This window comes from Drancourtella massiliensis, from assembly GCF_016900655.1.
Classification (GTDB): domain Bacteria; phylum Bacillota; class Clostridia; order Lachnospirales; family Lachnospiraceae; genus Sellimonas; species Sellimonas catena.
Map to the genome: position 1 here is coordinate 57,672 of NZ_JACJKH010000011.1, position 45,539 is coordinate 103,210.

The following is a 45,539-nucleotide window of genomic DNA, read 5'->3' on the forward strand; positions in this document are numbered from 1 at the left end:
TCCTCCTTTTCCGTCCGTTTTGGCTTATTATCTTTCCGCTTTACTACCTGCCGGTCCAGATTCTGGAGCATCATGTTGACCGTATCGATAAATTCATATGCTTTCACCGGCATGGTCACGGCCACCAGCCCCGGCTGCCTTCTGTGACTGACATTCTGTGTCGTATCCAGCAGAAGCAGATCAAAATACCGTGGCAGGCAGTCCAGCAAATCGGTATAATCCATATCCGGAAGCTTCGTCCCGCTGATCACAATTCCGTGGGAAAGACGCCCGATTTCCTGAAGCGCCGCTGCCGCCGTTGATACGACAATGGTATCTCCGAAACCATGGCGCAGAAGTATTTCTTTGATTTTTCTCGCGGTTTCCTGCCGCGGAAGTGCGATGATAATACTTCCCATTTTCTTTCCCCCTGCTGTCTGTTAAAATCTGTGTAAATACTCTTTCAGCTCCCAGTCAGTGACTTCCTGTGTATAGAGTTCCCATTCTTTTGTCTTCTCATTTAAATAGGTCCTGACATAGTTTTCTCCGCAGACATTTCTTAAAAATTCGTCTTTTTCCAGTGCGGTCAGAGATTCCTTTAATGTACCCGGAAGAGCTCCTGCCTTTTCATCCGCCTTCAGCGGAATCATCTTTTCCTGAATCCCGTTCAAGCCGGACGCGACAACCATCGCAATCAGAAGATAAGGATTTGCCGCTCCGTCCGGCAGCGTCCACTCAATGTGCGTGTCTCCTTCTTTCCCTTTCACTACCCGGATCGGGGCGCGATAATCATTGAGGGACCAGAACAACTCGGTCGGGGCATGGAATCCCGGTTTCAGTCTCTTATATGAATTGACAATCGGATTGGCGATTGCGGCCATTCCATTCATATGGGACAGAAGTCCCGCAATAAAAGAGTAGGCTTCCTGGCTCAGTCCGTTCTCCGCCTGAGGATCTGCAAACATATTTTTCCCGTCCCGGAATCCGGAAATATTTAAAGACAATGCGGAGCCCGGAAGGTCTGTCCTCGGCTTTGGCATAAATGTCGCGTGCAGGCCGTGTCTCTGGGCAATCGCGCGTACCGTAGAGCGGAATGTCACAATCTGATCCGCCACCTTCACACCCTGTGCCTGCTTAAAATCCACCTCATGCTGCGCCGGAGCGTCCTCGTGATGGGATGACTCGATCTCAAATCCCATCTCTTCCAGCGTCAGAATCATGTCTCGTCTCGCATTTTCTCCCTGATCAAGAGGCGCCACATCCAGATAGCCCGCCTTCTCTCTCGTCCGTGTTGTAGGGTTCCCTTCTTCATCCGTCTCGAAAAGGAAAAATTCACACTCCGGGTCCAGATCAAAACTGTACCCCTGCTGCTTTGCCTTTTTCAGTACACGTCTGAGAATATATCTTGGACTCTCCGCAATATCATTCCCTTCCTGATCCATCAGATCACAGAGGAATCTTGCCACCTTTCCCTGCTGCGGCCTCCACGGCAGGATTGTAAATGTATCAATGTCCGGTTTCAGATAAACTCTGTCATATCCAAGCTCTTTCATCCCGGCAATGCTGTATCCGTCCACCATACATTTCCCCGCAAGCGCTTTCTCCATCTGGCCCGCCGTCACAGCAATATTCCGGATGGTCCCGAAAATGTCCACAAACTGCAGACGTATGAATTTTACATCTTCTTCTTCGATCATCTGAAGAATTTCCCAAGTTTCATATTTCGCCATATTTATTTCCTCCATCTTTCGACTGCCTCAATTCCCTGATGTTCTTATTATATTCCGCATCAGGACTTCAGGGCAAGAACTATGACAGATATTTTCCCTGAATTCTCTATCTGAGTTTCTCACGCAGAAGTTCCCGCGTAACTGCCGGATCCGCGTTTCCCTTCATCTTTTTCATGACCTGCCCGACAAAAAATCCGAATACCTTTTCTTTTCCTTCCCGGTACTGTGCCACAGAATCCGGATGCTCACGGATCACTTCCTCGATGATCTGCTCCAGCACGTCCGTATCTGCCACAGTGGATAGATGATGCGCCTCAATGTAGGCGAGCGGCTCTTCATCGTGGTCAAAAATCTGTTCAAAAACTTCCTTTGCACCTTTGTGAGTGATCTTCTGCTCTTCTTCTACCAGGATCAACGCTGCCAGGTGGTCCGGAGAAAACTTCATCTCCTCCGGACTTTTTCCTGCTTCTTTCAGAAGCTTCATGGCGTCCTGAGTCATCCAGTTTGCAGCCTTCTTTGGCTGCGAACAGATTTTTGCCGTCTCTTCAAACAGATCTGCCATATTTCTGGACTCTGTCAAAATCCGGGCATCGTATTCCGAAAGAGAAAACTCCCGGATAAACCGTTTTTTCTTTTCTTCCCGCAGTTCCGGCTGTTCCTTTTTAAGCCGTCCGATCCATGCATCGTCAATCACGACCGGAGGAAGATCCGGATCCGGAAAATACCGGTAATCTTTAGCGTCCTCTTTGGAGCGCATCGGGAAGGAACATTCCTTATTGTCATCCCACCGCCTTGTTTCCTGAATCACTTCTTTTCCTTCTTCCAGAAGTTCAATCTGCCGTATGGTCTCCCCTTCAATTGCTCTCGCAATGGCCTTAAAGGAGTTCAGGTTCTTCATCTCTGTCCTGGTGCCGTAGCTTTCTGTCCCCGCTTCCCGAACGGACAGGTTAACATCCGCACGCATGGAGCCTTCTTCCAGCCGGCAGTCTGAAATTCCCAGATACTGAGCCATGATCCGGAGCTGTTCCAGATAGGCGATGACCTCCTGGGCATTTCGCATATCCGGTTCCGATACAATCTCAATCAGCGGCACGCCGCTTCGGTTATAGTCTACAAGGGAGCTGTCCGTCCATGGATCGTGGACCAGTTTTCCGGCATCTTCTTCCATGTGCATCTCATGAATCCGGATTCTTTTTTCTCCTTGTGCCGTATCAACCGACACATATCCGTCATAGCAGATTGGAAGATACAGCTGGGAAATCTGGTAATTCTGAGGATTGTCCGGATAAAAATAGTTTTTCCGGTCAAATTTGCAGAAAGTATGGATTTTACAGTTCATGGCAAGTCCCGCCTTCAATGCGTACTCCACGACCTTCCTGTTCAGAACCGGAAGGGATCCGGGCATTCCGGTGCACACCGGACAGGTATGGGTATTGGGCTCTCCGCCGAATGCGGTCGGACAGCCGCAGAAAATCTTTGTCCTTGTGGAAAGTTCAATATGCACTTCCAGACCAATCACGGTCTCATACTGTTTTCTCATCGTCAGATTTTCCCCCTTTTTGTTCCAGAATATGCCTTCGGAAATATGCCTCTCTCTTTTTCAAAAGCGGCTGCCGCACGGATAATCTTCTTCTCCTGCAGGCAGTCTCCAATCAGCTGGATTCCGATCGGAAGGCCCGCCTTTGACACCGTACACGGTACGGATATGGCCGGGAGGCCTGCCAGATTGACTGCCGCTGTGTAGAGATCTCCCAGATACATCTGAAGCGGATCCGAAAGGCTTTCTCCGATTTTCGGTGCAGTCTGAGGTGCTGCAGGGCCAAGCAGCACATCGTAAGCGGCAAATGCCCGGTCAAATGCCTCCTTGATGACGGCACGGGCTTTCAGTGCTTTCAGATAATATGCATCATAATAGCCCGAACTTAAAACAAAGGAGCCAAGAAAAATTCTCCTTTTCACTTCCGTTCCGAATCCTTCCGAACGGGTCATTTTGTACATCTCATGGAGCGAGTCCGCATGAGGACTCCGGTATCCATATTTGACACCGTCGAACCGGGCCAGATTGGAACTTGCCTCTGCCGAGGCAATAATATAATAAGAAGGAATGACATATTCTGTCATGCCAAGGGAGAACTCTTCCACTGATGCTCCCCGTTCTTTCAGGATCTCCATGGTCTTCTTCAAAGCATCCCGCACTTCCGGGTCAATTCCTTCGTCCAGATATTCTTTCGGAATCCCAACCTTCATTCCGCGGATATCTCCCGCAAGATCCTCCTCAAAATCCAGAGTCTCCCTCTTCAAAGAAGTACTGTCTCTTCTGTCCTGCCCGGCCAGAAGGGAAAGCATCCGTGCACAGTCCGCCACATCTTTTCCAATAGGTCCGATCTGATCCAGCGAGGATGCATATGCGATCAGACCGTACCGGGAAACAGTCCCGTAGGTCGGTTTGATTCCCGTCACTCCACAAAAGGAACTTGGCTGGCGGATGGATCCTCCGGTATCCGATCCCAGGGCAATAAAACATTCATCCGCCGCCACTGCCGCACAGGAACCCCCGGAAGAGCCGCCCGGCACATGTCCGGTATTCCACGGATTTTTTGTCACCTTCCGCGCAGAAGTCTCCGTCGTGCTTCCCATGGCAAACTCATCCATGTTGGTCTTCCCGAGAATAATGATGCCTGCCTCTTTGAGTTTTTCTACCGCACAGGCATCATAGGGTGGGTAAAAACCGCTTAAAATCCTGGATGCACATGTTGTTTCCATACCTTTTGTGCAGATATTATCCTTGACCGCTGCCGGCACTCCGGCAAATGGCCCCTGATATTTTCCGGATCGGATACCCTGCTCCACTTCCTCTGCCCGGGCAAGCGCTCCTTCCCGGTCAATCTGCAGGAATGCTCCGATCTGCGGTTCCATCCTTTCTATCTGTAACAGGGAAGCTTCCACAGCCTCCGATGGGCGGATCTCCCCTTTTCGAATCTTTCGGGCAAGCTCCCCGGCCGTCCATGTCAGATATTCTTCTCCCATACCATTCCTCCTCTATACTGTCTTCGGCACCAGATACTGCCCCTCTTTTTTCTGCGGAGCATTCTCAAGCAGTGCTTCCCACTGATCTTCCCGTTCCACAATATCCTCACGAAATACATTCTGTACCGGAAAGACATGGGACATGGGTTCCACCCCGTCCGTATCCAGCTCTTCCAGCTTTTCCATATAGGCAAGGATTTTTTTTAACTCTCCGGCTGTCTCCTGCTTTTCTTCTTCCGTGAGACTGATCTGGGAAAGGATTTCCAGATATTCCATAGTTTCATCCCAGCTGATTTTTTTCATTGCCATCTCCTTTCTACGGCTCCAGCCGTTTCAAATCTCTCGGAAACAGACAGGTCTCCCGGATATTCTCTTCCCCCAGAAGCTGCATGGTCAGCCGTTCCAGCCCGATTCCAAGCCCGCCGTGAGGCGGCATTCCATATAAAAAGGCAGAAAGATAATCTTCCAGTCCTTCTGTCGTCATCTTCTTTTCTCCGATTTTTGCGGTCAGCTTATCATAATCATGTATCCGCTGGCCTCCGGTTGTCACTTCCAGTCCTCGAAATAAAAGGTCGAAGCTTAATGTCACCTTTGGGTCCGCCGGATCATCCATCGCATAGAACGGGCGTTTTCTGGAAGGATAATGGGTGACAAAGACAAAATCCGCGCCGTATGTCTCTTTAAAGTAACGGCCGATCAGTTCTTCCTCCTCCGGTTCCAGATCATACGGTGCCCGCATCGGTCTTTGGTAAACTTCCGCAACAAGCTGTTTCGCCTCATCGAACCGGACAGACGGGATCTCATCCGTCTTCGGAAGCCGGGCGCCAAGAAGATCCAGCCACGGCCGGTACTCCTGCTCCAGAAGGCGGGTCATATACTGCAAAAATCCGGTTTCCACTTCCATCACATCGGTGAAATCATCAATATAGCCCATCTCCAGATCCAGGCTGGTATATTCATTGAGATGTCGTTTTGTATTGTGTTTTTCTGCCCGGAAAACAGGTCCCGTTTCAAATACCCGGTCAAACACCCCCACCATCATCTGTTTGTACAGCTGGGGACTTTGCTCCAGTACCGCCTTTTTGTGAAAATAGTCAAGCCGGAAGAGGTTGGCTCCTCCCTCTGCTCCTTTTGCTCCGATTTTTGGCGTATGGATTTCCGTGAATCCGTTCTGAAAAAGATACTCCCGGAAAGCCCGGCAGATCCCCTCCTGAATCTTAAATTTTGCCCGCTCTCTGAGATTTCTGAGAGATAACGGCCGCACGGAGAGTTTCGCTTCCAGTGAAGTATTCAGTTTTTTTCTGGATACCGGAAGCGGGAAAGCCTTCTTCGACTCGGAAAGTTTTGTGACTTCTTCTGTCACAATTTCCAGCCCGCCGGGCGAACGTTCTTCTTTCCGAATGGTTCCTTCTGCTTTCAGGGTATCTCCTTCCCGGACCTCCCGGTACCCTTCCTTTGTTTTTCCTTCTTCACAGACAAGCTGCAGCAGGCCGTCCCGCCTCCGCAGAATGAGAAAGGTAATCTCTCCCATCCTTCTGACGGAATGGACCGCACCCTTTACTTTTACGTGCGCTCCTTCTTCCATGGCCTTTAATGCCGTAGCCGCACCGGCCGAATCCTTTGTCACACCAGTTATCTTTTCCATCCAATTCACACCCCTGTCTTTTCTATTGCTGTCAAAGCACCGAAAAAAGGCGCACTTACCACTCATATTCCGGTAAGAACGCCCTTGTTCTTTCATATCCTGCTATTCTTTTATGATCTTCACTCCTGTCAGGAAAGATTGGTATAGCCCATCAGAGAAAGATCTACTTCCCTTGCTGCTTCCTTTCCTTCCCGGATTGCCCATACAACGAGAGACTGTCCGCGTCTCATATCACCTGCCGTAAACACATTCGGAACACTGGATGCAAATCCCGTATCCTCTACCGTGTTACGGCCGGTCTTTTTGACCTGAAATGCGTCCATCACATAGTCCTCCGCCCCGGTAAACCCGGCAGCGATCAGCACCAGATCCGCCGGGATCGTCTGTTCGCTTCCCTTGACCGGAACCATATCTATCCGCCCGGTCTTCTTGTTTTTCTTCGGTTCCAGCCGGACTGTCCGGATGGCGCATACTTCCCCGGCCTCGTTTTTGATATATTCTTTTACCGTTGTCTGATAAATCCTCGGATCGTTTCCGGAAAGAGCGATCACTTCCTGCTGTCCGTAATCGGTTTTCAAAACCCTCGGCCACTCCGGCCACGGATTATTTTCGCTCCGCTTTTCAGGCGGTTTTGGCATCATCTCAAGCTGTACCACCGATTTTGCGCTCAGGCGCACGGCCGTTCCGGCACAGTCGTTTCCGGTATCCCCTCCCCCGATAATGACAACGTTTTTATCTTTGGCAAGCTCATACGGTACCTTCGCGAAATCCGAATCCAGAAGGGTCTTTGTCACTTCTGAGAGGAAATCTACCGCAAACCGGATGCCTTTGGCATCTCTTCCCGGCGCATCGATGTCTCTTGGCCTGGAAGCTCCGCAGGCAAGGATGACACGGTCAAAGGATGCCAGAATCTCTTTTGCGTCCTGATCCCGTCCCACATCGGTATTCGTCCGGAAGACAACGCCTTCCTCCTCCATAAGCTTCCGCCTGCGCTCGATGGCTGATTTTTCCAGCTTCATGTTGGGAATTCCGTACATCAGGAGCCCTCCGATCCGGTCATGCCGTTCAAATACCGTCACGCTGTGGCCTCTCCGGTTCAGAAGAAGCGCCGCCGCGAGACCTGCCGGCCCGCTTCCGATCACCGCAACCGTTTTTCCGGTCCGGATTTTCGGAGGATGCGGCACAACAAGGCCTTCGGCAAATGCTCTGTCGATAATCGCACGCTCATTTTCTTTTGTCGCCACCGGATCTGTATTCACATTGCAGGTGCAGGCCGCCTCACACAGTGCCGGACATACCCGGGAGGTAAACTCCGGGAAACAGTTCGTCTTCTGAAGCCGTTTGTAGGCCTGCCCGTACTGCTCGTGGTATACCAGATCATTGAATTCCGGAACCAGATTATTTAACGGGCACCCGGAAGCCATCCCGTTCAGATTTCCTCCGAACTGGCAGAACGGCACGCCGCAGGCCATGCATCTCGCGCCCTGCTCTTTCTGCCTTGCAGGAGGGAGCGGTTCGTGAAATTCATGGAAATCAACAATCCGCTCTTTCGGGAGCCGTTCTTTCCCGGTCTGCCTTTCATATTCTAAAAATCCTGTCGGTTTTCCCATCGCTACTGGTTCCCTCCCATCTTTTTCTGTCCTGTACTCTCATAAAATGCTTCGATCTGGGCCTGCTCGCTTCCAAGTCCCATCTCTTCATAGTGTTTGCTCAGGACAAGCATCTTTTTATAGTCATTTGGAATGATCTTTTTAAACTTCGGAAGGTACTCATCAAAATGTTCCAGAATCATCCGGCCTTTTAAAGAACCGGTCTCCTCCACATGTTCCCGGATCATCCCTCTTAATTCTTCCGCCTCAGATTTCCACGTAATCTCCTCCATGGAAATCATGGACTTGTTGATGTTCCGGTACAGCGAATTCTCCTCATCCAGCACGTAGGCGATACCGCCGCTCATACCTGCCGCGAAGTTCTTTCCGGTCCTGCCGATAACGGCAACCCTTCCTCCTGTCATGTACTCGCATCCGTGGTCTCCCACGCCTTCCACCACTGCTGTTGCTCCGGAGTTGCGCACACAGAACCGCTCTCCGGCCATTCCGCAGATGAATGCTTTTCCGGAAGTTGCGCCGTAAAGCGCCACATTTCCGACAATCATGTTTTCATCTGCCCGATAAGTACTTTCTTTCGGCGGATACACGGCCAGCTTCCCGCCGGAGAGTCCTTTTCCGAAGTAATCATTACTGTCCCCGGACAGGCGGATCGTAAGCCCTGCCGGAATAAATGCTCCGAAACTCTGTCCTCCGGTTCCCGTGCATTCCACTGTATACATATCTTCCTGCACCCCTTCCGGATGCCGTCTGGTAATCTCGGAACCGAACATGGTGCCGAATGTCCTGTCTGTATTTTTTACGCGGACCTCCACCCGGCCCCGTTTTTCCTTGGCAAGCTTTTCTCCAAGTTCCCTGATCAGCACCGTTTCATCCAGCGTCTTTTCCAGCCCAAAATCATACTCCCCTTTGATATTGTTTGCTCCGGTATACGGATGATCCAGGACCGCACTCAGATCAATGGTCCTGCCACGCTCGTTTTCCGGCTGTTCCTTTGCTTTTAACAGATCCGTGCGGCCTACCATTTCATCAATCGTCCGTACACCAAGTTTTGCCATATATTCCCGAAGTTCCTGTGCGATAAATTCCATGAAATGAATAACGTACTCCGGTTTCCCTTTAAAACATTTCCGCAGCTCCGGATTCTGTGTTGCTACGCCCATCGGGCAGGTATCCTGATTGCATACACGCATCATGACACACCCGAGAGTCACAAGCGGAGCCGTCGCAAATCCGAATTCTTCCGCTCCAAGAAGCGCTGCTACCGCTACGTCCCGGCCGCTCATGAGCTTTCCGTCCGTCTCGATGTGTACCCGGTTCCTCAAACCGTTTTTCAGAAGAGTCTGGTGTGCCTCCGCAAGTCCCAGCTCCCACGGAAGCCCTGCATTGTGGATGGAACTTCCCGGAGCAGCTCCGGTTCCACCGTCATATCCGGAGATCAGCACGACCTGCGCTCCCGCTTTTGCAACGCCGGCCGCAATCGTTCCAACTCCTGCCTCGGATACGAGTTTCACCGAAATTCTTGCATCCTTATTCGCATTTTTCAGATCGTAGATCAGCTGTGCCAGATCCTCGATAGAATAGATATCATGGTGAGGCGGCGGGGAAATCAGGCTCACTCCCGGTGTGGAGTACCGTGTTTTTGCAATCCACGGATACACTTTCCTTCCCGGCAGATGTCCGCCCTCTCCCGGTTTTGCCCCCTGTGCCATCTTGATCTGGATCTCGTCGGCGCTCACCAGATACCGGCTCGTCACGCCGAATCTTCCGCTTGCCACCTGTTTGATGGCAGAGCACCGGTTCTCCTTTGTCCCCTTGGTCAGGAGACGTTCCGGCGACTCTCCTCCTTCCCCGCTGTTGGATTTTCCATGGATCGCATTCATAGCAAGGGCCAGTGCCTCATGTGCCTCCTGGGAAATGGAACCGTAGGACATGGCGCCGGTCTTGAACCGTTTCACAATGGATTCAACGCTTTCCACTTCCTCGATCGGGACGCCGTTTTCCGGATAGTTGAACTCCATCAGACTTCGCAGATACCCGGTTTTCTCCTTGTCAATCTTCCCGGTATATTCCTTAAACATCTGGTAATCGTTCTGCCATACCGACTGCTGAAGCAGGTGGATCGTCTCCGGATTGTACCGGTGATATTCTCCCTGGCTTCGGAAACTGTGGCGTCCGATGCTCTCCAGTGTCAGGTCCGTATCCAGCCCCAGCGGATCAAATGCCTGACTGTGGAGCCGTTCCACATCTTCTTCGATTTCCTTCATGGTGATGCCTCCCACCCGGCTGACGGTATGGGTAAAATATTTGTCGATCACTTCTTTGGAGATTCCCACAGCCTCAAAAATCTGGGATCCCTGATAAGACTGGATTGTGGAAATTCCCATCTTGGAAGCGATCTTGACAATTCCATTCAAAATTGCCTGATCGTAATCGTAAACTGCCGCATAATAATCTTTTTCCAGAAGTCCGTTTTCAATCATCTCCCGTATGGTCTCATGCGCCAGATACGGGTTCACCGCGCTTGCGCCGTATCCGAGAAGCGTCGCAAAATGATGGACTTCTCTTGGCTCTGCAGACTCCAGAATGATCGGCATGGACGTACTCTTTTTCGTCCGCACGAGATAATGGTGCACTGCGGAAACCGCCAGAAGCGACGGAATCGCCACATGGTTTTCGTCCACGCCACGGTCTGTCAAAATCAGGATTGTAGCCCCGTCCTTATAGGCACGGTCCACTTCAATAAAAAGACGGTCCAGCGCCTTTTCCATCGGCATGTTCTTAAAACAGATGATGGAAACTTCCGCCGGGCAGAATCCCGGTTTTTTCATGTCCTTGATCTTCAGAAGATCCGTGTCGGAAAGAATCGGATTGTTGACTTTCAGAACCTGACAGTTTTCCGGCTGCTCTTTTAAGATGTTTCCTTCTTTTCCGATGTACACGCTTGTAGATGTCACAATCTCCTCCCGGACCGCATCGATCGGAGGGTTCGTCACCTGCGCAAACCGCTGTTTAAAATAATAGAACAACGGCTGATGCTCTTTTGAAAGCACTGCAAGCGGGGTATCCACTCCCATCGCCGCGATGCCTTCCGCACCGTTTAATGCCATGGTCCGGATGGAATCATGATATTCCTCATAAGAATATCCAAAAGCCTTTCTGAGCTTTGCACATTCTTCCGTTGTATACTGCTCCACCTTCCTGTTCGGAATCTTCAGATCCTTCAGCTCCACCATATGCTGATCCAGCCATTCGCCGTACGGCTGTCTCTTCGCATAGTATTCTTTCAGCTCATCATCGTTGATGATCCTTTGTCCGATTGTATCCACCACCAGCATTTTCCCCGGATGAATTCTTCCTTTCTCCAGGATCTGGTCCTCCCGGATATCCTCTAACACACCGACCTCGGAGGCCAGATAAAGGTGATGGTCTTTTGTAATATAGTATCTCGAAGGGCGGAGACCGTTCCGGTCCAGTACTGCGCCGAGAATGTCTCCGTCACTGAACATGACCGATGCCGGACCGTCCCACGGTTCCATCATGGTCGCATAATACTGATAGAAATCTTTCTTCGCCTGTGTCAGTGTATCATTGTTTGCCCATGGCTCCGGGATGACAGACATGACCGCAAGAGGCAGATCCATACCATTCATCACAAGAAATTCCAGCGCATTATCCAGCATCGCGGAATCAGAACCGCTCCGGTCCACTACCGGCAGAATCTTGTGAAGCTTGCCCTCAAAATACGGGGAGGACATGTTTTCCTCTCTTGCCAGCATCTTATCCGCATTGCCCTGAATGGTATTAATTTCTCCGTTATGCACAATAAACCGATATGGATGGGCCCTCTGCCAGCTCGGCTCCGTATTGGTGCTGAACCGGGAGTGTACCAGTGCAATCGAGGACTGATACCGCTCATCCTGCAGATCCGTGAAAAAGGTGCGAAGCTGTCCTACGAGAAACATCCCTTTGTACACGATCGTCCTGCTGGAAAGAGAGACCACATAGGTTTCTGTTGTGCTCTGCTCAAACTCTCTCCTTACAACGTAAAGCCTGCGGTCAAAGTCCAGCCCCTTTTCTACATCCTCCGGCTTTGCCACGAATCCCTGCATAATTTTCGGCATGCAGTCTTTTGCTTTCTTTCCGAGTACTTCCGGGCAGACCGGGACTTCCCGCCACCCAAGAAAGGTAAGTCCTTCTTTTTTCACGATGGTCTCAAACATTTTTCGGGCCTGGTTTCTCCTTAGTTCATTCTGCGGGAAGAAAAACATCCCGATTCCGTACTCCCGTTCTTCCCCGATATCGATCTGTGCTTTTTTACATGCTTCGCGGAAAAAAGAATGGGAAATCTGAAGCAGAATTCCGACTCCGTCTCCGGTCTTTCCTTCTGCGTCTTTCCCCGCCCGGTGTTCAAGATTTTCCACAATCTCAAGCGCCTGGCTGACTACCCGGTGTGTCTTTTTTCCCTTTATATTTACGACTGCGCCGATTCCGCAGTTATCGTGCTCCAGCATCGGGCAGTACAATCCTTGTTTTCCTTTCATCTGATTCTTCCTTTCGCTTCGTTTCTATTTCTGATGCTCTGCCGCCGCTTTGACAAAGCCCGCAAACAGCGGATGCGGACGGTTTGGACGGGATTTGAATTCCGGATGAGCCTGAGTTCCGATATAAAACGGATGATCTGTGATCTCAATCATTTCCACAATCCGTTTGTCCGGTGACAGTCCTGCCAGATGAAGCCCTGCCTTTTCCAGCACTTCCCTGTAATCGTTATTGACTTCATAACGATGTCTGTGCCGCTCGGAAATCTCTGTTTTGCCATAGAGCGCACAGCTTCTGGAATGTTCATCCAGTACGCATGGATATGCACCAAGACGGAGTGTTCCGCCGATGTTTTCCACATCTTTCTGATCCGGCATCAGCGCAATCAGCGGATGCAGCGTCTCCGGATGGAACTCGATACTGTCCGCATCGTGATAGCCGACCACATACCGGGCAAAGGCAACGATCGCCATCTGCATGCCCAGGCAGATACCAAGATACGGGATATTCTCTCTTCTCGCATAGTCCGCCGCAAGAATCATTCCCTCCGTACCACGCTTTCCGAATCCGCCCGGTACGAGAATTCCGTCCACGCCTCCAAGCTTCTCCTCCAGGTTTTCCTCTGTAATCTCCTCCGAGTCCGTCCATCTAAACTGAATATCCGCATGGCAGCTGATTCCGCCGTGCTTCAATGCTTCCACCACACTGAGGTAGGCATCGTGAAGCTGGGTATATTTTCCTACGATGGCAATCTCGACTTCCTGCTTTGGATGACGGAGCGCTTCGGTCATTTCGATCCAGTCCTGAAGATCCGGCTCTCTGTCTTCCAGATGCAGGCATTTTAAAACCGCCTGTGCCAGATGCTCTTTTTCCATGGCAAGCGGCGCTTCATAGAGATAGTCCACATCCAGGTTCTGAAGAACATTTTCTGACGGCACATTACAGAAGAGTGCGATTTTGTCCCGCATCTCCTGCGGTACCGGATACTCGGAACGGCAGACCAGAATGTCCGGCCAGATTCCAAGCCGCTGCAGTTCCTTAACGCTTGCCTGGGTCGGTTTCGTCTTCATTTCTCCGGACGCTTTCAGATACGGAATCAGCGTTACATGGATGAGGATCGCATTCTCCTTTCCCACATCATGCTGGAACTGGCGGATCGCCTCCAGGAACGGCTGGCTTTCGATATCCCCTACAGTGCCTCCCACCTCGATGATGGCGATCCGGTCCTCTCCCGGATCTTTCGCCCGGTAAAACCGTTCTTTGATCTCATTTGTAATATGCGGAATCACCTGAACAGTGCCTCCGCCGTAATCTCCGTGGCGCTCTTTATTTAGCACAGACCAGTAAATCTTTCCGGAGGTGACATTGGAATTCTTATCCAGGCTCTCGTCAATGAACCGCTCATAATGTCCCAGATCCAGATCCGTCTCCGTTCCGTCATCCGTCACAAACACTTCCCCGTGCTGGATTGGATTCATCGTTCCCGGATCCACATTGATATACGGGTCAAATTTCTGCATGGTCACCTGATATCCTCTTGCTTTTAACAGCCTTCCAAGTGACGCTGCCGTGATTCCTTTCCCCAGTCCGGATACCACTCCGCCTGTTACAAATACATATTTTACCATTCTTTCTGTTACCTCCTTACGACTTTCCTCCATCCGGCAGGATGGAATTTCAAATAAAAAGGGGGCAAAAGTGCCCGAAACCGCTTTCGTCCTGCGTTTCTTTATCGACACCTTTGCCGCCTTTATTGCCATATGCTCTTTTCTTTTTTTATTATTCCATTACTATACTCTAATTTTCTTCGTTTGTAAATCCCTTTTTTTCGCTTTCCGCAGGAACCGGATAGTGGTTGTCAAAACATGCTTTACAAATCCCCAGATCTCCTACCATTGTCTGCAGGTCCTCAATTTTCATGTATCCGAGGGAATCTGCACCGATAATTTCACGGATTTCTTCTGTTGTATGGTCCGCCGCAATGAGCTGCTCATTGGACGGTACATCCGTTCCGTAATAACATGGATACAGAAACGGAGGGGCGCTGATGCGTACATGAACCTCTTTTGCCCCTGCCTTTTTCAGCATCTGAATCAGGTTGGCCATCGTGGTCCCCCGAACGATGGAATCATCCACCAGTACAATCCGTTTATCCTTTACAACAGATTCCAGAACGTTCAATTTCAGCTTGACACTGGATTCTCTTTCTTTCTGTGTCGGTTTGATAAAGGTCCTTCCGATATAGCTGTTTTTATAAAAGGCGATTTCGAATGGAAGTCCTGCCTCCATGGCATATCCTTTTGCTGCCGTAAGTCCGGATTCCGGAACACCGGTCACAAGATCCGCATCCACAGGCCACGCTTTTGCCAGGGCCCGTCCGGAACGGATTCTGGCATCATAGATTTTAATGCCGTCCATCTCACTGTCCAGACGCGCAAAATAGATGTATTCAAAAATACAGTGTGCCCGCTCCTTCTGCTGCAGTTCCTTATTGGACGTGATGCCTTTTTCCGTAATTGCAACCATCTCTCCCGGCTCAATGTCCCGGATAAACTCTGCTCCTACGGATGCAAGGGCACAGCTCTCCGATGCGACAATGTAAGCATTGTTCCTCTTTCCGATACAGAGCGGTTTCAGACCGAACGGATCTCTCACGGCGATCAGTTTTCTCGGGCTCATCACGACAAGAGCATATCCACCTCGGATCCGTCTTGCTGTATGGAGAACAGCCTCCTCCACATTTCTGGTATGGACTCTCTCGCGCGCAATATAATATGCAATCATCTCGGAATCTGTCGTTGTATGGAAAATGGCACCTCCGTATACGAGTTCTTCTTTCAGACTTGCAGCATTGACCAGATTTCCATTATGCGCAAGAGCCAGCGTCCCCTTGATATAATTCAAAACAAGAGGCTGTGCATTCTCTCTTGTAGAGCCTCCCGTTGTTGAATACCGGACATGTCCGATTCCAAGATTTCCATGGAGAGATGACAGCGTATCCGGCTTAAATACCTCGCTGACAAGTCCAAGATCCTTATGATATGCGATGTTTCCCCTGTCTCCTTTTGTATCGGATACAACGATACCGCAGGATTCCTGTCCTCTGTGCTGCAGAGAACAGAGCCCGTAATAAACCGATGACGCAACATCATTCCCGTCAAAATCGTAAATGCCGAACACACCGCACTCTTCTCTGACTCCGGTTTCCTGATACTGATCATATTGTAAACATGTCTTCATTTTCCTTCCTCCGTCCATTGATCTCATCATCTTGTAATAGAAAAAACAAAGTGGTTATTACCTACCGCGTTCATATTAAGACATTTTAATGGTCTTTTTCGGTTTTGCAAGGGTTTTTTTCTTTTTTTATTATTTTTCAAAAAAAGGATTGACAGATTTCTTGTTTTGTGTTTATACTACACAGCATAAAGCAAAGGCGCTTTGGACATTGTCCGAAGTGCCTTTTTCTGTTGTATGGATCCGCGGATTCATGCATGATTTCTTCAGGAAATGAAAGGAGCAGTCTCTATATGATGAAAGAAGTATCAAAAACCATACCGGAACTTTACGGAAGTCTTGTATTCAATGACAAAGTCATGCGCGAACGTCTTCCAAAAGACACCTACAAGGCACTTCACAAAACCATACAGAACGGAACACACCTGGAGCTTGATGTGGCAAATACCGTTGCCGCTGCCATGAAAGAATGGGCCATCGAGCACGGCGCAACCCATTTTACCCACTGGTTCCAGCCGATGACCGGATTTACAGCGGAAAAGCATGACAGCTTTATTTCCCCGGTGGGCGGCGGACAGGTCATCATGGAGTTTTCCGGGAAAGAACTGATCAAAGGAGAACCGGATGCATCCAGCTTCCCTTCCGGCGGCCTGCGTGCCACCTTCGAGGCAAGAGGATATACCGCCTGGGACCCGACTTCCCCTGCTTTTATCAAGGACGGCTCTCTCTATATTCCGACTGCCTTTTGTTCCTACAATGGTGAAGCCCTGGATAAGAAAACTCCTCTGCTTCGCTCCATGGAAGCTCTGAACAAGGAGGCATTGAAAGTTCTTCATCTTCTTGGAAATACAAAAGTGAAAAAAGTCGATACGACCATCGGGTCCGAGCAGGAATACTTTCTGGTAGACAAGGATCTTTATAAAAAACGGAAGGACCTGCTTTTCTGCGGACGGACGCTGATCGGCGCTCCGGCCCCGAAAGGACAGGAAATGGAAGATCACTACTTCGGTGTCTTAAAACCGAAGGTGGCTGCCTATATGCATGATCTGGACGAAGAGCTCTGGAAACTCGGTGTTCCGGTCAAGACGAAGCACAACGAAGTCGCACCGGCACAGCACGAACTTGCACCGGTATTCGATACAGCAAACGTGGCGGTCGACCACAACCAGCTGACCATGGAAATGATGAAAAAAATCGCTGACTCCCATCATCTTGCCTGCCTTCTCCATGAAAAACCATTTGAAGGTGTCAACGGAAGCGGAAAGCATAACAACTGGTCCCTCGTCACGGATTCCGGCGAGAACCTTCTCGATCCCGGGAAAACTCCGGCGGAAAATACACAGTTTCTTGTCTTTTTGATGGCAGTTATCGCGGCTGTGGACGATTACGCAGATCTGATGCGTGTCTCCGTTGCAAGTGCAGGAAATGACCACCGGCTTGGAGCCAACGAAGCGCCTCCGGCCATCGTCTCCATCTTCCTCGGCGATGAACTGACCTCCGTACTGAAATCCATCGAAGAAGGAACCGACTTTCTCAAGCAGAAGCAGATTCTTATGGAGATCGGTGCAAAAGTGCTGCCGCATTTTGCCAAAGACACAACTGACCGGAACCGTACCTCACCGTTTGCCTTTACGGGAAACAAATTTGAGTTCCGTATGCCGGGAAGTGCCCTGTCCGTCGCAGAGCCAAACGTCATCTTAAATACCGCTGTCGCAGAATCTCTGAACCGGATCTACGAAGTGCTCAAAGACGTCCCGGAAGAACAGATGGAAGAACAGATTCAGGAACTTTTAAAATCCATGATTACGCAGCATAAGCGTATTCTCTTTAACGGAAACGGATACACCGATGAATGGGTGGAAGAAGCGAAAAAGCGCGGACTTTTCAACCTGAAATCCCTGCCGGATGCTCTGCCGCAGTTTATCGCCGAAAAGAATATCGACCTCTTTACAAAACATCGGATTTTCACAAAGGAAGAAATCTACTCCCGGTACGAAATCATTCTGGAAAACTACTCCAAGACGATCCATATCGAGTCTCTGACCATGCAGGACATGGTGAAAAAAGACTTCACACCGGCACTTTTTGCCTATGTATCCGATGTGACAAAGGAAGCGCTTGACAAACGGAAACTCCTTCCGTCCCTGTCCGCGTCCTACGAAGAAAAAATCGTCCAGACGCTGACCGAATCTTCCGAACAGATCGTACTTGCTCTGGCCGCTCTCACCGAGGACACAAAAAAGGCAGAACAGATGGAGGAACCACTTGAGACCGCACGCTATTATCATGATTCAATTCTGAAAGACATGGATACCCTCCGTGCCTCCGTGGATCAGGCTGAAGCCATCATTCCGGGGAGTTACCTGCCATATCCAACTTACGACGAGTTGCTCTTTTCTTTACGATAGGCAGCGCTGGTTCCCCGGGATAATATCTTTTCCTACAGTAGGCAGAGGAGTCCCCGCATCTTTGCGGCGACTCCTCTGCACCCTCTTTTGGGTTAGTTCTTTACTTCTTCTTCAATACCGATACATAAATTTGTATGACGTTCAATCGAATTCATCCCCTCTTCAATATAAGCCCATGATGTTTGATAATCATGATGTACCGAAAAGTCTGAACAACACATAAAGTCTGTAAAGCCTTTTAAATCTTTTTTGTATTTCCTTGCAAAATCATACGCATCCTCTTCCTTTTCTTCTTCTGTACTATTCCGCTTATTATATAGTACATGATCTAAATTACAAGACATATAGTATACCCTATATTGGATATTCCATATCTGCCCCGTTTTTCTTAACCGGTATAAGTTCTCCTTTTTTTGAAGATTCCGCTCTATAATTTCATCAGGCTTTTGTGTATGAATTCCATCCGATTGATATAATATCTCTTTAGCCGATTCATCTTCAATAATTTTTTCATCTGGTATAAACACGGCATCTGCATCTACAATATGGATAATTTGTTTAAAATCTTTTGCTTTATAATGTTGGGAATTTGCATACTTTCGTATTTCATTTCCGAGTTTAGAAATAATATTAGATGATTGAACTCCCTTTCTGGATGTAATATCCCCATGCATAATATGAATGTAAACTTTATCTCTGTCGAAAAGTTAACTCAATGCCACGCCAAGCGCCGTCTCATCCGAGGGTCCCTCCACAATAACAAGCACAATTTTTCTATGGGACAAATGTCTCACCCGCCTCTCGAAATGCTAACGCAATCTCGTAGTTATTTGTTGGACAGTATACTTGTTCATTTTGTTCCCCAAGAACAATATCTCGATAATAAAAGTCCCGTAAATTATTTGTTCCTTTTACATTTGTAAACCGAATATACCGATTTTCCGGATTTGTTGTTGTAAACGCAACAAACCCTTTGTCCAGTGTCTCCAATGGTCTGAGATTGTGTGAAGTAAAGATAAGTTGTCCCTTCCCTTTCTCAGAAATAATGTGCAGCAGTTCTCCGAGAAGATATTCAAAAATCCCTGTATCCAGTTCATCTACTGCTACAGTAATTGATGGGTTATTATAAACTACAATCAACAACTGTAAAATCGAAACGATTTTTTTTATTCCTTCTGATTCATACCGAAACGGAATCGCCTTGTTGTTTTTTAAAGACATTAATTGAATCATTCTTCCCAGGCTTCCATCTTTTTCCACAACCGGTCCCAAATCAATTATATCAATCGTCAGCCCCGGAACTAATTCCTGCAGCACAATATTCATATTCGCAATAATTTTTCTAACAATTTCCATTGCCTTTTCCGGAATTGATGCTGGGATATTCAATGGAAGCAAAAGACTTCCAAAGGATTCTGAAGTATCATCTTTATATTTAAAAGCCAGCGGAAGCGCATTCATATTGATTAGCCCCTCGTGCTCCGTATCAATTATAAACAGTTCTCTGTTTCCAAATCGATGCAATCCTTCCAAAATATCCAAATACAACTTTACCTGACAGTTTTCCCGGAAGCGCCTCATCATTTCTCTGGAAAAAATAAATGTTCTGGACTGCTCTTGAACCAGCCTTTTTGTCACGAGCATCTCTGTCACGTCTTCCGTGCTGTTTCCCAGTAGTTCCTGATACTTTGATTTTGGGAGAAAAATTCCATCTGCGCTTGTATCAATCAACGGACCTTTCCGAATTTTTTTCTCATTTGATGTGTACCCATAACTCAATACTTCATCAAAAATCTTGACTTTATACTTCGTTTTAGAATTTTCCAATTTGTTATCATGATAAGGAGATTCGTCTATAACTTTTTCCATAGAAAACTGATACCAAAGATTACAGCAATAGTCCTCCTGCTGCAATATAAACTGGAATTTTAATGTAGAAGTCCGCTCCTCTACATTAATATATTCTGCATATTTTTCTGGAATTGGCTGACTGCATAATGCAAAACACAATAACTGTACTGCATCAATGAGTGCCGTTTTTCCTGACCCATTTTGTCCATATAAGCCAAGAATACTTGCACGATAATTCTTTCTTCTGTTTTTTAAGCTAATCGTTCCCTTCTTCACATTTTTAAAGTTTTCTATCGTAATATTCTCAATTCTGATAAACTGTTTCTCCACTGCATTCACCACCCCTGCATTCATTGATATATACAGTATATCATGACCTTTCCCGGTGTTCAACTTTCATTTTTGCATTTAATATTTCGATTTTTTATTTCATACATATTTATATTAGTATCTTTCCGTCAAAGAAAAATATACATGGATTCTCCATTCCCGCTTACATCTTCCCTAAAACGATAATTTATGCCGCTCAAAATAGAGCGGCATAGCTTTTTCATATAATTAAGTTATTGCTGTACCCTTTTGGCGATTTCCCGGTTGATCCGATTTCTGAGAGCGAGCAGGTAATAATCCGATTTCGGGAAGCGCTTGAATGTCAAAGGCTCCGCCAGATCTTCTTCGATACACTCCATGACAAAATCACGTCCTGCCAGGGATTCCAGCAGTTCACATGCCCGCATGTCCTGAAGTGCCTCTTCGTGCACCATCATACGGATGGATTCTTCCGGATGCCGGTCCTCTCCCGGATATACAAGGAACGCATCCCCGGACGGGAATGCTCCGCCTGCATCCGTCACCTGATACGGATTGATCTTCTCAAGTGAGAACTGGCTGTTGTAGAAGTTGTATCCCCAGTGAAGAATTCCGATGATTTTGTATTTATAGAGCTGCAGCCCGTAGATCCTGTTTCTCAGAGACGGCATGGACATAAACCGGTTGCTCACCTCGTAAAACTGTCCGACGCAGTAGTAGGTCCACATATCCGTGAGGCCGTGCTCCAGGAATTCTTCGATCTCATTATTTCCCGGAATCGGCTTGTCTACAAGACCGTGCTTATAGAACTCATAGCTGGAAAGCGCATCAAAGGTGTGGAATCCGTCCAGCAGTCCCTCGATCGACTCTTTCGCGGCCCTGTAGCTCTCCAGATGCTCCTCTCTTGGCTCATCGGACAGATGGAAGTACGTCACCTTGTCAATGCCCCATTCTTTAAGCTTCTGGGTCAGCTGAGGGAGCAGTGCATGGAGGAATTTCGTATACTCTCCGACTGCCGGCGTATGCCATCCGAAAATCTGCTTCTCTTCTCCATCCACCATCGCCACAACTTTTGGCGCGTATTTTGCTCCCCACTGGGAGAACAGGTGGCACATCTCAAAATACTCGATCCCGCAGGACTGACAGAGGTCAACCCACTGTTTCACCCGGTCAAATCCAAAGACATATTCCCCGTTTTCCACCTTGACATCCAGAAGCTGGGTCGTTGTCCTCTCCACTCCAATCGCGGTATCCAGAGCCGGTGTAAAGAGCGGAGTAAGAATCATATTGCATCCCCGTTTTACATACTCGTGAAGGTAATTCTCTATAATCTCCCAGTGCTCTTCTGAAAATACCGGCACATGGTAATAGTCTGCAAGGCAGTCCAGATAAAACCATTCCGTATGCATGATCTTCTGTTTTGGAAGAACGGCATCATAAATGGTCACTTCAGTCTGTGCGCTTACAAGCGTATCTCCATCTTTTTCCAGGCTTACCGTAATTGGATACGTTCCTGCTTTCACCTCTTCTGTGATCTCGATGTCGATCCAGATACTTCTCCATTTCCTCGGATAGATATCTACCTCATCATCCTTCAGTTCCCGCAGAAGATCCGGATATACGCCGGAATCTGTTCTCAGATAATTATCATCCACGATCGGTCCGCAGGTTCTTCCCACCGGAACCGTTTCCACCTTACGCACATGAATCTGGTCTTTCAGCTCTGAGTCAATATGCACTTTCACACGGTTTTTCATAAACCCGGTGCAGGTACAGGCCGCCTGAAAGGACACTGTTTCCCCTTTCAGCCCCGTCATTTTCATGCATTCCGGACGGTAAACCGGTCTCTCATCCGGGAACACTTTTTCCAGAGAGCTTACAAGCCTCATCTCATAAACTGTCTCTTGCTTTGTCATCACTTTTCCTCCATGGTTGATTTTTATTTGATTCCGCTCATGGTCATTCCCTTAATAAACTGTTTCTGGAACAGAATAAAAATAATGATCATCGGCATCATCATCATAGCTGCAGCTGCCATCGTAGCCGAAAGGTCGGAGGTTCTATCACTGTTAAAGTAAATGAGACCCAAAGGCAGCGTCATTTTATCGATATTATTGAGCATCAGCAATGGATTGAGATAATCATTCCAGTTCGCCATTGCTGTAAAAATTCCGATTGACCCAATTGCCGGGCGGATATTCGGAAGGATAACCTTCCAGTAAATCTGAAACGGACCTGCTCCATCGATCTTGGCCGCTTCACACAGGCTGTCCGGAATGTCCGTAATAAACTGTTTCGCCAGATAGACGGAAAACGCGCTGACCAGTGCAGGCACAATCAATGCCCCTCTGGTATCAAACAGGTTCAGCTTTTGAATCATCAGATACCTTGGAATCATCGTAACCTGCGGTGGCACCATCATGGTGGCCAGCAGAACCACAAACAGTACCTTCTTCATCCGAAACTCATATTTTGCAAAGACATATCCCATCAGGGTGCTTGTCACGATGACCGCAAGAGTAATCGTTGCCGTAATCAGAATACTGTTGAGAAACCATTCTGCAATCGGCGCTTTCTCAAATGCAGTCTTATATCCCTCCAGTGTCCACTCCGTCGGGAAAAATTTGGTCCGGTTTGTCCGGATATCCGCATTAGTCTTAAATGAAGTCATCAACATCCAGACAAGCGGATACATCATAATGACAGACAGAATTCCAAGAAAGGCAATGATCACATAATGGTAGGATTTGTATGTTGTTCTCTTTCTCTTTTTCATTATTCATAACTCCAGTCTGCCCGCATCATTTTGTTCTGGATCATTGCTACCACAAATACAATGACAAAGAGCGCTGCTGCCACTGCCGAGGCATAACCCATATCAAAACTTACGAAGCTCGTCTTGTAGATATAATTTGTCAGTACCATTACGGAATTGTTCATTCCTCCGTCCGGTGCAAATACCCGGAACTGTGCAAACATCTGGAAATAGTTTGCCATCGTCATCACTGCCACAAAAGCAAATGTCCTCCCCATAAGAGGAAGTTTGATAGCCAGAAATCTTCTCACCGCTCCCGCACCATCAATCGCTGCTGCTTCATCAAATTCCTTTGGAACACCCTCGATACCAGCCGTAAATAAGACGATATTGTATCCGATATCTGCCCAAAGTGTGTAAACGATAATGAACAGCATCAGCGGCATACTTGTCATAAACCAGTTTTTAGGCGAACCTCCGAAAAACTGGACAATCTGATTGACAATCCCGTTCTCTGTCCCGATAATTCCATACTCCCAGATCATTGCTGTTCCAACCATCGGTGCAATACAAGGAATAAAAAAGATCGTACGGAAAAAGGTTTTCATCCCCTTTGACGGAAGAACCGAAATAATTTTTGCAAGAAACAATGTGATCACAATATTGGCACTAACTGCCACAACACAGAAAAATACTGTATTGCCCACTGCCTTCCAGAACACCTCATCCTGAAGCAGCCGTCTGTAATTCTCAAGCCCCAGAAATGGATTGTGAGAATTTGCCGGATTGTAATCGTACAAAGAGATTCCCAATCCATATAGGATCGGAAAGACAGCAAATATTCCCAGAAACAGCATACCCGGAACCAGTACCGTTGCCACAAATTTATTGTTTTTCACCTGTAACCAGTCCTTTCTTTTTACTCAGAAAAGCAGACAGATGCGGGAAAGACAGAGAACCCCTCCCATAGGTGAGGGATTCTCTGTCCCGCTTTCTATTCTGCTGAGTAATCGTATTTACATTCTGCTGTAATCTGTTCGGAAGCTTCTTTCAGTGCGCTTTCCACATCCGGATTTTCTTCCTGGCAGAGATTTAAAAATGTCTGATTTAAGATTGCTCTCATGTCAGAAGTATTGTACGGTCCCATCCACTGTCCGTTTGGAAGAATGTCAAGCAGGAACTCTACCTGAGGCATCTCTTCGATATACTTCTCATTGGTCAGCAGAGATTTTCTCGGCGGCAGCTGGCTGCACGCGATGTTATGTTCTACCAGATTTTCCGGTTCGCTGAAGAAAGAAATGAATTCCCATGCTGCATCCTTGTTCTTGCTGTTTTCCGGAACAATCAGTCCCCATCCTGTTTCGGATGCAAATGCCATCTGGCTTCCGTACTGCGGTACGCTCACATACTCAAAGTCTGTACCGTATTCCAGATCATATGTATCGGTTCCCTCTCCGATTGCCCAGGATCCTACTGATGCCATGTATCCTTTATCCTGATATACATCGTTGAAGCAGTACTCTCCGTCTGTCAGGTGTGTCAGATCACACTCTCCGTTTTTAATCATATCAAGAATTTCATTCATGGCTGTCACGCCTTCTGTGGTTGCAAAGTTCACAGAATCATCTTCTTCAAGATACTGTCCGCCCTGCTGAAGGATCATTGCAAGATAGTTACAGATCAGAGAGTCTGTATCGAACATCTCAAATCCTTTCATCTCTACAAGATCTCCGTTCTGTACGGAAACGCTTCCTGAAACATTACGAAGTTCCTCCCATGTTGTCGGGTAAGAAAGTCCTGCCTCATCAAACAGCTTTTTATTGACAACCATTCCGCCGTACTCCAGATTATACTCCATCGGAACACCGTAGTATTTTCCGTTCTTTTTGTAGCTTCCTACTGTCGGTTCCATGTAGTCCTCGTCCAGCTCCTTTGCCAGATCTTCCGGTACTTCGGAGAGAGCGTCTGTACCGATAAAGTTCGGTGCCATTCCTCCCCATACTGCAATTATATCCGGACCTGCTGTGCTGGATGTGATTGCGGTCTGAATCTTTTCGTTATACACATCATATGGATAATCCTGAACATCTACTGTATATTCCGGATTTTCTTTTTCAAACTTCTCCGCCATTTCCTCATAGGATTTTACCCATGGTTCATTCTGGTGGCACCAGAATGTTAAAGTTGTTTTTCCTTCGCTGTTTTTGTCTCCCTCACTGCTGCTGTCTGATCCGCATCCTGCAAGCATCGAAGCTGTCATCAGAAGAGCCAGCGCTGCTGCCATTTTTCGTTTCATCAATAATCCTCCCTAGTATCTGTAATATTTCATCTATTACTATACTGTTTCACCATAATGGTAGCAAATTGAAATTACGAATAAACTGGTTCATTTATAGTTTATTTCTATAAATCACGCCATAACCGATTCCGACGTCCTCCCCTGTCATCACAAGCTGTTTCACAGCTCTCTGCAGGCTTGTCTGTTCCGGATAGTTTTCTTTATCTTCCCGGATTTCGCCAAATACCCTTTCCTCCGCCTGGCGGAAAGGATAGATGATCTTTTCCACCTCAAACCGGTTCTGGAATTTCAGAATGTTGCTCTGCGGTTTTAAGAGTTTCTGAAGCTTCGGCGAGAGCAGCCACGATTCACAGTCATACATCGTATACTCCGGTCCGAAAAAGCGGTCTGCCTCCGCAAATGATTTTCCGCATTCCTCATCCAGAAGCGACTCTCCTTCCGGAATGTGCACATGCAGAACCTTATTCTCCGGATCCGGCTCAAACTGAAGTCTTCCAAGCCGGAAAATTTTCATCTGCAACTGGAGCGACAGCCAGCGTTCTTCCACAATACCCGGAATTCCCTTCGTTTTCATGCACCGCCTGTACCAGATCGTAAGATCATAAAAGGTATCAAAATAAACGCGGTCGGAAATCCCTTTCTCCATAAATGCCGGGTACAGATCGCATGCCAGACGCAGGTACAGACAGAGATAGAACTGTTCTTTGTCCTTCCTTTTATCTGCTTCCTCAAAAAATGTCTTTGTATCCTCGTAAAATAAATTCTTCCAGTTCTGATAAACTGTCTCCGTCATCGGAAAGGATCCCGCACAGTTCCTTCCCTCCTCCGGAAGCTGAATCTTCTCCATCAATGTTTCCAGCTCCATCATCTGACTCCTCTCTTTTCGTATCTTCTTTTCAATCCGATCCGCAAGTTTTTCTGCATCCGGCAGTTCCTTCGGATCACAGCACCAGTATTTCTCATGATCCGCGTCCTTCATTCCCTCAATCAAAATCACATCCGCCTCAGGAAAAAATGCGGTCAGTTCTTCCAGTTTCGTACCTCTTTGATTTTTCACAAGCTGATATTTTCCGGAAGAAAAAACTGCGGATGCATAGGCACCTGCCTGATAGTGCCTCCAGCTGTCCGTTCCTTCCCGGTCCGCCTCAAAGTCATGGCCGTCATGCTTTATGGCCGCAACCTGAAAGCCTCTTCCGGTGAGAATCCGGATGAGTGATTCCATCAGCGTTGTCTTCCCGGAATTTTTCTCCCCGGCTATTCCAAAGAGCACCGGATGCCCTGCTATATTCTGATATACCATACCTGTTCTCCCTTTTCAATCCGCTCTCTGCCTTTCTCGATTTTTACCAGACAGTTGCAGCCATTCATAGAACTTAAAATCCCTGATTTTTCTTTATCCTGAGGAATGGTAATTCTGCCGGACTCTTCTCTCCCTCTGATGTAGCGGTCTGTTTTGCATGTCTTATGAAAGGCCGTCATCAAAATCCCCTGTTCTTCTTTTGGAAGCAGGTCCTCACATCCCAAAAGACATGCTGCCGCATATCTTACAAGAAGCTCCATGTGCACGGCCGCTGCAAATGGATTCCCCGAAAGGCTTACAACCAAAGTCCCCTGTAAGACAGAACACGCTGTAGGAGAACCCGGTTTTGCGAGAACATGTTCAAAAAGAAACTTTGCTCCTTCCTGCTGCAGAACATCTTTTACCAGATCTTTTTCTCCCACAGAGACCCCGCCCGTCGTCACAACCAGATCGGCGCATCCGGCCGCTTTTCTCAGGCTTGTCCGAATCGTCTCCTCCTCATCCGGTACTTCTTCTGCCAGCACAACTTCTCCGCCAAGCTCCCGCATCCGCTCTGCAATCATAAACAGACTGGAGTCGTAAATCTGTCCGGGCCGAAGCGTTCTGCCAGGAAGGCATAGTTCATTTCCGGTAGTCAGTACCGCAATTTTCACTTTCTTTCTCACCTGGACGCTATGGTATCCTGCTGCAGACGCAATACCGATTCTGACAGCATCCAGCCGGGTTCCTTTCTCAATCAACAGGTCTCCTGTCCGGAAGTCCTCTCCTGCCGGGCAATAGTTCTCATATGGATTCTGGCTTTTTCTTATTCGTACTTCCCGGTCCTGGCCGTCAGTTTCTTCCTGCTTAACGACAGTATCCGCCCCATTTGGAATCGGTGCCCCGGTCATGATCCGCGTTGCTTCACCTGGCCCGATTCCCCGCTTCGGATATTCTCCCGCGCACAGTTTCTCCACAACCCGCAGGCAAACCGGCGTCTCTTTTCCGGCCTCCCTGATATCTTCCGCCCGGACAGCATACCCATCATAAGGAGATTTTGGAAACGGAGGATTGTCCTGCCAGGCCCTGATCTCTTCAGCAAGGATTCTCCCTCCCGCATCCATCAGGCTGACTTCCTCTGTTTTTTCTTCCCTTACAGCCACTTTTTTTATCAGTTCCTGTGCTTCATTCACTGTCACTGTTTTCCCGTCCATCGTTCCTCCTTTGAAGTCTTCGATATTCCTGCTCTGTATTCAGATTGACGAGCTTTTTCAGCTGTTTTGTCCCGTCGAGAAACGTATATTCCTTCGCTTCTTCTGTCTCAAACAGGCTCTTCATTCTGTAATTTCCTGCTGTGCGCTGCCGTTCCATAACGGGAATCATTGCTTTTGTATAGATGCCCGGAAACGGTTCCGGTCCTTTTTCTGTCCGGTAAAATACCGGACGGCCGCTCCGCTCATATTCCCGGAGCATCATTTCTGCCATCTCTTCATCAAGTCCAAAGGTATCGCACGGTACAACAAACAGGGCTTCCTGAGGGCACAGCAAAAGACCGCTCAAGATCCCTCCAAGCGGTCCTGCTTCCTCATAGAGATCTGTAATCCATTTGGCACTCCCCACGGTCTCATTTGGAATCTCAGCTACCGAAATATAAAAATTCTCCAGAGAGCGGAGCGTCTCCATTGCCCATAGAGCCAGATACTTCCCCTGATGCCGCAGATAGAGTTTCTGCCGTCCGCCCATCCTTTTTCCTCTGCCTCCCGCCAGAATGTATCCGGCCAGATCGGTTCTCTGTTTGCTCATCTATTCTTTCTCCAGTGTAATTACATCCAGACAGCAGACGGACACACACGCCGGCTCCCTTCCTTCTTTCAGCCGCTCAATGCAGCCGTCACATTTCGCTGCTTTTTTATTTTCATCCAGAAAAATCACATGATCCGGACAGACCTTTTCACATGCTCCGCAGCCGATACACATCTCCTTGTCAACCAGAATCCATCCGTATTCCTGATCCCGGTAAAGCGCACCTGACGGACATACCTCTGCGCATGCTCCGCAATGAGTGCAGCCCGGACAGATCTCATAAGAAAATCCCTTCTCCTCATCTGTCACCTTCCGGATCGTCCGAAAACTTCTTGCATGAATCTCTTCTGCACCATGATGTGCGTCCAGACATGCCGTATGGCACGCATAACATCCGACGCATCCTGCGGTATTAAATTTCAGTCGATACGGCATTTCCTGTCACCTCCGCCTGCTTTTCTATTTTACAGAAATAGCTTTTATATCCCGGAAAACCCGTATAGGGATCCAGATAGTTCCGGTCAATCAGATTGTTCGCTTCCCCTTTTTTATTTCCGTGATAAATGTAGACCACGCCAGGATTTCCAGTGATGGAATACACGGCTGTCCCCTGCATTTCCCCGGCCGGAGAGGTCACTTTCACCGGATCTCCGTCTGCGATTCCGTAAGTCTTTCCGTCATCCGGATGAATCTCCACCATCGGGTTCGTTTCCAGACCGGAAAGCCATGGAAGCCGGTACATTCTCGCATGGAAAAACTGTGGTTTTCTGGCTCCGGTATTTAAAATCAGCGGATACTCCTTCCGGTCCACCTGATCCTGTTCCCGGAAATCCTTGTAGACAGGCAGCGGATCATATCCTCTGCTTTCCTTATATTTCTCAAGTACCAGTGAGGAAAATTCCACCTTCCCGGACAGCGTATGAAACGGCTCATCCTCGTAAGTCCGTTCCCTCGGCGGAAAAATTACTTTCCCTCTCATTCCGGCCGGATGGCTGCGGAGATCCTCCAGCGTCAGACCCGACGGTTCCAGAATATAATTCATGTAGGATTCGTAGCCTCCAGTCAGTACTTTATCTTTCAACTGCATTCTCCGTGCCAGTTCAATAATGATTTCAATATCATTTTTCGCCTCTCCGACAGGCTCCACCGCCCGCTGATTCAGCGCAAACATTCCTCCCCGAAGCGCCTTGACCTCCTCACGTTCAAATGTGGTGCAGGCAGGCAGTACCAGATCCGCCATTTTGGAAGAGTCCGACCAGAACAGCTCTGTGTTGACATAAAAATCCAGCGTTCCAAGTGCTTTCTGCAGATGCTCCGGCTGCGGCCACATCCGGTGATTCAGTCCCATGGCAAAGACTGCCTTCAAAGGATACGGATCCTCCTCCAGGATATAGTCCGCAAGTCTTGTGCACTGGGCCTCCTGACAAGGCAGATCGAACCACACCGGAAAATCCTTCTCCCCGATGGCCTCTTCTTCGTTATAACGAATGACTTTTCCAAACTCGTTGCACGGTGATGTAGGCCCCGGCCTCGAGCGGTTTCCTCCCTCTATATCATAATTTCCCGTCAGCGCAATCAGACAGAACACCGCCCGGTAGTTCTGAAAACCATTGATATGATGGACAATCGTAGAAACCGAAAACTGGATTCCCGAAGGCTTGTTGCCGGCATAGAGCCTTGCCGCCTCCCGGATCAGATCCGCGTCCGCCCCGGTAATCTCCTGTACCTTCTCCGGTGGAAACTTCCGAACATAATTCTTATATTCCTCAAACCCATGTACATACTTTTCCACGAACTCTTTGTCGTAAAGATTCTCCTCAATAATCACATGGGCCATCGCAAGGGCAAGCGCTCCATCCGTCCCCGGCGTGATCTTCAGATGAATATCCGCCTCCTTCACAGTCACTGTATTACGCGGATCCACCGCAATGATCTTCACACCCCGCTCCTTTAAACTCCGGTACATCTTTCCCATCGGTGTATTAGAATGGAACAGATTGCTCGTCCAAAGCAAAAGCGTCTTCGTATGGGCCAGATCCGGAAAACAGATCCCGTTTCCGTAAACCGACTTCCACGCCAGATCCGAAGCCTGAAAGCAGGTACTCGATTCCGTACAGAAATTCGGACTTTCAAACGCATTTGCGAAGCGCAGAAGCGCAGGCCTGTACCACTTTGGGTAACCCGCATAAAATACCACAGATTTTGCCCCGTACTGCTCCTTCACCCGGTTCAGATTCTCCACAATCAGATCATACGCTTCTTCCCAGGAAATCCGCTCAAACTCTCCGCTTCCCCTCTCCCCGACGCGCTTCATCGGATACAGGATCCGCTCCTCATTATAAAGGTACTGCTTTGACGCCGCTCCCTTAGAACAAAGTCCCCGGCTCTTTCCATTCTCCACACGGCCCTCAACGGAAACAACCTTTCCATCCTCCACATAAACATCCATCGGACACCCGGTCGAACAAATCCCACAGAAAATCTGCTTTTTCTCCATAAACGCTCCGCTGCCTCCTCCCAAACAAACTTCATAGTACGTCTATTATACGTCGGTACACTTCGGAGTGTAAAATAAGGTTTGTCTATCAGTTTATCATCTTTATCTATAGTTATGGACTAAATCCGTTTTGCGATTTCGCGGTTAATCCGGTTCCTCAGAGCAATCAGATAATAGTCTGTTTTCGGGAAACATGTAAATGTCAGAGGCTCTGCCAGATTCTCCTCTATGCATTCCATGACAGTTTCACGTCCTGCCAGAGATTCAAGAAGTTCACATGCGCGCAGATCCTGAAGCGCCTCTTCCAGCACCATCATGCGAATGGATTCCTCCGGATACCCGTCTGTTCCCGGATAAACAAGGAACGGATCTCCCGCCGCAAAACATCCCCCTGCGTCTGTCACCTGATATGGGTTCACCGCTTCCAGCGAATACTGGCTGTTATAAAAATTATAACCCCAGTGCAGAATTCCGGCAATCCGGTATTTATAAAGCTGCAACCCGTAAATCCGGTTACGGAGAGACGGCATTGCCATAAATCGGTTACTCACCTCATAAGACTGCGACACACAATAATAAGTCCACAGATTTTCTACTCCGTGGTTCAGGAATTCTTGAATCGCATCATTTGCCGGAACCGGCTGCTCAACGAGTCCGTGTTCATAAAATTTATAGTCCGAAAGTGCGTCCATCGTATGAAATCCGTCCAGCAGGTCTTCAATAGATTCTCTCGCCGCACGGTAACTATCCAGATCTTCCTCTCGTGGTTCGTCGGACAGATGAAACCAGGTTACCTCAGCGATCCCCCATTCTTTCAGCTTTCCCGTAAGCTGCGGAAGCAGCACATGCAGAAAGTCTGTATACTTTCCTGATGCCGGTGTATGCCATCCAAAGATTTTCTCCTCTTTTCCATCTTTGAGTGCAACCACTTTTGGCGCATATGCGGCTCCCCACTGGGAGAAAAGATGGCTCATCTCAAAATACTGAATGCCGCAGCTTCTGCAAAGATCGACCCAGCGTTTCAGTTTTTCAAACCCAAAGTGATACTCTCCTGATTTCATTTCAATATCGAGGAGCTGTGTTGTCGTCCGCTCATGCCCGACAGCCGTATCAAGCGCCGGTGTAAAAAGCGGTGTAAGAATCATATTGCCGCCGCGTTTTACATACTCCCGGATATAGTTTTCCATAATCTTCCAGTGTTCTTCCGAAAAGACCGGCACATGATAATAATCCGCAAGACAGTCCGCATAAAACCATTCTGTATGCAGGATCTTCTGCTTTGGAAGTACCGCATTGTATATGGTAACTTCTGTCCTTGCTTCCGCAAGTTTTTCCTGGCCTTTCGTTAAGATAATCGTAACAGGATATACTCCGGCCAAAACATCTTCTGGCGTTTCAATATCAATCCAGAGACTCCTCCATTGCTGAGGGTAAATATATGTTTCATTATGTTCCAGTTCTCTTAACAGATCCGGATATAAGCCCGCTTCTGTTTTCAGGTAGTTATCATCTGTCCTGTTTCCGCATGCCTTACATACCGGTACATTTTCCACCTGTCTGACACGGATCAGATCCTTAATCTCTGATTCTACCTGTACCGTTACCCGGCGCCGCTCCGAATCTGTACTCGTACAGGCGGCCTGAAAAGAAATCGTTTCTCCCTTCAGGCAAGTCAGCTTCATACACTCCGGACGATAAACCGGCCTTTCCTCCAGAAAAACTTTCTCCAAAGAACTTACAAGTCTTATTTCATACATCTCTTTTTTCTGCTCCATAATTTCCTCCCGTTTTTCATTTCTTCTATTGTAAAAAAACGGGCACAGCTTTTCAACTGTGCCCCTTCAGGCTTTTGCCCGTTTACCGCATCATCCATGCTCCGTTTGTAAAATCCGGTACTGCTACCGGCTGGCTTCCAAGTGTAATAGACTGTTCCGCCAATGTCGAAATGCTCATCCATGATGCCATATCATATGCATCAATCGGCATCGGTTTATGGTCTCTGATGGCTTCTACAAAATCACAGAAGACAAGCCAGTCCATTCCTCCGTGTCCACGCTTTACTCCTTCTTCCAGATATCGTCTCCACACAGGGTGTTCATATGTTTCTCTGTAAGTTTCGATGTTTCCCCATTGATCCTTCCAGGAGAAATCATACTTCTCATGTTCTCCATCCAGAAAAATCGATCCATTCTCCTCGTTGAACAGTCCTTTTGTTCCCTGCACAAAAAATCCTCTGGAATAATACCTTGGAAGAGTCGTGTCCAGTTTCAGTGTAATCGTTTCGCCATTTGCACATTTAATCAGTGTCGTAACGATATCTCCCTGCTGAAATCTGACCTCACGAAGTTCCTGATCATCCGGCTTTTCTTTTTTGATATACTCTTCCAGTCCTTCCGCTTTCGACGCCATGGATGTCAGTGACACCATACGGTTTCCATGGTTAATTCCAAGAATCCGTGCAATCGGTCCCAGTTCGTGGGTCGGATAATTTTCTGTATTACGGTGAATATAATTTCTCAGTCTGTAATGCCGTTCTTCTTTCCCGTAAGCGACTTCCTTTCTCAAATCATGCATATATCCTCCGGCACAGTGGACAATTTTTCCAAACACGCCCTTTTTTACCATATGGTATGCCATCATCTCGTCCCGCCCATAGCAGCAGTTTTCCAGCAGCATAATCGGCGTTCCCGTTTTCTCATACGTTTCAACCAGTCTCCAGCATTCCTGAATCGAGTAGGCGCCTCCTACTTCACAACCGACCGGTTTTCCTGCTTCCATCGCCTCGATGGCCAGACGGATATGTGATTCCCAGGAGCTGCACAAAATGACCGCGTCAATATCAGAACATTCATATATCTTCCTGTAATCCGTAGTCTGATACGGCTCCTTTCCTGTCTTCTCCACAATCAGTTTTGCCGCTTTTTCACATCTGTCTTCATATACATCGCACACTGCACTGATCACTGCATCCTCATGATTGAGAAAGACATCCTCCAGAAGCATTGCTCCTCTGCATCCCAGTCCGATCAGTCCGATTCTGATTTTTTCACCCATGATGTTCTCCTTTATCCATAATAATCTGTCTGAAACTTTAGTACTCCGTCCAGCTTAAATGCCTCGCCCGCAATCGGCGGAAACTGATCTGTTTTTTCTATTTTGTTATCCTGAAAAATCAGTGTTTCCAGATTAACCGCGTAAACCAGGCGGTTGTCAAAGCATCGAAAGAGATTCTTCCTTACTTCCAGATACTGATGGTATCTCTGTCCTTCTTCCCAGATCCCGGCACTTGGGGATACCTGAATCGGTGCACTTCCCCATTGGGGAACATACGCACAGTTGATAAACTCATTCTCCTCTAGAAGAATATACTTCGTCGCTCCTGACTCAAACCAATAATTAGAGTCTCCTTCGATCAAAATAGCCGCTCCCGGTGTTTCAAACCGGTTCTTCCGCACAATCACCTGCCCCGCGGTTGTTAGTAGAAGCCCCCTCGCCCGGTTGTTTCGAAATGTACAGCCCTCAATCAATACATCCGGCGCATAGGATTTATTCTCTACTACAAACCCCTGTGTCAGAGATTCCATCTCATCTCGAAAGGCGATATACTGAAAATCTTTATTCAGCATCGTAACTTCACAGACTTCTGCTCTTTCTTTTTCCAGCATCGTCCGGTTGTCAATGATCCCGAAGAGTTCTCCCGGCTGTCCCAGTTTTACTCCTTTTTGCATACCTTCCACGAGTTCCACAATGACTTCTTTTTTGTTAAGCACCTTATGAATTCTTCCGTAGATTCCGTGAATATTAACCGGGTCATCCAGCTGATTTTCCACCAGGCAGTCTTTGATCTGAATTTTTCCACCGGCATACACAAAATGAAATCCATCCGCTGTCGCCGTAAACATTCTCTTCTTTACCGGGTGTCTTCGTATATCCACCTGTTCGATTGTAATATTCTTTGTAAACTGTGATATGACTGCCATCCCGGTACAGTGATAAATCGTAATATGTCTTAATGTTACATCTGCGCTGTCTGTAAGATAAAAGCACGGATGCGTCCTCCAGTGATGCCGCAGGATCAGAATATTCCCCGACTTTGATGTTTCGGGAAACTTCTGCCCCCCTGTAAGACTGATTTCCACCAGATTCTCCCCTTCTTCCCGGAAGGTCGCCCCATAGGAAGACGGGTATGGCTTGTTGAAACTGATATCCCTTCCCCTGTATACCGGAGCACATCTCCGGGCATCCATTTCCAGACATCCGCAATACAGTTCAGCAAGTCCATTTTCCTCTTCAAAAAAAATGTTCCCGTGAATGATCCGGTATGGATACTCCTCCCGATTGATCTCAAGAAGCATCTTTTTGTCCGTCACTTTCACAATTTTACCTTCTGAATATCCGGTCCGTGCATAGTCAATTGTGATCCCTTCAATACAGATCTCCCTGCATCTGTCAATATGGAACGGCAGAATATCCGTGTGGAACAGAAACTGCGTATCCGTACCGCTGATTTTGACCTGTTTCATCCCGCTCAGATCAAATGCCACCTTTTTTATGGTGTCTTCATCGTGGTTCGATATGTACAGCAGTTTTTCCCCCGCATAATCCGGATAAAAATGGTAGATCCCCTTTTCAAACCGGATTTCCAGATTCTCTTCCTGCCGTATTTCCTGAAGCATCTTTCTCAGTTTTAAAGTTGTTTCCTTCTCATCACCGGGTATTATCCCGTAATCTCTTACATGAATCTGTCTCATCTTATACTCCACATGCTGATATAATCTTTTAGCCTTTTACACTTCCCAGAACTAATCCTTTTGTAAAATATTTCTGCAGGAAAGGATAAATAATCATAACCGGAATCGCTCCAAGGAACAGCTGTGCCGCCCTTCCTGTCCTTGCGTCCATTTGTACAAGCAATGCCTGAATATCCTGCGCTCCCTGAGAGGAACGAAGCAGCTGCTCAAAGCTTTGAAGCAGTGTCTGCAGATAAGTCTGCAGCGGATAATTGTTCGGGTTGTTCATGTAAATCATTCCGCTGAACCAGTCGTTCCAGTGTGTTACGATACAAAACAGACCTACCGTTGCAAGCGCCGGTTTCAAAACAGGAAGAAGTACTTTCACCAGAATCTGGAACGGACTCGCACCGTCAATGGCCGCCGCCTCTTCAATTTCTTCCGGAATACCTCTCATAAAATTCATCAGAATAATCATGTTGTAAACCGGTACGGCGCCCGGAAGTACAAGCGCCCAGATCGTATCTTTCAGTCCCAGTCCTGTGACAACAAGGTACGTCGGGATCATTCCGCCGGATACGAGCATGGTGATAACAAAGTACACCATGTAAACGCTTCTTCCTGTAACCTGTTTTCTGGTCTTTGACAGAGGATATGCGGTAAGAATCATAAGAATCAGATTAATTCCTACCCCCAGAAATACTCTTTCAAATGAAATCAAAAGGGCTCTTAAAAACTTTCCTCCTTTGAGCGCATACTCATATGCGCTCAAAGTGAAGTCTACCGGGACAAACCCTACCGCTCCTGCAGAAACCGCAGCACTGTCGCTGAAAGAAATTGCCAGGAGATTGATAAATGGAAGGATACATGTCAGCGATACAATCGTCAAAATAAAGATGTTCACAACGTTGAAAATTTTATTGCCTTTTGTTTTATACTGCATTTCATCCCTCCTAGAAAATCTTATATCCCGCACATTTGTCAGCAAGAATGTAGGATGTCAAAACAAGCACTGCGGAAACCGCTGATTTGAACAAACCGATTGCGGCTCCAACCGAGTACTGTGCCTGCTCGATACCAAGACGGTATACATATGTATCAATAATATCCCCGGTCTGGTAAACAATCGGTGAATACAGGTTGTAAATCTGGTCAAATCCTGCATTCAGCACATTTCCAAGAGCAAGCACCAGCATCAGGATAATGGTAGGCATCAAAAGCGGAAGCGTAATATAACGGATCTGCTGCCATCTTGTCGCTCCGTCCAGAATCGCCGATTCATACAGCCCCGGATCAATACTGGTCAATGCGGCCAGATATACAACTGTCCCGAATCCAAAACCTTTCCAGATATCTGTCACGATCATTGTCCACGGGAAAATAGATGCATTCCCAAGAAAATTAACCGGACCGACTCCAAAAATTCCAAGGAACTGATTGATCACTCCTGTATTAGAAAGAATATCGATTAAAACTCCGGCCATAATAACCCAGGACAAAAAGTTTGGAATGTAAATCAAGGTCTGAAAAATTCTTTTCAGCCTGTTGGATACCAGCTCATTGAGCAGCAGTGCAAAGATAACCGGTACGACAATTCCTCCGATCAGCTTGGCCACCGCAATAAAGAATGTGTTCCAGATCGTTCTCAGGAAAGCCGGCTGACTGAAAATATACTCAAAATTTTTCAGACCGACCCATGGGGATGAAAAACCAAGCGCCGGGTTGTAATCTTCGAATGCGATAATCACCCCGTAAAGCGGGATATATGCGAATATGAAGATCAAAATCACGCCCGGAAGCAGCATGAGATGATACTGCCATTGTCTTTTTAATTTTTTCATACGCCCACCTTCTTAGTTGTTTCCATAGGTTTCATTGATTTCTTCTGTCGCCTTTGCACCGCCTGCGCTCTCCCAGTCAGCTACCAGTGTATCAAAATAGTCAATGCTTTCTTCTCCTACAATAATTTTGGTGAATCCTTCGATCAGGATATCATCCAATGTACTTCCTGCACTCAGAAGTGTCTCTGTCTGAGGTCCCCACATAGCGTCACGAATATATTCTTCGTTATCGATAATCTCCTTGGAAATACGATATGCCGATTTTGGTCCGCCCTGCTGCAGATAATCTCCTACTCCTGTAGATGCACCTTCTTTGATAAAGTCTACACAGTTGGAGTATTTTACTCCGTCTTTGCCAAGTGTTGCAGGATCTTCGTCCAGACTTACCGCAAGTGTATCGGTAACTTTGATAAACTGATTGTAGTCTGTATCTGGATTGATAACACGGAGAGCATACGGAATATTTGTATATGCGTTTCCAAACAGTTCGTTGATAAACTCAGTATCTTCCTGATCTCCTTCATCCATGACATGTGCGTAGAAATTGAGGAGTTTCAGCACTGCTTCCGGATTCTTGCAGTCTTTGCTGACTACAATATAGCCATAGTTTGCAAATGTAACATTTGCAAGAACTTCTTCACCGTTAGCCGACGGAATCTTATACGGTTCAAAGATTGCGTCTGTTCCGAGATTCTGTACGACACTCGGGCCCGGATCGTATCCCCAATACTGATAGTACGGGCTGACACCTGTCTGTTCGCTGATTTCGCCTTCCAGCATTTTTTCCAGATCTTTTGTAGTGAACTCCGGATCTACAATTCCGTCTTTGTACCACTGTGTATATGCTTCCAGCGCTTCTTTCATCTCCGGCTGTACCGAGCCGTATCCAAGTGAGCCGTCGGCTGTTTCTACCCAGATATCCGGGTGTGCTCCCCATGCTACCGCAAGCATTTTAAAGCAGTCCAGATCCTGATTTTCTGTCAGGCCGTATCCGCCGTAATTTTCCTGGAAAGCTTTTGCGATCGCAATCACATCGTCCATCGTCTGAGGATCTTCCAGCTTCAGATTCTCTTTCCAGTCTTTCCTGATCCAGATCTGGTTTGGCTGGTCGATGATTCCATAGGACAGCTGAGGAATTCCATACAGTTTTCCGTCCAGATGTCCGGTTTCAAACGTATCGCTCTCCTGTTCCATATAACCTTTCAGAAGATCGGATGCATATTCATCAAAAATATCTGTCAGGTCGTAGATCATATCCGCTTCTTTCAGCTGACGAAGCTGTTGAGCGTCAACACAGAATACATCCGGAATACTTTTGTCTGCAATGGTCAGATTCAGTTTTGTGTCATAATCATTACTTACCCAGTCATTTACAACCTCAATGTTAAACCATTCTTTGTACGCACGATACCACGGGTTGTCATCATAACTGTCTCCTTCCGCGAACTGGATTCCCGCGTTTTCCGGAAGTACAGTGCTGATTGTCACGGTTTCTTCATACGGATCCCACGGATCTTCCGGAATCTCCACGGCTTCCTTATTGGATTTGGATGAACCTCCGCTGGTTCCCTGTTCCATACAGCCGGCCAGCAAACCTGCCATTACGCATCCTGTCAACAAGACTGCAAGTACTTTTTTTCTCTTTTTCATTTTCACTCCTCCATTTCTTTATGATCGTCAGGTTTTCTCTATTATCACGAGTCCTGCGGAAAATAACCATATAAATTCTTTTCTTTTTTATAATTTATTGTCAGTTAAATATATAACAAGCATATTTTTATACAGATCGCAATATTTTATAACTTTTCCAAATTGAATCGTTTCCTTTTCATGATATACTACATTTATTATAAGAAAGCATCAAAGGAGTGGACCAAATGAAACGAAATAATACATTGCTGAAAAAAATTGTCATCCTGTTTTTATGTCTCGTTTTTCCATTGATTATTGTATGGTTTTTCACACTCCAGTACAGCAATCAGATTTTGAGAAAACAGGTTCTTTCTTCCATAGATTCCAACAATACAACCTATATCTCGCATCTGAATAATTCTCTGTATACCATTTACGGATCCGGATTCACCCTTGTGCGCCAGTCTAATCTCCAGACATTTGCAAATGGTCTGTCCGGTCTGTCTACCTACCAGAGATCAGTCCAGATCAATCTTTTGAGAGAAGAACTTTCCTCAGCCGCACTTTCGCTTCCATTCTGCCAGTCCGCCCATGTTTTCTTTGAAAACCAGAAAGTTATGTACAATTCAGACGGATATCAGCTTGGAAGTTTTACCACTATCACAGAAGAAGAAAGCGGTACTCTCAAAGAAATTTCTCAGGAAACAGGTGTATTTCACTATTATCAGAACCCGCTCACCGGACAGGACGAACTTGCCTGCTGCCTGATGCCGTTTTCAAACGCCTCCTACGGACTTATATTTGTGCTTTCCGTAAATGATCTTGATTCCTATATGAAGAATAACATTTCCTATGAGAATGAGCATTACCTTTTCACAATCGGAACGCAGTTCTCACTGTCCAATATGGACAGCAGTATGGAGGATGAATTACGGGACATGTCAAAACAGTTCTCCGGATCCAAAGGCAGTTTTCCCTGTGAGGTCATCACTCTGGACGGCGCGGAGTATTACGCATTCGTTTACGAAATGCCGGATATCTCCTTCCAGTATATCCGCTTAATTCCAACAACAGACATCATAAGCGCTGCAAGCATGACGCCTTTGCTGCATCTGCTTTTTCTGCTGTTGATCTCGATTGCCTGCATTGTCTTCTTCGTGGAAATCTACCGCCTTGTCCACAGACCGCTTGTCCAGCTGATCAATGCGTTCCGCGAAGTAGAAAAAGGAAATTTTAAAGTGCAGATTGAAAACCTGAACAGCCCGGATTTTGCCTATTTATATCATGCTTTCAATGAAATGACGAAAAAGCTGAGCCAGCTCATTGAAAAAGACTATACCCAGAAACTGCTGCTGCAAAAAGCCGAACTGAAACAGCTCCAGGCACAGATCAATCCACATTTCCTATATAACAGTTTTTTCATGCTTCAGCGTATGATTCAGACGGAAAATATGGAAGATGCACAGAATATCGCAAATGCGCTTGGCCTTTATTTCCGCTATCTTACCAGGAACAGCATGGATCATGTCCCGCTCGCCGAAGAATATGAACATGCAAAAAACTATGCATATATACAGGGGCTTCGTTTTGCCGGACGTATACGGATTGATTTTGAACAGCTCCCTGACGGCTTTGAGTCCATCGTTGTTCCGAAACTGATATTACAGCCGATTCTGGAAAACGCGTTTAATTATGGGCTTGCAAATAAAATCAAAGACGGAATCTGTCAGGTCTGCTTTTATCCATCCGGAGATCTGCTGAGAATTGATATTGAGGACAACGGTGAAGAGCTTACGGACCAGAAGCTCCGGCAGCTTACACAAAATCTGATGAAAGTCAGAGAACCCGGTTCTGATCTTGAAATGTCCGGTATCCTGAACATTCAGCGCCGGCTGATCATTTTCTCCAATACCCATGATTCTCTTCACGTGTCGCGTTCTTCACTCGGCGGGCTGAAAGTTTCCATTACACTGGACAAAAAAATAAAGGGGGATCTTACAAATGAAACTGCTGATCGTTGATGATGAACACTATATTGTAAATTATCTCGCCGCACTGATTTTAGAACATGCGGGCGAGGATCTTGAAGTTTATAAATGTTACTCGGGAATCGAAGCGATGGATCTTGCAAAGACCATGAAAATTGATCTGGCGCTGCTGGATATTCACATGCCCGGATTATCCGGCATTGATACCGCCTCCGGCATCGCCGGATATTATCCCGACTGCCGTTTCATTTTTCTTACGGCATTTGATAATTTTGAACACATTTATGCTGCTGACAAGCTTGACCACTCCCGCTATCTCCTGAAAACGGAAAGTGATGAGGTCATTTTGGATGAAGTATTTTCTGCAATCCGGGAAATTCAGTCGGAAGCCGCCAAACTTCATCTGTTGTCTACAGCAAGTCAGAAGTCCATGCTTCTCTCCCATCTGCTGCAGCAAACCATTTTAAAAGAGATTTTTTCAGGTGGAAGTATTGATAAAATTATCCAGTCTCTTCAGATCAGTTTCTCAGAATTTCCACTTGATCTGAACTCGCCCGTTTTCCTGATGTACACCCAGATCCATCATCGTACATTTCAGGAAAAATACCGGATTCATTCCAGGACAACGCTGGAATATCTGCAGCTCATGGACCGGCTGTGCGTCAATAAATTCCACTATTCCATGTTGGATCTGGAACAGGGTACCTTGCTGTGGCTGTTTCAGCCCTCTTTTGACCCGTCCCTTGCTTCCGAATTCGACCTGCTGGAGTCTCTGGCAAATGATTTCAGTGATTATTGTACGGATACCCTGCACCGCCATGTGACAGTTGTGCTTTATCCTGCCGCCTCAGACTGGGAAAACATATACAAAAACTTTTACACGTTGCAGCAGTATGCGGACTCTTTTATCACCAAGGCTCCTTTGATCTATTCCTCGGTCAACATTCTGGATGATGAGCCTTCCTCATTATTCCTGCATTCCGGGGACTATATTGAACGGACCGAAATCGATCGTCTTCTTCAGGAACTGACATTTTCCTTATATCAGGGAAGCGAAACAGACTATGCCGCTGTTTTGAAGAAACTCGAAGAAGAATGCACGACCATCCGGAGCATGCATGATATTCGGGCGATCAAAATTTATATGTCCATCGCCCTGCTGCTTTTAAACTACATTGACCTGTATCAGCTTCAGGAACACCTTGCTTCTAAAATTGCGCTTTACCAACTGTACTACATTTATGACTTTTCCTCATGGAAAGAAGCATTTCATTACATTGGCTCGCTGTCACATCACCTGTTCGAGATACAGGATTCCAAAAAAACCGATAAAAACAATCTGCTGATTCAAAAAATCAAACTTTACATCGGTCAGCACCTGAGCGAAACCATCAATCTTGCCACAATCTCGCGGGTTGTAAATTATAATGAGACCTACATTTCGCGACTGTTCAAGCAGCTCACAGGAATCAGCCTGTCCGAGTATGTTTCCCAGGAACGAATAAAGAAGGCCAAACAGCTTCTGTCATCAACATCCGAATCAATACAGAATATCGCAGCTGTTACCGGGTTCGATACCTCACAGTACTTTTCTATTGTATTCAAGAAAATGACCGGGGTTTCACCCAGCACCTACCGTAAAACCCATTTATATACCCGGGGCGACTGATGTCCCCGGGCAGTTTATATCGGAAAGAGAGGTAAACCTATGAATCGACTGTTTAATATGGATAATATCGTAATGCAGACGCTCGGAAAACTCTTTGATCTTGTTGTGCTGAATATTGTTTTTATCATCAGCTGTATACCGGTTTTTACAATCGGAACATCCATCAGTTCCCTTTATACAGTCACGCTGAAAATAGTGAGAAAAAAAGAACCATACATCATCAAAGGCTTTTTTGAGGCTTTCCGCTCCAATTTCAGGCAGAGCACAATCCTTTGGATCTTCTGCCTTATTATGATCTGCTTCCTTGGATACGACTACCGGATATTAAATGCACAAGGCTCCGATTTTTCCATATTGCGCATCCTCCTGATACTGATCACCCTGATTCTATGCGCCATTTTCCTCTATTTATTCCCGGTTGTATCCTACTTTAACAGCCCGACAACAAAAGCATTACAGAATGCTCTCCTTCTCAGCATCGCCCACTTACCCTGGACACTGCTGCTGTTCCTGTATTACGGCACGATACTTTACCTGCTTCTTCACTTTCCTCAAATACTGGGACTGTTCACACTGATCGGAATGTTCTGCGGATTTTCCCTGTCCGCCCTGATCACTTCACTCATATACAATCACATATTTAAAAAGTATGAATAATTATATATCATCGGGGACGTGTTCCGGCGTTTCGGAACCCGTCCCCGATGAAAAAAATCTGACAATTCCATTTTCCCCTTATTTTATGTGGGTTTCCAGCGTTTTTTGCCCATTTACGTCGTGTACCTGTGAATTGAAATCTGTACTGATCTATGTGTTTCTATGATATACTGTCTTTAGAATATTCTATAGTTTTAATTTTTAAGCCATTCATAAAAAGTATCATTAAAAGTAAAGTAAGCATGACGATTGTATCACGCGAAAAGAGCAAGGAGGATTTTAAATGAAAAAAGCAGAAATTATTGTGGACAGGCATTTTCTTATCGGGGACGTCGACAAACGGATCTTTGGATCTTTTATTGAGCATCTTGGACGTGCTGTATATGAGGGAATCTATCAGCCCGGGAGTCCTTTTGCAGATACAGACGGAATGCGTACTGATGTGTTGGAACTGGTTCGTGAACTTCAGGTTCCTGTCGTGCGGTATCCTGGCGGAAATTTTGTATCCGGTTATCACTGGGAAGACGGTGTAGGTCCGAAGGATCTGCGTCCAGCCCGGCCGGATCCGGCATGGCAGGTCATCGAGACAAATGCGTTTGGACTAAATGAATTCGTGACCTGGGCACAGAAAGCGGATACGGAAGTTATGATGGCAGTCAATCTGGGAACAAGAGGTCCTGAAGATGCCAAAAATCTTCTGGAATATTGTAATTTTGAAAGTGGCACATATTACAGCGATCTTCGAAAAAAGCATGGGTACGAAAAGCCTCATCATATCAAACTCTGGTGCCTGGGAAATGAAATGGACGGGCCATGGCAGATCGGTCACAAGACAGCTGTGGAATATGGACGTACCGCCGAAGAAACCGGACGAATGATGAAAATGCTGGATCCTTCTATTGAAACCGTTGCCTGCGGAAGTTCCAATCTTGAAATGCCGACCTTTGGCTCCTGGGAAGAAACCGTGCTGAATCTGTGCTATGATCAGGTAGATTATCTGTCCCTGCATCAATATTATGGGAACGCAAATGGTGACACTGCAGATTTCCTCGCCAGCAGCGTAGGCATGGATCAATTTATTTCATCTGTAATCTCAATTTGCGACTGCGTCAAAGCCAAAAAGCGAACGAATAAACAGATCAATCTTTCCTTTGACGAGTGGAATGTCTGGTACCACTCCAATGACGCCGACGCAAAACTTCCAAAATGGAGCAAAGCCCCGCATCAGCTGGAGGATATTTACAATTTTGAAGACGCATTGCTCGTCGGAAGTATGCTCATTACTTTACTCCGACACGCAGACCGGGTGAAAATTGCCTGTCTGGCCCAACTGGTTAATGTCATCGCCCCAATCATGACATCTGATACCGGTGCATGGAGACAAACCATTTTCTATCCATTTTTCTACACAAGCCGATACGGCCGTGGTACAGTCATGAATACCATTGTGGAAGCCCCTGTATATGAAAGCAGAACATATGGCGATGCTTCTTACCTGGATTCTGTACTCATATGGAATCAGGAAAACGACGAACTTACACTCTTTGCAGTGAACAAAAGCCTGGAAGAAGATCTCGAAATTTCCTGTGATCTGCGCCAGTTTACTGAATACCGGATCGTTGACCACAAGATTCTCACACACGAAAATTTAAAAGCAGTCAACACAGAAGATCACCCTCTGGAAGTTACACCAGTCTCCGGCCAAAACGCAGCACTCGATTCCGGAAAACTCACCGCCCTCTTCCCAAAACACAGCTGGCAGATGATCCGAATGTGCAAAAAATAATATTTTGGGGACGTGTTCCGGCGTTTCGGAACCTGTCCCCGATGAAAAAAATTTGACAATCCCGTTTTTGCCTTATTTTACGCGGGTTTCGAGCATTTTTTGCTCATTTACGTCGTGTACCTGTGCATCGGAACACGTCCCCAATGTTTTACAATAAAAAATAGGCTACGCCTATTCAACTCCCCTGCCCCTCAATCATGAGGGGGTTGGGGCTTTCTTTTTGTTACATTTTCGTTCATAATAGTTTTATGAATATCTTACAAAAAAT

32 protein-coding genes (1 of these 32 only partly in view) are annotated in these 45,539 nt (G+C 46.9%); 5 read left to right on the plus strand and 27 right to left on the minus strand.

The features are described 5' to 3' along the window. The 10 genes from H6A32_RS07735 to purF form a co-directional block, all read right to left on the minus strand. On the minus strand, positions 1–398 hold the 5' portion of the coding sequence (locus tag H6A32_RS07735; protein WP_204864055.1) for an ANTAR domain-containing response regulator. Its footprint begins 157 nt before the window's first position; 398 of the gene's 555 nt are visible here — the first part of the coding sequence; its start codon is at positions 396–398; its stop codon lies beyond the left edge, outside the window. A 21-nt stretch (positions 399–419) separates the two neighbouring features. Further along, positions 420–1,709, minus strand: coding sequence for a glutamine synthetase family protein (locus H6A32_RS07740; protein ID WP_204864056.1), 1,290 nt, complete (start codon positions 1,707–1,709; stop codon positions 420–422). A gap of 106 nt (positions 1,710–1,815) precedes the next feature. Next, on the minus strand, positions 1,816–3,249 hold the full coding sequence (gatB, locus tag H6A32_RS07745; RefSeq protein WP_204864057.1) for an Asp-tRNA(Asn)/Glu-tRNA(Gln) amidotransferase subunit GatB: 1,434 nt from the start codon (positions 3,247–3,249) through the stop codon (positions 1,816–1,818). A 2-nt stretch (positions 3,250–3,251) separates the two neighbouring features. Continuing rightward, positions 3,252–4,736, minus strand: coding sequence for an Asp-tRNA(Asn)/Glu-tRNA(Gln) amidotransferase subunit GatA (gene gatA / locus H6A32_RS07750; RefSeq protein ID WP_191434536.1), 1,485 nt, complete (start codon positions 4,734–4,736; stop codon positions 3,252–3,254). Between the two features lie 12 nt (positions 4,737–4,748). After that, the gene (gatC, locus tag H6A32_RS07755) at positions 4,749–5,039 is read right to left on the minus strand and encodes an Asp-tRNA(Asn)/Glu-tRNA(Gln) amidotransferase subunit GatC (RefSeq protein WP_087168136.1); all 291 of its coding nucleotides are present in this window, start codon (positions 5,037–5,039) and stop codon (positions 4,749–4,751) included. Positions 5,040–5,052: 13 nt separating this feature from the next. Next, positions 5,053–6,381, minus strand: a complete 1,329-nt coding sequence (gene aspS, locus H6A32_RS07760; RefSeq protein ID WP_204864058.1) for an aspartate--tRNA(Asn) ligase — start codon at positions 6,379–6,381, stop codon at positions 5,053–5,055. A 128-nt stretch (positions 6,382–6,509) separates the two neighbouring features. Continuing rightward, the gene (locus tag H6A32_RS07765) at positions 6,510–7,991 is read right to left on the minus strand and encodes a glutamate synthase subunit beta (protein ID WP_087252430.1); all 1,482 of its coding nucleotides are present in this window, start codon (positions 7,989–7,991) and stop codon (positions 6,510–6,512) included. Between the two features lie 2 nt (positions 7,992–7,993). Beyond that, positions 7,994–12,532, minus strand: coding sequence for a glutamate synthase large subunit (gltB, locus tag H6A32_RS07770; protein ID WP_204864059.1), 4,539 nt, complete (start codon positions 12,530–12,532; stop codon positions 7,994–7,996). A 24-nt stretch (positions 12,533–12,556) separates the two neighbouring features. After that, positions 12,557–14,158, minus strand: coding sequence for a CTP synthase (locus H6A32_RS07775; protein ID WP_087252509.1), 1,602 nt, complete (start codon positions 14,156–14,158; stop codon positions 12,557–12,559). Positions 14,159–14,327: 169 nt separating this feature from the next. Then, entirely contained in the window at positions 14,328–15,770 is a 1,443-nt protein-coding gene (gene purF / locus H6A32_RS07780) for an amidophosphoribosyltransferase (protein ID WP_242958942.1), read from the minus strand. A 290-nt stretch (positions 15,771–16,060) separates the two neighbouring features. Between purF and H6A32_RS07785 the strand changes: the two genes are divergently transcribed. Further along, on the plus strand, positions 16,061–18,175 hold the full coding sequence (locus tag H6A32_RS07785) for a glutamine synthetase III (protein WP_430749581.1): 2,115 nt from the start codon (positions 16,061–16,063) through the stop codon (positions 18,173–18,175). 92 nt (positions 18,176–18,267) lie between these two features. Here H6A32_RS07785 and H6A32_RS07790 read toward each other — a convergent pair whose 3' ends face one another. The 17 genes from H6A32_RS07790 to H6A32_RS07870 form a co-directional block, all read right to left on the minus strand. Continuing rightward, entirely contained in the window at positions 18,268–18,849 is a 582-nt protein-coding gene (locus H6A32_RS07790) for a hypothetical protein (RefSeq protein WP_204864060.1), read from the minus strand. Positions 18,850–18,949: 100 nt separating this feature from the next. Beyond that, positions 18,950–20,380, minus strand: a complete 1,431-nt coding sequence (locus H6A32_RS07795) for an AAA family ATPase (RefSeq protein WP_207753138.1) — start codon at positions 20,378–20,380, stop codon at positions 18,950–18,952. A 209-nt stretch (positions 20,381–20,589) separates the two neighbouring features. Beyond that, the gene (locus H6A32_RS07800) at positions 20,590–22,251 is read right to left on the minus strand and encodes a DUF4091 domain-containing protein (RefSeq protein WP_204864061.1); all 1,662 of its coding nucleotides are present in this window, start codon (positions 22,249–22,251) and stop codon (positions 20,590–20,592) included. Between the two features lie 23 nt (positions 22,252–22,274). After that, positions 22,275–23,111 carry a carbohydrate ABC transporter permease gene (locus tag H6A32_RS07805; RefSeq protein ID WP_204864062.1) on the minus strand — a complete coding sequence of 279 codons (837 nt, stop codon included), beginning with the start codon at positions 23,109–23,111 and terminating at the stop codon, positions 22,275–22,277. Next, a complete protein-coding gene (locus H6A32_RS07810) occupies positions 23,111–23,989 on the minus strand; it encodes a carbohydrate ABC transporter permease (RefSeq protein WP_204247054.1) in 879 nt (292 codons plus the stop codon). The genes H6A32_RS07805 and H6A32_RS07810 overlap by 1 nt, the downstream gene beginning before the upstream one ends. Before the next feature lie 95 nt (positions 23,990–24,084). Beyond that, on the minus strand, positions 24,085–25,386 hold the full coding sequence (locus H6A32_RS07815) for an ABC transporter substrate-binding protein (protein WP_087168145.1): 1,302 nt from the start codon (positions 25,384–25,386) through the stop codon (positions 24,085–24,087). 94 nt (positions 25,387–25,480) lie between these two features. Beyond that, entirely contained in the window at positions 25,481–26,689 is a 1,209-nt protein-coding gene (gene mobB / locus H6A32_RS07820) for a molybdopterin-guanine dinucleotide biosynthesis protein B (RefSeq protein WP_204864063.1), read from the minus strand. Further along, positions 26,671–27,882 carry a molybdopterin molybdotransferase MoeA gene (locus H6A32_RS07825; RefSeq protein ID WP_204864064.1) on the minus strand — a complete coding sequence of 404 codons (1,212 nt, stop codon included), beginning with the start codon at positions 27,880–27,882 and terminating at the stop codon, positions 26,671–26,673. Before H6A32_RS07825 ends, mobB begins: the two co-directional genes overlap by 19 nt. Then, complete coding sequence (mobA, locus tag H6A32_RS07830) at positions 27,854–28,471, minus strand: molybdenum cofactor guanylyltransferase (RefSeq protein ID WP_204864065.1); 618 nt, start codon at positions 28,469–28,471, stop codon at positions 27,854–27,856. The genes H6A32_RS07825 and mobA overlap by 29 nt, the downstream gene beginning before the upstream one ends. After that, positions 28,472–28,906 carry a 4Fe-4S dicluster domain-containing protein gene (locus tag H6A32_RS07835; RefSeq protein WP_204864066.1) on the minus strand — a complete coding sequence of 145 codons (435 nt, stop codon included), beginning with the start codon at positions 28,904–28,906 and terminating at the stop codon, positions 28,472–28,474. Beyond that, complete coding sequence (locus H6A32_RS07840; RefSeq protein ID WP_204864067.1) at positions 28,884–30,968, minus strand: molybdopterin-containing oxidoreductase family protein; 2,085 nt, start codon at positions 30,966–30,968, stop codon at positions 28,884–28,886. Before H6A32_RS07840 ends, H6A32_RS07835 begins: the two co-directional genes overlap by 23 nt. Positions 30,969–31,087: 119 nt before the next feature. Continuing rightward, positions 31,088–32,743: a DUF4091 domain-containing protein gene (locus tag H6A32_RS07845; protein WP_204864068.1), complete on the minus strand. Its 1,656-nt coding sequence runs from the start codon at positions 32,741–32,743 to the stop codon at positions 31,088–31,090. Between the two features lie 82 nt (positions 32,744–32,825). After that, positions 32,826–34,022 carry a Gfo/Idh/MocA family protein gene (locus H6A32_RS07850; protein WP_204864069.1) on the minus strand — a complete coding sequence of 399 codons (1,197 nt, stop codon included), beginning with the start codon at positions 34,020–34,022 and terminating at the stop codon, positions 32,826–32,828. A gap of 11 nt (positions 34,023–34,033) precedes the next feature. Beyond that, entirely contained in the window at positions 34,034–35,719 is a 1,686-nt protein-coding gene (locus H6A32_RS07855) for a right-handed parallel beta-helix repeat-containing protein (protein WP_191427339.1), read from the minus strand. Between the two features lie 28 nt (positions 35,720–35,747). Further along, positions 35,748–36,641 carry a carbohydrate ABC transporter permease gene (locus tag H6A32_RS07860; protein WP_191427338.1) on the minus strand — a complete coding sequence of 298 codons (894 nt, stop codon included), beginning with the start codon at positions 36,639–36,641 and terminating at the stop codon, positions 35,748–35,750. Positions 36,642–36,651: 10 nt separating this feature from the next. Further along, positions 36,652–37,539, minus strand: coding sequence for an ABC transporter permease (locus H6A32_RS07865; protein WP_204864070.1), 888 nt, complete (start codon positions 37,537–37,539; stop codon positions 36,652–36,654). A gap of 12 nt (positions 37,540–37,551) precedes the next feature. Further along, positions 37,552–39,189: an extracellular solute-binding protein gene (locus tag H6A32_RS07870; protein WP_204864071.1), complete on the minus strand. Its 1,638-nt coding sequence runs from the start codon at positions 39,187–39,189 to the stop codon at positions 37,552–37,554. 227 nt (positions 39,190–39,416) lie between these two features. Between H6A32_RS07870 and H6A32_RS07875 the strand changes: the two genes are divergently transcribed. The 4 genes from H6A32_RS07875 to H6A32_RS07890 all read left to right on the plus strand — a co-directional run bounded on the left by H6A32_RS07875 (position 39,417) and on the right by H6A32_RS07890 (position 45,271). Next, the gene (locus tag H6A32_RS07875; protein WP_204864072.1) at positions 39,417–41,192 is read left to right on the plus strand and encodes a sensor histidine kinase; all 1,776 of its coding nucleotides are present in this window, start codon (positions 39,417–39,419) and stop codon (positions 41,190–41,192) included. Further along, positions 41,173–42,828, plus strand: a complete 1,656-nt coding sequence (locus tag H6A32_RS07880; RefSeq protein ID WP_204864073.1) for a response regulator transcription factor — start codon at positions 41,173–41,175, stop codon at positions 42,826–42,828. Before H6A32_RS07875 ends, H6A32_RS07880 begins: the two co-directional genes overlap by 20 nt. 39 nt (positions 42,829–42,867) lie before the next feature. Then, positions 42,868–43,485, plus strand: coding sequence for a YesL family protein (locus tag H6A32_RS07885; RefSeq protein WP_204864074.1), 618 nt, complete (start codon positions 42,868–42,870; stop codon positions 43,483–43,485). A gap of 283 nt (positions 43,486–43,768) precedes the next feature. Beyond that, entirely contained in the window at positions 43,769–45,271 is a 1,503-nt protein-coding gene (locus H6A32_RS07890; protein ID WP_204864075.1) for an alpha-N-arabinofuranosidase, read from the plus strand. The last annotated feature ends 268 nt before the right edge of the window (positions 45,272–45,539 follow it).

Excerpts from the sequence above, each read along its gene's own strand:
- H6A32_RS07740 (WP_204864056.1), bottom strand. The coding sequence starts at position 1,709 with ATGGCGAAATATGAAACTTGGGAAATTCTTCAGATGATCGAAGAAGAA.
- gatB (WP_204864057.1), bottom strand. The coding sequence starts at position 3,249 with ATGAGAAAACAGTATGAGACCGTGATTGGTCTGGAAGTGCATATTGAA.
- gatA (WP_191434536.1), bottom strand. The coding sequence starts at position 4,736 with ATGGGAGAAGAATATCTGACATGGACGGCCGGGGAGCTTGCCCGAAAG.
- gatC (WP_087168136.1), bottom strand. The coding sequence starts at position 5,039 with ATGAAAAAAATCAGCTGGGATGAAACTATGGAATATCTGGAAATCCTT.
- aspS (WP_204864058.1), bottom strand. The coding sequence starts at position 6,381 with ATGGAAAAGATAACTGGTGTGACAAAGGATTCGGCCGGTGCGGCTACG.
- H6A32_RS07765 (WP_087252430.1), bottom strand. The coding sequence starts at position 7,991 with ATGGGAAAACCGACAGGATTTTTAGAATATGAAAGGCAGACCGGGAAA.
- gltB (WP_204864059.1), bottom strand. The coding sequence starts at position 12,532 with ATGAAAGGAAAACAAGGATTGTACTGCCCGATGCTGGAGCACGATAAC.
- H6A32_RS07775 (WP_087252509.1), bottom strand. The coding sequence starts at position 14,158 with ATGGTAAAATATGTATTTGTAACAGGCGGAGTGGTATCCGGACTGGGG.
- purF (WP_242958942.1), bottom strand. The coding sequence starts at position 15,770 with ATGAAGACATGTTTACAATATGATCAGTATCAGGAAACCGGAGTCAGA.
- H6A32_RS07785 (WP_430749581.1), top strand. The coding sequence starts at position 16,061 with ATGATGAAAGAAGTATCAAAAACCATACCGGAACTTTACGGAAGTCTT.
- H6A32_RS07790 (WP_204864060.1), bottom strand. The coding sequence starts at position 18,849 with ATGCATGGGGATATTACATCCAGAAAGGGAGTTCAATCATCTAATATT.
- H6A32_RS07795 (WP_207753138.1), bottom strand. The coding sequence starts at position 20,380 with ATGAATGCAGGGGTGGTGAATGCAGTGGAGAAACAGTTTATCAGAATT.
- H6A32_RS07800 (WP_204864061.1), bottom strand. The coding sequence starts at position 22,251 with ATGACAAAGCAAGAGACAGTTTATGAGATGAGGCTTGTAAGCTCTCTG.
- H6A32_RS07805 (WP_204864062.1), bottom strand. The coding sequence starts at position 23,111 with ATGAAAAAGAGAAAGAGAACAACATACAAATCCTACCATTATGTGATC.
- H6A32_RS07815 (WP_087168145.1), bottom strand. The coding sequence starts at position 25,386 with ATGAAACGAAAAATGGCAGCAGCGCTGGCTCTTCTGATGACAGCTTCG.
- mobB (WP_204864063.1), bottom strand. The coding sequence starts at position 26,689 with ATGGTATATCAGAATATAGCAGGGCATCCGGTGCTCTTTGGAATAGCC.
- H6A32_RS07825 (WP_204864064.1), bottom strand. The coding sequence starts at position 27,882 with ATGGACGGGAAAACAGTGACAGTGAATGAAGCACAGGAACTGATAAAA.
- mobA (WP_204864065.1), bottom strand. The coding sequence starts at position 28,471 with ATGAGCAAACAGAGAACCGATCTGGCCGGATACATTCTGGCGGGAGGC.
- H6A32_RS07835 (WP_204864066.1), bottom strand. The coding sequence starts at position 28,906 with ATGCCGTATCGACTGAAATTTAATACCGCAGGATGCGTCGGATGTTAT.
- H6A32_RS07840 (WP_204864067.1), bottom strand. The coding sequence starts at position 30,968 with ATGGAGAAAAAGCAGATTTTCTGTGGGATTTGTTCGACCGGGTGTCCG.
- H6A32_RS07845 (WP_204864068.1), bottom strand. The coding sequence starts at position 32,743 with ATGGAGCAGAAAAAAGAGATGTATGAAATAAGACTTGTAAGTTCTTTG.
- H6A32_RS07850 (WP_204864069.1), bottom strand. The coding sequence starts at position 34,022 with ATGGGTGAAAAAATCAGAATCGGACTGATCGGACTGGGATGCAGAGGA.
- H6A32_RS07855 (WP_191427339.1), bottom strand. The coding sequence starts at position 35,719 with ATGAGACAGATTCATGTAAGAGATTACGGGATAATACCCGGTGATGAG.
- H6A32_RS07860 (WP_191427338.1), bottom strand. The coding sequence starts at position 36,641 with ATGCAGTATAAAACAAAAGGCAATAAAATTTTCAACGTTGTGAACATC.
- H6A32_RS07865 (WP_204864070.1), bottom strand. The coding sequence starts at position 37,539 with ATGAAAAAATTAAAAAGACAATGGCAGTATCATCTCATGCTGCTTCCG.
- H6A32_RS07870 (WP_204864071.1), bottom strand. The coding sequence starts at position 39,189 with ATGAAAAAGAGAAAAAAAGTACTTGCAGTCTTGTTGACAGGATGCGTA.
- H6A32_RS07875 (WP_204864072.1), top strand. The coding sequence starts at position 39,417 with ATGAAACGAAATAATACATTGCTGAAAAAAATTGTCATCCTGTTTTTA.
- H6A32_RS07880 (WP_204864073.1), top strand. The coding sequence starts at position 41,173 with ATGAAACTGCTGATCGTTGATGATGAACACTATATTGTAAATTATCTC.
- H6A32_RS07885 (WP_204864074.1), top strand. The coding sequence starts at position 42,868 with ATGAATCGACTGTTTAATATGGATAATATCGTAATGCAGACGCTCGGA.
- H6A32_RS07890 (WP_204864075.1), top strand. The coding sequence starts at position 43,769 with ATGAAAAAAGCAGAAATTATTGTGGACAGGCATTTTCTTATCGGGGAC.